We start from the raw sequence: 57,671 nt of genomic DNA, 5'->3' as shown, positions 1-57,671 counted from the left end.
CTGCTGAACTTTCCGCTATCAGAGATACAGAACTTTTCTGGGTATGTGTTCCTTATGTTGGCTTAATCTTAATTGCATTCATCATTTGGGTTATCTTCTTTAGAAGTAAATTAAATGATAAAGATGGTCGTGTAGCAATGACTGTTCCTCAAGCATTTGGTAAATTATTACAAAATCCTCGTTATTATTGGGGCGTTATCACTCAGTTCTTCTATGTAGGTGTACAAATCGCAGTTTGGACATGGACTATTAAATATATCATGGCTACAAAAAATATCATTGAAGCTGACGCTGTTAACTACTATATTTACGCAATGGTATTATTTATCGCTTGCAGATGGCTCTGCACATATTTAATGAAATACTTTGTTCCTGCAAAAATGATGGCAATTTTCGCTTTAGGCGGTATCTTATGTTGCCTTGGTACAATTTATTTACCAACATCTGTATCTGTATATTGCTTAATTGCAATTTCTGGTTGCATGAGCTTAATGTTCCCAACAATTTATGGTATTGCTCTTCGTGGTCTTGGTGCTGAAGTAAAATTCGGTGCAGCAGGTTTAATCATGGCTATCTTAGGTGGTGCAATAATCACTCCTATCATGGGCTGGTTAGTTGACTCTAGTGCATTAAGCTTCATGGTTAGTGGTTTCTCCACAGCAGAAGCAGCTATTAGAACAGCATTCTATTTACCTGTAGTATGTTTTGCAGTTGTTTTAGGATATTCTTTAGCTTTCCGCAAAACAAATGATTAATTAATAAATAATTTTGAAAGAGGGTCTTTTTGTGAAAAATAATGTTATAGCAATCAGTCGTCAATATGGTAGTGGCGGTCGTGAACTCGCAAATATTTTAGCTGAAAAATTAGGTTATAAATTATATGATAGACAAATCGTGCATATGGCTGCTGCTCAATTAGGTATTAGTGGCATGAGTGAAAGTCAATTAAAAGAATTTGAAGATAATGTGCCACCACTTTCTCTTAAATTCATGCCATTTTACATTTTTGGTATGAGCGGTGCTAAACCAATGAACCATAAAATGTTTGAACAAGAATCTGAAATTATTCGCCGTTTAGCTAAAGATGGTAATTGCATTATTCTTGGTAGATGTGCAGATGCTGTTTTACAAGGCAATGAAAATGTATGTTCTGTGTTTGTTTGTGCAAATGATGAATATCGTGAAGAACGCGGTAGAACAGTATATGATGGAAAATCTGTTATTGAATTAAATCAAGAAGATGCTAAAAGAGCTGAGTATTATGCTTATTATACAGGCAAAGAATGGGGAAATCCTAAAAATTATGATTTAAGTGTTAATACTAGCCATAAATCCCTTGAAGATATTGCAGATGTAATTATTGAATATATCAATAAAAAATAAATCCCTCAATAAAGAAAAAAAGATAGACAGAAGATTTTCTGTCTATCTTTTTTTATTTAGATAAAAAATAAAGCTTCTACAAAAGCGGTCAGTAGAAGCAAGTATTTTAGGGATTAATGTAGTTTGTTACTATTATATTTTTATATTTATCTAGTTTAATTATATAGGGATAAATATTATTTTGTCAATATATAATTAAGTTAGATGAGAATATTTTTTATTAATAATGAATTGTCAATCCAAGTGCGACAATTCTACTTGCTAGGGCAAGTAATAATTACATTAACTATGAATACTAATGATAAAGGTCTTAGAATTAGTCTTGATATTATTGGTACTAACAATGGTACAGATGTATATAAACTTATTAAACGTGGTGATGTAAACAAGATGAGTTTTGCTTTTACTGTAAAAAGTGAGCGAACTGAAGTTGATAAAGAAAATAAGATTTATACACGTACAATAACTGCTTTTGATAAAATTTATGATGTGGCGGTTATAGATTTTCCAGCATATGACGGAACATCTATACAGGCACGAAGTAAAGAATATTTTGTGGACCTAGAAAAAGATTTACAAAAAAGCAAAGAAGAAAAAGATTATTGCTTATGACGTATTTATAAAAGGGTTTTGTGTTTTATATTGCAAAAATCACAAGATATGCTATACTAAATATAGAAACAGTGAAGTTCATTATAATGCACAAAACCCTTAGGAAGTGGTAGTTCCTAAGGGTTTTTACATTATTACGCTAATGCTGGAGCGTTAGGATAGTTACTCAAAAAAGTGCTTATCTATCCATTTGTAAATGAAATAAGAGATTACATTTACCATAATAAGCACAACAATATCAGTGAAGTTCATTATATGCACCTCCTCTCTGTTACCAGATTGGAGTTGAGTAACGAAAATAGTATAACATAAATTTATTAGTTAAGCACCTAAGAAGGTGCTTTTTTGTACCCATTTTTAAGATATTTAGAAAGGAAAATACAACGAATAAACGATTAGAAGAAATTTTACAAAGAAAAGAAGAAATTCGTTCTTTATTAGCTGATGAAACAAATAAAAATTTAAATTTTGATGAACTTGAAAAAGCAGTTAGAGACTTAACGAAGAAGAAAAAGAAATCTCTACAACTACTAGTGAATGGGTAAGAGCTAGAAATACAGGATTCCTAGCTCTTATAGATAGTGCTAATAATAAAATTCTTGATGAAATTGAAAAATCTATAAAAAAATAACTTATTACTACAAAGTAATAAGTTATGCGGTGCCATTTTAGTGTCATATAAGTGCCATAAAAAATATATTAATACATTAATAAAAAATAATCAATTTATATAATGTGTGTAATATTAAGCATTTTTATTTAATGAAAATAAAATATATAAATTAAATATCTTCCTTCTCTATTCTAAAGACGTTTATGGTATCTACGTCTGGGCAACAAAATACAGCTGTGCCTTTTGGTTGATTAGGTATAGAACCACCATATCTTAAGATATCAATATAAGGAAATGCTACATGCATCGCCATAGGGCATAATTCGCCACGTTGTGTATCAAAATCAAAACTATCACCTATCTTATGACCGCGATGACAACCGCAAGGTCCTTTTCTATCGATTAATGTTATTTTTATTTTAGGGCGTTTTGCCATAATAATCACCTCATAAATATTTTATCATATTTGTTTATTATATAAAATATTACCTCTATTTTTATATAGGTATATCCTATATAATACATAAATTTATTATATATTTAAAATCAATAATAATTAAATTTTAATAACTGTTATTTAAACATCATTTTTATGTTTTAGATAAATATATTAATTAAATAATTATTATTAATAAGTTAAAAATAAAATATACAGAAAATTAAATATATTATTAACGGATTTTATTTGTTATTATTTACTAATTATATAAATTGATGATATAATTAAATTAACTTCCTATTTCATAAAAAATAGGAAGTTGATTTAAAGGAAAAGCTTATTTTTGAAAAAATAAATTTATCATATATAAAAATTTTATTTAAAATCGATTTTAAGAGGTTTTATTTTATTTTACATGGATTTATATTAAAACGAAAAATAAAACGCTCAAAACTGCTATAATTATAATAAATAATTTTTATAAATATTTAAAATTAATAAATTATAAATATAAAATAGATAACTATATAAAGATAATAATTTATATATAATAAAAATTATTTTAAATCAATATTCATTATTATTTATATTAAATAGGTAAATTAATATATAATAGATAATTTTGTTTTATTTTAAAATAGGAGTGAGATTTTTGGCAAATTTAATAAAAATAGATGACAATGATTTTTTAGTAAAAGATTATTTACGACAAGAAGAGATAAATGAAAATACTTTATTATTGAATTATAAAACTTTATTGAAACGATATCTTTCTCAAGGTGAACCATCAGAAGACACTTTAAGAAGTTATTGTTCTGCTATTGATAGTTATATAAAATGGTGTTTGACAAATAAAGTGCATCCATTAAAGATAACAGAATATCAATTTATGTACTATCGAGATTTTTTAATAAAAATGAATATGAAAAAAGGTAGTATTAAGGTAAAGCTAAATGCGATAAAACAATTCTATAATATTGCTGTAAAATTAAAATTAATAGAAAATAGCCCTGCTAAAGATGTAGGTGTAAAAATACATGAAGCAAGTGAAATCTCTCCTATGAAATTTCTTACATTAGAACAACTACGAGATTTATTAAATATTATACCTGATTACGATGAAAAACATATTGAATATTTAAGAGATAAAATCATCATTATGCTTATGGCATTAGAAGGATTGAGAACAGTGGAAGTTCATCGCATGTCTGTTAATGATATAAATTGGGAGATGAAGACAATATATATTCATGGTAAAGGGCATAATGATTTTATTTATCCTCGTGATGATGTTTTATTTCTATTACAAGCATATTTAAAAATACGACCATTTGATTTTGCCTTTATTGATGAATTTGGAGAGCCAGTATTTACAACTTTGACTAATCAAGTGAAAGGAAAAAGAATGGATAGACGAGGTATTCGCTATAATGTAGATAAATGGCTGACTAAAGCAGGATTAAAAAAAGAAGGTATAAGCTGTCATATGCTCCGCCATACATGTGGTACTTTACTTTATAAAGATACAAAAGATTTACAAATAGTAAAGCAAGTTTTACGTCATAGCAATGTTAATATAACTAGTAAATATGCTCACATCTATAATAAAATGGATAAACGTTATACTACTGGCATTAATTTAAATGAAAACATAACTACTGAAGATAAAAAAAAGGCACACAAATAAATGTGTGCTTTTTTATTTTTATTAATTTGTTATTAATTTATCTACCAAATAATTTATTTAAAAGACCTTGTTCTTTGAATTCTGTGCTAAAGAATTTAGTTGCACTATCCAATCGCATGATCACTTTATCGCCGACCACATCTGCTTCCAATTCAGGTGGAAGTGATTCAGCAATGCGCATAGGAGTCATCTTACCTACAGAAGATAAACTTTTATCTTCAAAGATTAATTGATTATTTTTCTTATTAACTTCAAAGAAATCACGATTTAAGCGATACTGTCTTTGGAAGAATTTAATCATGATTTCATTTACAGCCCTACTATCAAAATAATCTTTCATAGTAAGTGGTCGCATATAACTAGGAACATCTAAACCACATTCTTTAAAGATAGATATTATTACTTCAGAGCTTATATTATATAAATCTATGCTACTAGAGCCTAAATCATTGATTTGGCTTAAATATAAATTAATATGAGGAATGATTTTTGCCAGATATGCACTATAAAAATTGTTTCTCATCTTTTGAATTAATTCAGAGCATGGACTTTTTTGTTGACGTGTAAATTCGTTGTTCCAGCTAGCGTTTACATGGAAAACGACCATACGTTTAGTAAGCTCATTTTTTAAGCTATTTAAATCTTTATTAGCTGTGAGTAAAATAGCTGAATAATAATTTAAATTTTCTGGTTTAGTTTCGCGAATGATGCGTTCTTCTTGTTTAATGATATTTCCACTGTTATTAGTAAATTGAGTTTGAGTGATATCATCAATTAATATAGGTAAACCTTTTATATCACAGAGAAGTGAATCAATGCGTGTCTTCGTGAAGTTATTTTGACCAAAAGCCTTATACAAAGCAGAATCAGTCATCATTTTCATTAATAAAGAAGCATAGATTGTTTTTCCTGCATTTGACTGACCACATAATAAAGCTACTATCGGATATGTAAATACTTCATCAGTTACAGTAGCTTCTCTAATTGTAGTACGCACACGTGCTAAAAATGGAGATAAAAAGCACCATGACATCAATTTAAAATACTCAAATTTTAAAGGTTCAATATTTTTAGCTGGTACTGCAGTATTAAATCCTTCCATATATTGTAAATAAGTTTCAGCATCACGTTTTACATCACCACGATAAGGACGGAAATTAAATTCACGTTCATTATAAAAAGCACGATTGCGTTCTGGTTCAATAACTAATTGTGGCATAAATTTTTCAAATTTAGCACGGCGAACTTGAATATTTTCTAATGTTTTGCGCTTAATAGTATCTATCTTATCGTTTGTGATTTTAGCCTGTCCTTTGCGGTCTGCCTTAGGAATATCTACAAAATCCTTCGCTAAACGCTCGATATCTGAGATATATTCTGCTGTTTTTACGATAGTTGTCTTGCTAACTGCTGGATAGACATGTTCGCTATCTTGTTTAGCTTTATGCAAAATAGGTAAATTTTCGAGCATTTGAGTATCTTCATACGTTATTTCCCATGCATTTTCATTTACTATTTCGCTATTATTCTGTTTAAAATCATTATATATGTTCATATAATAATTAAAAGCATTTTCATCATCAAAATAAACTAAAGCTTGATTGCGATCACTATTAGTTGGTAATTGGTCAAGATTATTACTGCCTAAAATTACTCTAGTCGCTCCTGTCTGTGTATTTTTCAAGCAAAATAATTTTTCAGGATATAATGGCGCATCTGCCAAATATATATTTAAATTGCCTTGAGCATATTTTTCTTTAAAATTAGTATAATGTTCTGTTTTATATAATTCCTGCAAAGTATTTCTTTGCATAGCGAATGTATTTTCTAAAGTAGATGGTACAAGTGCAAGATTGCCAAAAATAATCTCTACTTTGGTGAATAATTCTAAAAGATTAGCTAAGAAATCTATATTAGTAGCTATATTTATAGTATATAATTCATTAAATCCTTCAAATAAATCCAAATATGATATGTTTTCTGGTGCACAAAATTGAGCTTTTACAACATTTACAGTATGTTGTTTAGTCTTACGGTGTGCCATAAAAAAATTCCTCCTAAAAATTTAACATAAAAATAATCCATTATAAATGAGTCCAAATTAGAAATAAATCCTTATATTTCAAGGCTTTATAAAAACTAATTTTTATTGTATCATAAGCAACTACAAATTTCAAAGTGTAGTAAATAAGATACTTTTTAGTTTTATTTTTTGCAATTAATTGAGAAATATTCTCTAAAACACTTGAAAATACATTTCAATACAATTAATATATTATATTAGAGAAATTTTCTACTAGACTTATAGTTAACTCAAGATGCTATACTATAGATACACTACTTAGGGAAGGACAAATTATATGAATAGACGTGATTTTATAATTAAAGGATTAAAATTAGGTGGAGCATTACTTGCAGGAGCAAATATTTCCACTTTTTTAAATTCTATAGCAAATATTAATAATAATGTAGCTAAAGCAGCTGATTATACATTATATGCTTCTGATTTACCAATTGTTGAAAATTATTTCAATTTTACTTCTTTATCTACTAGACCTAGAACGTCACAAATCATAGTTCATCATTCTGCTATTGGTGGAAACGACGATATCACAGCTGCAGATATCCATCGCATTCATCTACAAAATGGTTGGTCTGGTATAGGTTATCATATGTTTATTCGTAAAAGTGGTTTAATTGAAACAGGCAGACCATTAGAAGATATTGGCGCACATACTTATCAACATAATAATAGTAGTATTGGTATTTGTCTATCTGGTAATTTTAATGATGAAATGCCTACAGATATGCAAATTGCTTCTGCAAGTAAATTGATTGGTTTATTATGTCAAATGTATAGTTTAAGTCCAAATGAAAATACAGTATTTGGTCATCGTGATTTTAATGCCACTGCTTGTCCTGGTGAAAATCTATATGCAGATTTATATCATCTCCGCCATATGGCTAGTAATTTCATTTGATAATTAAAAATTAAAGGAGAACACAATATAATGAGAACTTTACCTAAAGCGGGGGAAATATGGGTTCACTTCAAAGGTGAGGATAAAAAATATTTGATTATTACCGTAGCTACACATACAGAAACTCATGAACAATTCGTAGTTTATAAAGCTTTATATGGTGATTTTAAAGATTATATTAGACCTTTAGATATGTTTATGAGTAAAGTTGACCGCCAAAAATACCCTGATGTTTCTCAAAAATATCGTTTTGAAAAATTGGTTTAACAAAAAAAATCCTATCTCTAAGAAATCACTTAAAGATAGGATTTTTTTATTTATTGAAATTAATTCTAGTATCTAATTTAGGAATGATATTACCATCATCAATGATATTATATTCTAAGTCTGAGCTTTCAATTATAGACTTTAAAAAATTATGAACTTCTAATCTTTCATTGATAATTTCTTGTAAATTCATAATCAAAGATAAATCTATACCATCATTTAAAACATAATTAGATAATGCTCTCTGAAAAATATCTATCTCGATATTTATACCTGATTGACGAAGCTCAGCAAATTTTTGTGCTACCTCTGTAGTCGCTAATTCTTGCAATTCTTGTTGATAAAAATAATTAGTAACACTGATAGCTACATTACCTATTAAATGACCGATAATAGGTATATTTTCTTCTGACCATATAGCTACATTAGAAGCTGTATCAAAATAGCCTTTATATTTTTCAATTACAGGTCTAGTAGCTTCAATATAATCAATCAACTCTTGTCTATGCTGTGAATCCTTCAATAATTCTAGTAAATCATCCCTTATAGCAGCATTTTCGGGATTTAAAAAGCCAGTAATCGTACTGATTGCCAAATTACTAGTATCTGTAGGCGCTGCTTTAGCAGGAGTTGGCACTAAACATAAACAACATATTAAAAGTACTAGCAAAGATAGCTTTTTTAATATTAGCATACGAATCAAATCCTCCTAAATTTTCTTAAAGAGAAATATTTACTTTGATTAAAGTGTACTTTAGAAATATAGTTTTGTCTAGTGTCTAATTCATAAAATATTCTATACGTATAAATAATCTGCCATAACTGGCTGTAAGCCGTTATGAATTAAATCATGATATACTTCATCTACAGAACGAGTGTCGGCAATTTCAAATTGAGCATCACCTTTATCTTCGCTTTCTTGACTATGTTCACCGATGGCGGTACTTACACCAGCGGAAATTTTTGTAGTAGCGATATTTACAAGATTATCACGAACTCTAGCACATTCTCTAGTAGATATAGTGATACTAGCAGATGGCATAAATAAACGATAAGCACATACAACTTGTAAAAGCTGTGCTTCATGTACATCTTTAGGATTGATTTTATCATTATTGATAATTGGACGAAGGCGAGGGCAAGAAAATGCTATCTCTGCATGTGGATATTTTTGTTGTAAATAATATGCATGCATACCTGTAGCTAATGCATCTTTTCTAAAATCATCTAAACCTAAAAGTGCAGCAAAGCCAACGCCTCTCATACCGCCACGAATTGCTCTTTCTTGAGCATAGAAACGATAAGGGAAAATACGTTTATGTCCAGCTAAATGAAGTGTTTCATATTTATCGCTATTATATGTTTCTTGGAATACAGTTACATAATCCGCACCGCATTTTTGTAGGTAAGCATATTCATCTGTATTCAATGGATAGATTTCAAGTCCAATAACACGGAAATATTTTTTAGCTATTTTACAAGCTTCACCTATATATTCTATGCTGGATTGCTTGCGACTTTCACCTGTTAAAATCAAGATTTCCTGCAATCCAGATTTAGCAATTTCCTGCATTTCTTTATCAATTTCATCATAATTCAATTTAGCACGTTTAATTTTATTATGACAATTAAAACCACAATAGATACAATAATTTTCACAGTAATTAGCAATATATATTGGTGTGAACATATAGATAGAATTGCCAAAAAATCTCTTAGTAGTTTTCTGTGCTTTTTGTGCTATCTGTTCAAGAAAAGGAAGTGCTGCTGGAGATAATAAAGCTCTAAAATCTTCTGGTGTAATATGGTCATGACTAAGTGCAGTTTGTACATCTTGGGCTGTATATTTATCATAATCATAACTATCCATATCAGCTATAACCTTATCTAAAATATCACTTGGTATAACTTCCATATCTGGTAAATATGCCATATAGTCAATACGTTCTTTTTTTAATTCAGCTCTTACTTCATCATTAATAATACTTTCATTAATATGATTATCTTTATTCATTCATCTTACCTCACAATTATTACTGATTAAATTAATAATTAATCTTGTAAAAATCCTGTCAATGGAGAAGATGCACTTGCTCCTTGTGCTTTTACACGACCTAATTTTGCTTCATAAGCAAGGCGTCCTGCTTCAATAGCATAATTAAAAGCTTTTGCCATGCGAACGACATCACCTGCTATTGCTATAGCAGTATTAGCCATAATAGCAGTAGCACCCATTTCCATAGCTTCACAAGCTTGAGAAGGTCTACCAATACCAGCATCTACAATAATTGGTAAGTCGATTTCATCTATGAGAATTTGAATAAATTCTTTTGTACATAAACCTTTATTAGAGCCGATGGGAGCCCCAAGAGGCATTACACAACTAGCACCAGCATTTACTAAATCTCTAGCTACATTTAAATCTGGATACATATAAGGCATAACAGTGAAACCTTCTTTAGCTAAAACTTCAGTAGCTTTGATAGTTTCATAATTATCAGGTAAAAGATATTTACTATCGCGCATAATTTCAATTTTTACTAAATCACTGCCACAAAGTTCTTTAGATAAACGAGCTATGCGAATGGCTTCATCAGCATTTCTAGCTCCAGAAGTATTAGGAAGCAGTGCTATATCTTTAGGAATGTAATCTAAAATATTAGCCATACCACCATTATTTACACGACGAAGTGCTAAAGTTACAATTTCAGCTTTTGCTTCATTGATTGCTGCTTGAATTAATTCTAAAGAATATTTACCAGAACCTAAAATAAATCTTGAATTGAATTGATGTTTTCCTAATTGCCACATAATATGATACCTTCTTTATAAATTATTTTCTAAAATCAATTGAGTGATTAAATTTGCTTGATGACCAGCACAAATAGCTACTCTAGGAGCCATTAAACTATTTTCATTGGATAATGCAGTTTTTTCATCACCACAGATATAAAATTTGCCCATCACCTTACGAGTATGAATTTCATTGCTATGACCAAAACCCGCCATACCACTTCCAGAAATGATATATTTTTCAGGGAAAAGCTCTAATACCTTATTTACTAACATCGCCTTATTTTCAGGAACGTCAAAAGCTTCACAGATGATATCTTCATCTTTAAACAATGAAAAAATATTATCTTCTGTTACCTTTATACAATCAGTAACGATATTTAAATAAGGATTTATCATTTGTAATTGCTCGGCTAGAGCTTGCGTTTTGTATTCATTTAGATGTGAGATGAAATAATGTTGTCTATTGAGATTGCTGATATCTACTTTGTCAAAATCAATTAAATGTAAATGACCTACACCTATTCTAGCTAGTGCCACAGCGATATTAGAGCCTAAACCACCAAGACCGGCTATAGCAACTTTAGCATTATTTAATTTTTCTTGGTTGACTATGCCATGGCGGTCATTTAAAGTTTGATAAATTAATTCTTTTGCCAAAATATCTGCCATTATCAGCCACCACCAACAAAAGTTACGATTTCTAATTTATCATTAGGATTTAAAATAGTTTGTGCATATTTTGCTTTTGGGACTATTTGACCATTTAACTCTATAGCTATCTTATCTAAAGAATAATTATTTTCTTGCAAATAAGTAACTAAATCCATAGGCAAAGATATTTCTTGATTTTGTCCATTAACTATTATCAAAATAAGACCTCCTTATTTTTTATCTTTTGAGAAATTTTATTAAAAAAGGAGTCCACAAAAAGATACACCCGCGGTGGTGCACCCCTTCATGAACTCCTGTTCAATCACATGGTCAACTCTATGTGATTTTAAAAATTAATATATAGATGTGTGTTAAAATAAAAAAGAGATGACAAAATGCCATCTCTTCTAATTGCAAATACATCATAATTATTATCCTACGTTGGCATTATCCAAATCAGGTTATAGGTCAAAGTTCACAACTTCCTCTCAGCCAGTTTACTAGCTCCCTGTTATTAATTTATATATACAATATAATTTATAAATTATCATTTGTCAATAAGTTTAATTATTTTTCTTGAACAACTCACTGACAAGTAAAGAACCTAATATCAAAATCGCTCCAATCCATTGAGAAATACTCATCGGCTCAGCTAAAAGAACTGTGGATAAAATAATCGCAGTTACTGGGTCTAAATAGCTAAAAATAGCAACTTTTTGTGCTGGTAATTCTTGTAGTGAAGAAAAATATAATAAATACGCTATACCTGTATGTATAATGCCTAATATAGCCAAAGATAATAACGAAAAACCACTCATGCTCCATGAATTTCCCTGATAGATTACATAAGGCAATAAAATTATTGAAGCTAATAATAATTGAGCAATACTGCTATCAATGGCAGAAATATCTTTGAAAAATTTATTTGCTAAGACTACAATCGCATAAAATAATGCAGCAGATATTCCATACAGTACACCGATAAAATCATTCACACCAGATTGATTGTCATTGAATATGCCAGCGACTAATGCCATACCTAATAAAGATAAAATTACACAGATGATTTTAAATAGCGATAAACTTTCTTTCAATATAAATGGAGATAATAATACTACAAAAGTAGGTGCTAAATAATATGTAAGTGTCGCTGTAGCTATCGTTGTATAATTATATGCTTGAAATAAAAAAATCCAGTTAAAACCTATAGCTACACCAGATATTAATAAATAGCGTAAATTTTTTATTAAAACATTTCGATTTATTTTTTTGTGCAAACATACCATAGCGATAAATAAAATAAAAGCACCTACAAAACCACGCACTAGGGCTATTTGCGAACTTGCAAGTTCGATATTGCGCACAAATAAACCGATACTACCAAAAATAAGCATAGCCGTAATATTTTTTAAAGTTGCATTCATGAAAATCATTCACATCTCTTTCTATATTTATCTAGTCAATAATTATTGTTTATAATATAGCATAAAAACAATATACGTACTAGCTTAAAATTTGTTATAATTGATTTATATTTTATAATTCTAATGAAAGTACGGTGATATGATGATAAAAGCTATTTTCTTTGATATTGATGGTACATTAGTTAGCTTTAAAACACATAAAATTCCTGAATCTACAATACAAGCTTTACATACTTTAAAAGCAAAAGGAATAAAATTATTTATCGCAACTGGTCGTCCGCCATATGACTTGAAATTTTTAATTGATGAATTTGGCGATTTATTCACTGGTTATATTACTTTTAATGGTCAATATTGTTATGATAGTACAGGGAAAATCTTACACGAAGAATATTTAAATCGTGAAGATTTAATCCAATTTACAAATTACATCAAAGATAAAGATATCGCTTGTGGTTTTATGGAAATAGATTATTTTTATTTTAATCTCTATAATGACCGCTTAGCAAAATTAAAAGAAACTTTAGGAGATACTGCACCTGATAGAGCATTTGATGATGTAAGTCGTGTATCCAATCATAAAACATATCAATTGAATATTTTCCTAAATGAAGATGAAGAACAAGAAGTCTTACCATATTTGCCAAATTGCAAAGCTGTTCGTTGGTGCCCATATTTTACAGATATTATTCCTAAAGATGGCGGTAAAGGCACAGGCCTCAAAAAAGTTTTAGCTTACTACGGCATAGATATCAATGAAGCCATGGCTTTTGGTGATGGTGGAAACGATGTGGAAATGCTTGAAGCTGTAAAATATGGCATAGCTATGGGAAATGCTAATGATAATTTAAAACAGATAGCAGATTTTATCACTTTAGATGTAGATAATGATGGCGTAGCCTATGCTTTAAAACAATATAACGTATTATAAAAATAAACCTACTATAAATTAACTTATTTAAAAGTAATCTATAGTAGGTTTTCTTTAATTAAAATATTTCTTTAACGACGGTAAATACAAAATGAGAATGATTGACTCTAATAAATACGTTAAATTATATGTCAGCCATATACCATCATTACCTAGATAAGACATCAATATTTTTTGGCAGATATAGAAAAATATCACAGCGACAAACATCATATTTCTGATAGAAGCTGTATTGACAATACCTGTATACATACCATATAAAAGCAATCCTACACAGGCACATATAGGATGTAAAATTAGATAGATGCTATAATCGTTAGCATAATTAGCCACAACTGCCAAATCAGTCATCATATTTATAAAATACGATTTAGTAATATACATAATCACTGAAATAAAAATTATAAATACAGCTAAACATCTTAAGCTTATCTTTAATACTGAATTTAATAAATTTATATCTTTGTATCCCTTTGCTTTTCCTGAAAATACACTCACACCATTTGCCATACCATCAATAAAGTAAACCACAATAAAAATAATTTCTAAGATAATAGCATTACTAGCTAGTGTAACTGTTCCCATGCTTGCCCCAGCTATGGCAAATAAATTATTTATCGTCAATAAACAAACAGTGCGAAACATTAAATCCACATTTACCTTCATCATGGCTAAAAAAGGCTGTAAAGTTTTTAAACTTTGAATGTATTCATTGCGAATAGTTAAGTTCCCTCGTTTATAAATAGCAATAAAACCTACCATACAACCATATATTTGAGCAATCAAAGAAGCATAGGCTACACCTTGAATATTCATATCCATGATAAATACAAATACGATAGATAAGACGATATTCAACACATTCATAGATATTTGCATAAACATAGTATAGCGAATTATCATCTGCCCCATGAGCCAGCCTAGCGTTACATAATTGATTAAAACAAATGGCGCTCCCCATATAATGATATCACAATAATTTTTCATCAATTCAACAACTTGGCTTTCAGGCTTCATGAGCAATGCATAATATTTGAAAATCCATGGATAAATGATTAAAAATATCAAACTTATTACTATAGCTATAAGTAGTGGTCTAGCTAAAGCTAAAAATTTATCTTTGGCGGATTCACTGCCTAAAGCTTGAGCGGAAAAACTTGTAGTAGATACTCTCAAAAATCCGAATAACCAATATATATTGTTAAATAAAATTACTCCCAAAGAAACAGCAGCTATATAAAAAGCTTCTGACATATGTCCCATAACAGCAGTATTTACAGCTCCTAATAGAGGCTGTGTAGCTGTGGATAACATAAAGGGAATAGTTACTTTTAGATATTCTTTATAAGTTAATTGTGATAGCATAAAATCTCCTAATTATATTTTATTTAAAAACGATATTCTAAACGACCAAACCAACGTGTTTTTGTTTTATCATTTTCAATATCATTACCATTAAAATATGAAACTTCACCCATTAAATTTTTAGCAAATATATATCTAGCCCCTAATTCATAACCTTGTTCGCCTGTGAAGCTATTAGTATATGTTGGTAAAAATGTAGCTAGTTCTCCAATATTTTTATATGCAACCCATAATCCATACGTATTTGGTATAGTACGTTTTGCACCTTTATAATTTAATTGAAAAATATAAGCTTGCTCTTGATCACTATTGCCTAAGTCATATTTATTAGCATCTAAATTAGATAAAGCATATACACCACCTAATTTAAAGTTATTATCCAATTTATATTCTTCTGCAACTTCAAAAATTTGCTGTGTATCTTCAAGTTCTCCACTTCTTATATTATGATAAGCAAGTCCTGTCATTAATTTATTTGAAATAGGCATTTCTGCTTGTAATCCTACATAATGCATAGCATCACTTTCTGGATAAGCTTGTTTACCATTATAATGCATTTTTCCATTAACATTGTCGTTATATGGTGAATCAAAATTACCTATCATTGCTGTATAAATATTTTTAGTATCTTTATCTGTATAAGCGTATTTTATACCTTTAATATAATCATCAAAAATCATACCATAGGCAATATCCATATTAGCAAAATCGGCATAATCTACTTTACCTAAAGAAATTGTTCCGCCAAACGCTGGTCCTTGTAGATAAAGCATACGATTATAAAAATGGGATTTATCAGCTCCCTTAGATTTATAATTTTGTTCATAGTCTATACGATTTTTTATTTTCCAGCCATTATCAATATTTATAGTTGGTTCTAAACGTGTACGCCATAAAGATTTACGCGTTTCACCTTTTTTACCTGGTCGATTATCGTGGCGGACATCATAACGACTTAATCCTTTAATAGTAATTATATCTTGTTTCTCTTTATTAATAATACTTTTTTGTTGCTCTTCTACAATTTTATTATTCGTTTCATCTATATTTTTCGTATCTGTTTTTGCATAGGCAATTCCTGTAGATATTGTCATAGATAAAATAGTAGCAACTAATAATTTAGTTATTAACTTTTTTTGCATAATTGTTGAAAACTCCTTAATAATTATAATCAAAATCAATAAATTTTCAAGAAAAAACACCTATAAAAAATATTTTTCTTATAGGTGTTTTAAAAGAAATATATTAGCCTAAAAATCAAACTAGATGGCAAGCAACATAATGATTAGTTGATATCTCTTTTAATTTTGGCTTTTCCTGTTTACAGATATCTTTGCAGTATTTACAGCGATTTTGAAATGGACAACCTTTAGGTAGATCTAAAGGACTTGGGATATCACCAGAAAGAGTTTCTATATTTTTATTTTGCTTATTATCTAGAGAAAAAACTGCCTTTAATAATGCTTTAGTATATGGGTGTTTTGCTTCTGTAAGTTTATTTCCGTCAATTTTTTCAACGATATTACCCAAATACATTACAGCTATACGATGACTAAATAGACTAACCAAAGCCAAATCATGACAAATAAAAATATAGGTGATATTTTTTTCTCGCTGTAATTTTACTAGTAATTCAATAATTTTAGCTTGAACAGATACATCAAGAGCAGAAGTGGCTTCATCACAAACAATAATTTCAGGCTCTAGGGCTAAAGCTCTGGCAATAGCTACACGTTGACGTTGACCGCCACTTATATTATTCGGATATCTATCTACAAAATCATCTGGCAGTTCTACTAATCGCAATAATTCTTGAGCTTTCTCTTTTATTTGTGATTTTTTTATTAAATTAAAATTTAATAGCGGTTCACAAATGATATTACCAATTTTCATTTTAGGATTAAACGCTGCTGTAGGGTCTTGAAAAACCATTTGAATATGACGACAATTTTGACGACGTTTTTCTCCTGTTAATTTAGTAATATCTTGATTATGAAAAATAACTTCACCAGAAGTTGGTGCGTGCATATTCATAATAGTTTTTACCAGTGTAGATTTACCACAACCAGATTCGCCAACAATGCCTACTGTTTCTCCAGCATTAATATTAAGACTAACATCATCACAAGCTGTTAAAAATCTATTATTACTAGCTGGAAATTTTTTAGTTATATTTTTTACCTGCATAATAACTTTAGACATAGCGCTGTCCTCCTATTTGTGGAACTGAAGCAAGTAAAGTTTTAGTATATTCTGCCTGTGGTGAATTAATTATATCTTCGGCTTTACCATATTCTACAACTTTACCTTGTTTCATTACCATAATTTTATCTGACATATACGCAGCTACACCAATATTATGAGTTACTACAATCATTGCTGTACCACAACTGCGCGGAATCTCCATTAATTCTTTGACTATTTGTGCTTGAGTGGTAACATCTAAAGCTGAAGTAGGTTCATCAGCAAGCAATAACTCTGGTCTAAAAATAATAGCCATAGCAATACCAACACGCTGACGCATACCACCAGATAATTCAAATGGATATGATTTCATGATATTTTCAGGATTAGGCAAATTCATACGAGTAAGCATTTCTACAGCAAAAGAATATGCTTCTTCATCTGTAACATTATCATGAACTTGTAGATATTCTATAAATTGTTTACCAATAGTTTGAATAGGATTTAACATATTGCCACTATCTTGGAAAATCATAGAAATATTTTTTCCTCGAATGGCTAACCAGTCTCGTACACTGTATTTTAATAAATCATGATTTTCAAAGAAAATTTTTCCATTAGTAATCTTTCCACTATTAGGTAAACTACCTAATATAGCTCTAATTACTGTGGTTTTTCCACTACCAGACTCTCCAACTATGGTCAAAATTTCTCCTCTATCCAAAGAAAAATTAATATCTTTAACTGTAGCTTCTATATTTTTGCTATATTGAATAGTTAAATTAGATACATCAAGTAACATTAATTTACCCCTTTTATGCTTTAGCTGGTTTTATTTTATTAGTAAGCCAATAATAATCCGATGGATACATAACTACACCCTCTAAGCCTTTGGTGCTGATAATATTAGTCTGTGGATAACCTAAGAATAATGCAACACCGTCATCTAACAAAATTTGTTGCGCTTCAATAATTAATTGACGACGTTTTTCTTTATCAAATTCGACAGATAATTGATTTAAAATCTCATCATATTCACGATTACTATATCCAGAACCATTTTGTGGATTATCTCCATTTACATTAGTTTTCCAATACCAACTTAAATAAATTTCAGGGTCTCCAGTATTAGCAGTTGTAATATTAGAAATGAGTAAATCATAATCGCCATCAATACCCATTTTATCAATAAGATTATAATCTACACTTTTTATATTTATATTAATTCCTACTTTTTTAGCATCAGCTTGTACAGCTTCAGCGTATAAAGGAAGCTCTGCACGGCTATTATACACGACAAAATCAAGACTTAAGTCCTTGCCATCTTTATCTAAAATACCATCTCCATTACTATCAGTCCAACCAGCTTCGGCTAATAATTGCTTAGCTCTTTCTGGATTATATGCATTTGGGTCTGTCAATTCATCAAAGCCATAGTCCATAGATGGCGGTATTGGCGCTTTACCTGGAATAAATGTACCTTTCAATAATACATTATTATAATTTTCTCGATCACAAGCAGAAATCAAGGCAGCACGAACTTTTGGGTCACCTAAAATACCTTTTTGATTGATACGGGCAAGTACTGTACGTAATGAAGAAATTTCATCGATATAGAATTTATCATTATTTCTAAATAAATCTATATCTCCAGCTGCGATATTTACAGCAAAATTAACTTCACCAGATTGAAGTGCCATAGCACGAGTATTAGGATCATCAATAGATGGTATTTCTACACGTTCAAAAGGAACTTCGCCGTCCCAATAATATTCATTTCTCACCATTACAGCCTTTTCTTTTACAAAAGACTCTACTTTATATGGACCAGTACAAATTGGACCTTCTTTGGCAAAATCTCTACCTTGTTTCTCTGCACTAACATCTACAATAATAAATAATGGGTCAGCCAAAAATCCAGGCATATTAGGTTGAGGTTTGCTTGTTGTGATTATTAAATTTTGACCATCAGCCTTCATTTCTGTGTATTCAAAGAAAGTTTTGGCTCGAGTATTTTTAGCAAAAGCACGTTCAATAGATTTTTTTACAGCTTCAGCTGTTACTAGATTGCCATTAGAAAATTTCACATTATCACGGATTTTAAAAGTCCATGTTAAATGATCATCGCTAATAGACCAACTTTCCGCAAGCCATGGCTGAACATTCATTTTTTCATCAAATTTTGCCAAACATTCACCAATAGCATAACGCATTACAACCCAGCCAAAATAATTCTGTGTTGGCTCTAAAGTATCTGCAAAATTTGTAACTCCAAATTTCAAAGTAGTTTTATCTACTGTATTTTCAGAGCTACAACCAGCTATTATACCTGCGGTCAATATACCACATAGACTTAAACTAATAGCCTTCCATAATTTTTTCATTCTAAAACTTTTCATATTCAACCTCTTTTCTTATCAATAAAATCTATCAATCTTGTCTAGGGTCTAAGATATCACGTAAACTATCTCCCCAAAGATTAAATATAGCTACTACTATAAAAATAGCTAACCCTGGATAAATCATCAGCCATGGGGCAGTTTGTATATATTGTCGACCTTCATTGAGCATTAATCCCCATTCTGGTGTAGGTGGTTGAGCACCAAAACCTAAAAAAGATAGACCCGCTATTTCCATCATCATAGTCCCAATATCCATTGCACCTGTTATTACAATCATTGGCAATATATTTGGTAATATGTGGCGCCATAAAATATTAATAGTTGTTGTACCATTTACTTTAGCAGCTATGATAAAATCATTATTACGTAATCTTATGACTAAACTACGAACTAGACGAGCATATTTTGCCCAACTTACTATTACTAAAGCAAAAATTGTATTTATAATACTTCCACCTAAAATACCAGCAATAGCAATTGCTAAAATTACACCTGGGAAAGACAACATAATATCAGCTAAACGCATCAATACAATTTCTACTTTACCACCAAAATAACCTGATAAAATACCAACTAAAGAACCAATAGTAGCCGTTAATATAACTAAACAAATAGTCATAAATAATGAAGTTTGTGTACCATAAATTATTCTGGAAAAGGTATCTCTACCTAATTTATCAGTACCTAAAATATGTTCACCGCTTGGCATCTGCAATACATTGGTCATATTCGATTCATAAGGGTCATGCGTAGCAATAATAGGTGCTAATATAGCAATTAGAATTACTAAAAAAACCAAAAATGTATATACAGAAAATAATTTATTATTCTTTATAAATTTAATCATCTTGAATCTCCTTTTTTCAGCCTAGGATCAAGATATGTATACGATAAATCTACTAAAAAATTAATTACTGTATACACAATAGAAATCCATAAAACAAATCCTTCGATTAATGGATAATCACGCATAGTAATAGCATACACTGCCATTCTCCCCATACCTGGCCAAGCAAAAACTGTTTCAATAACAGCAACACCACCTAATAACCAACCAATGGACATACCTAACAAAGTTATTAAAGGTAAAATTGCATTAGGCAAAATATGTTTCCATAAAATAGCTTTTTCAGACAATCCTCTAGCTCTAGCACCTATTACATAATCTTGATGTAATTCATCTAAAATAACAGTACGCACTTGCCTAGTATATTTTGCCGATTGATAGATAGCTAAAGTAAGTGCTGGTAACACTAATCCACTTGGTGTTACACTAGCAGTAGCTATAGGAAATAATCCCAATTTTAAGCCAAAAATATATAATAAAATCAATCCTACCCAAAAACTTGGCATAGATACACCAATAAAAGAAAAGATTCTCACTAAAAAGTCAGGAATTCTATTGCGATGTGTAGCGGAAAAAATTCCCAAAGGAATGGAAATAATTATAATTAAAATAATTGTAGTCAAAGCTAATAAAACAGTCCCTGCAAAACCTTCCATTAACTTATCTATTACAGGTTTTTTTCCTGAATAAGAAATTCCCATATCGCCTTGTGCTACACCTAAAAGCCAATTGCCATATTGTACAAGAAATGGATCATTAAGTCCCATTTCTTCACGAGTTTGCTCTATTATTTCTTGAGAAACAATAGTATCTGAAGCCTCTAAAACCATGGCTGCTGGATCACCAGGTGATAAATAAGTTAAACAAAATGTTAAAAAACTAACACCAATTAATGTAATTACTAATTGAATTAAACGATTTATTAATCGTTTCAAATTAAAACAACCTCCTTATTTTTTTCATTATTATAGATTAAAAAGCTCCTCTCCTTTCTTCCGTTAAGGCAAACAAAAAAAGTCTGCCTTTGCTAGCAGACTTTTAAGAGAAACATACAATTATAAATATAAGAAAAAAAGCCTAATTCTTATAGAATTAGGCAGTATTATACAATATTTATATCTGTATAAATCGCCTTCCCATCGCTCGCAGGTAATAACAGTGATTATTAAATAGGCAGTTCTCCTGGCTTAGAGTCATAGCTATTCACGCCTTCCCAAGAAAATGATTTATTCTCAGTGACATAATTGTGAAATCGCTCGTCTTTACAGTGGCGGGACCGCTCCGGCTTATACCGAATTCCCTATTAAGTCTGTATAGACACCTATTCTATCTATATTTTATTACTTATGTTTTATGTTATCATTAGTGTTAATCTTTGTCAATTATCTTATAATAAATTTCATTAATTTTATTATTACTAAAAACTTTATATAAGATATATAGTTTTTGTAAAGCTGTTAACTTATTGGCGGATTGATAAAAAAATTTAAAAATTATAGCCACAAAAAATCTATTTAAAATAGACTTTTGTATATTATTTTTCTCATAGCTTATTGTTTTTATAGATGATATAATTATGAATATAAAATTTATAATTGTTATCAATATTATAATATAAAGAGAGGGATTTTCATGTATGAAGATTTAATTGAAGAAAAAGTTTCTTCCGAAGATATTTTTGATGGGGTATTACTTCATGTAAAGCGTGATTATGTAAAATTACCAAATGGTAATAAAGCTGTTCGTGAATGGATAAAACATCAAGGTGCTTCTGCTGTTATTCCTGTATTGCCAAATGGTAATATTATTTTAGTGCGTCAATATCGTTATCCTATCGGCAAAGTAACTTTAGAAATTCCTGCTGGCAAATTAGATAGTGTAGATGAAGACCCATTAATTTGTGCTAAACGTGAATTATCTGAAGAAACAGGTTATACTGCTAATAAATACACACAAATTCATAAATTAGCTACTACTGTTGGTTTTTCTAATGAATGGATTTATATTTATTTAGCACAAGATTTAGTAAAAGGTAAACAACATACTGATGATGATGAATTTATAAATCTAGTAGAAATGCCACTAAGCGAAGCTGTCGATTTAGTTAATAAAGGTGAAATTTTTGATGCTAAATCTGTTGTTGCTATTTTAATGGCAGAAAAATTGTGCAAACAATAATCTATTTATATTTGTTATTTAAAAATTTAGGAGGTATTTAATGTTTGGTTTTGGTCCAGATATGATTTATGCAATCCCAGGTTTATTGATTGCATTGACTGTTCATGAATATGCTCATGCTAAGGTTGCTGATAATTTAGGAGATTTCACTCCTCGTATGAATGGCAGATTAACTTTAAATCCTGTAGCTCATATTGACCCTATTGGATTGATTATGTTATTTTTTGCTCAAATAGGTTGGGCAAAGCCTGTACCAATTAATTTAAATAATTTTGATGATTGGCGTAAAGGTGAAATGCAAGTTTCCTTAGCAGGTCCATTAGCTAATTTAATCACAGCTTTTGTAGCTTCAATATTTTTTGCTCTTTGTTTTAAATATAGTTTTGCTCCTCATTGGCTTGTTATGGTATTACAATTAATTATTATTTATAATGTAAATTTCGCTATTTTTAATTTAGTACCTATTCCACCACTTGATGGTTCTAAAATCTTATCTTCTCTATTACCAGGTAGATTAGCTTATAAATATCAATCATCTGTAATTAATCGTTATAGCTTTTTTATTCTAATCGCTCTTGTTTTTACTGGAATATTGGGTTTTATTATTCACCCTATCAGTAACTTTATTATAAGCATTTTAAATCTTATTATCTCTATTATTATTTAATGAGTTTTTTATGCAACAAGAACAATATAAGGTACATTTAGAATCCTTTGAAGGGCCATTAGATTTATTATTGCATTTAATTGAAAAAAATCGTATTGATATTTATGATATTCCTATTGCTCTATTGACGGAACAATATATGGATTATCTTGCTAAATTTAAAAAGTTTAATATTGAAGTAGCTAGTGAGTTTTTAGTCATGGCAGCTACATTATTACAAATCAAATCCAAAATTTTATTACCTGATACCAAGGTAGAAGAAATAAATGAAGATGATACTGATGAAGTTGACCCACGAAAAGAATTAGTCGAACGATTATTAGAATATCGTCGTTATAAAGAAGTCAGCAGTATTTTAGGTAAAATGGCAGATGAAGCTGGCAAAAGATTTTTTCGTGAAGCTTCTAATCTACCGACAAAACATTTGCCACCTAAAGGGCTTGATGTAAAACTTTTGTGGCAAGCTTTTCAAAATGTGCTAGAAAGCCAAATTGAAAACGAACCTCTTGTAGCCAATGTTGCTCGAGAAAAATATACTATTGAAGATAAAATCATCTCTTTATTGGCTTTGCTTAAACAACATGGCGGAAATATTTGTTTTAACACTGTATTTCAATATAGTGAGCATAAGATTTCTAAATCTGAGTTAATCACCACTTTTTTAGCTATGTTAGAATTAATTAAAATAAAGAGAATAACTGTATATCAGACAAGTATATTTTCACCTATTTATTTAAAAATCAATGATGAAATCGAATCTTCTGATAACGATATCATTGTTGATAATACTGAAAGTAATTAAAGATTGTTAATAGATGATTTTTTTGATAAAAATTCATGAAAATAGACGCTTATAAGCGTCTATTTTTTTTATTTCTCCCCTCGAAAATAATATTTTATTTATTAATTATAATAAAATATTATTTCTTAATTTATTTTTAATCTAAATATCATTTGTTATTATTGAGTCTAAGTTGTATAATATAAATAATATATATATTTATATTAATATTATTCAAATTAATAATCCTATATATTAATTAAAATAATATAATATAAAACTTAGCGATAACTAAGTAAAGGAGAATATTTTATGATTATCAAGCCAAGAGTAAAAGATTTTATCTGTTTAACTTCTCACCCTGAAGGCTGTAAAGAAAATGTACGCCGTCAAATCGAATATGTAAAAAGTCAGCCAAAGGTTGAACTTGGTAAACGTGTATTAGTATTAGGTGCTTCTACAGGTTATGGCTTAGCATCTCGTATTTGTGCAACATACGCGAGCGGTGCTTCTACAATTGGAGTTATTTTTGATAAACCAGCACATGGTAAAAGAACTGCAACTGCTGGTTGGTATAATACAGCTGCTTTTGAAGAATTTGCAAAAAATGATGGCTATTATGCTAAAACAATAAATGGTGATGCTTTCTCTCAAACTATTAAAGAAAAAACTATTGAACTTATAAAAAAAGATTTAGGCAAAATTGATATGGTCGTTTATTCCTTAGCTGCTCCTCGTCGTACAACAGATGATGGAACTATGTATTCTTCCGTATTAAAAACTGTTGATGAACCTTTCACTGCTAAGACTTTAAATTTAAAAACAAATGAATTAACTGAAGCTACTTTACCTCCTGCTACTCCTGAAGAAGTAGAAGCTACTATTAAAGTTATGGGTGGCGAAGATTGGGCTGATTGGATGCATGCTTTAAAAGATGCTGATGTTTTAACTGAAAATGCTTGCACTGTAGCATATTCTTATATTGGTTCTAAGATTACATACCCAATATATTATGAAGGTACTATCGGTGCTGCTAAACAACATCTTTATAAAACAGCTGATGCTTTACGTCAAGAAGGTTTTAATGCTATTATCTCTGTAAATAAAGCTTTAGTTACACAGTCTAGTTCTGCTATTCCTATTGTTCCTTTATATGTGGCGGTTATGTATCGTGTAATGAAAGATAAAAATGTTCATGAAGGTACTATCGAACAAATGTATCGTTTATGGCATGAATACCTCTCTCAACCACAACCAAAAGTAGATGATGAACACCGTATTCGCATTGATGATTTAGAAATGAGAGACGATGTACAAAATACTATTTTTGAATACTGGGATAAAGTAACTACTGAAAACTTAACTCAATATGCTGATGTAGATGGTTATTGGAATGACTTCTACAATCTCTTTGGCTTTGGTTTTGATAATGTAGATTATGATGCTGATGTAAATCCAGAAGTAAATCTTGATTTAGTTGAATAATACAAACTCAAACAAATTTATATATTTTTTAGAGTAGAGAGTCTTCTCTACTCTATTTTTTTTGATAAAAAGTTTCCACTAATGATAAAAGCAGTAATGTATTTAAACATTACTGCTTTTTGTTAATTCTAAAGGATTTTCACCATATTTATTTGGACCATTTGTTCCTTTAGCCAGAATCAAATACAAAATAAAAATGAAATAACCAAAAGGGAAAACGATAGGAAATATTATCCACCAACCACTAAAATTCAAATCGTGCAAACGTCGTATCATCAAAAAATTAAGTGGTAAAAATAATATTATTAAGATTAAAGAAGCTACTAAAATAAGTAAAATAGGAATTACTTCTATTTGTGATAAAACATTTAAATCATTTACATTTTCGCCTAAAATAGCAATAGATAATGCACTAGCTAAACCTAATAAAGTAATAATCCCTATAAAAGCCAATGATATGACAATCAAAAAGATTATATAATAAATAAATGGCTTTCGATTTAATCTACCTTCTGTAGAGAAATATTTTTCTTCTAAATTCATAAAAAACTCCTTATAAATCCAAACTTAAAGGGTCTTTTCCATATTTATTATCACCATCAGTCCCTTTTATTAAACATAAATAAGCAAAAAATAGCATATTTATCAATGGAATTACACATAAAATTATCCATACAGCCGATTTATCTAAATCATGCAAACGTTTAATTCCTAAAAATAAACTAGGTAATAATGCTAATTCAATCAATGTAGATACTATACTTACACTAATATCAACTACTGTCCCATCTGTCGTACTGATAATCACTAAAAACGTTGGTATTATCAAAAATAGACAAAATAAGATAAAACATACTGCATATAAGATAAATATTTTACGATTTATGCGACCTTTTGTAGATAAAAATCGTTCTTCTAGAGATGCATTTTTCATTTTATTTTTATCTCCTTGAATTTTATTTTACTTATATTATAAAATAAAAATTCATTATTTAATAGTTTTTGCAATAAAAAAAGCATAGTATGACGCTATGCTTGTATATTTTATCTATTTTTTCATGCGCTATAAGCTTTTTTAGTAACTAAATTAGCCAATTTATTAATATAATAATTAGTAAAACGAACTTCAATATCACGAGTAAATTGAGCTAAAATATTATTATCTTTTAAAATGCCTTCATGATAATCTATAACCAATTGTAAATCTTGATTTAAATCTATTTTCTGACCATACATATCATAAGCAAAAATCTGTGTATTAATAATTTCAATAATGAAATCAACTCCAACACCTAAATCATTATTGCAAATTGTTTGCCATTCATTTGCATCAAATTCTCTAGCTAAAAGATTTCTTTCATATACTAAATAATCTTTATGGTTATATCTATATTTTTTCATTACTAATGACATTATGCCCAACTCCTTAAACAGTAATTATCTATAATCAATATCTTTGTTTCATATTTTCAAATTGATTATATTATATATTATAGATATAACAAATACTATATGATAAATGCAAAAAACATTGCAAAAAATGCTCTAAAATTTTATCGTTGATAAAAATTTTTTTGCCAAAAAGCGTAAGATAAAGTATAGTATAATTTATGAAAAGAGGGATAGCTATGGAATATCAAAAAAAAGGCTATTTAACATCTTATTTTAAATTATTTCATCTCAAAGATGTCCAAAAAATAGAAATCAAAGCACATTATCACGAATTTGATAAAATAATTTTATTCTTAAGTGGTAAAGTTAAATATAATATTGAAGGGCAAACTTATCAATTATTTCCCTATGATATTGTTTTTGTACCTCATAATTGTATTCATTATCCTACTATTAGCGATACAGCAACATATGAACGTATTGTCCTTTATATTGACCCTAATTATCTAAAAAATAAAATAGATACTACAGATAAATTAGATTTTTGTTTTAATTATACTCAAGAACATAATTCATATGTTATGAATTTAGACAATATCAATGAAAATGATATCTTGAAACAAATCCAAATTTTAGAAAGCTCCTTTAATGATAAAGGTTTTGCACATGAGTTATACAGTAATCTAAAATTCTTAGAATTTATGATTTTAATAAATAGAGCCATTATCAATGATAATAAAAATTTGACTATTCATCATAAAGTTTCCTATGATAAAACTATTAATTCTGTTATTGATTATATAAATGAACATTTATTTACAGAATTAAATATTGATTATCTAGCTAATCATTTTTTTGTAAGTAAATATTACTTAATGCGAAAATTTAAATTAAAAACAGGCTACAGTATTCATCAATATATATTAAATAAACGATTAATAGTGGCTAAAGAAAAGATTAAATCTGGAATAGCTTTAACTCAAATATGCTTTGACTGTGGTTTTAAAGACTATTCCACTTTTTCAAGAACCTTTAAACAAATTTTTAAACAAACACCGAGAGAATTCAAAAAAGCTCTTAATGAAAAAACTGATATATATAAAGAGGCTAAACAATATGAATAATATCTTAGAACTTCCTCAACTAATAGCAAAATTTAGTTATGAATTACCTAAAAATCAAACAGTACTAATAAGTGGAGGTAATCCACCTGATGTACAGTGGTTAAAATCCATCTGTGAAAATAAAAATATTTTTTGTGCTGACCATGGCATAGATATATGTAAAGAAGCTGATATCAAACCACTTCAATTAATTGGTGATGGTGATAGTGCTACTTCTGAAGCATGGCAATGGGCTGTAGATAATGATGTTACTATAACAAAAGTTCCTACAAAAAAAGATGTTACTGATACGCAATTAGCACTTCAAATAATTGATGATAAATATCCAGCTTCAACTGTCATTTTAACAGGTGCATGGGGCGGACGTTTTGACCATGCTTTTAGCACTATATTTAGTTTTAATGGCATGTTAAATAAAAATTTTTGTGGTTGTATTGCTGATGAAAAAGAAATTTTATTCTTTTTACATAATGAAGAACATCTAACCCTAAATCTCAAACAAACACCAAAAGCCATCTCACTACTTCCTTTAGGTGGCACTTGTAGCGGTGTTAGCATCAATGGTGTATATTGGCCACTTGACCAAGTCATGCTCAATAATAATTTACCTTATGCTGTAAGTAATGAAGTAAATAATAAAGAAAATACCATCTGGATATCCCAAAAACAAGGTATATTAGGTGTATATCTATACTTTGAATAAAAATTATATTAATAGAAAAGCAAGATATATTACTTAGTATCTTGCTTTTTTTACTCAAAAAACATATGGTTCTTTACCAGAAAAATCAGCTATTGTGCCATGAGGATTTTCTAGATAAAATACTTTAAAAATAGGATTATCAGCTGTTTTATATTGACTTTTAATAATAGGATTATTCATATAAGCTTCTTTTATTTCCTTATTTTCTTCAAAAACAACTTTTCCATTTAAACGAAGCCATGCATATTGAGGAGAAGCAATAGATATTTCAATATATGGATTTTTTTGCATATCTTTATAAACATCTTTAGTATTATTTGTACTAAATCAAAGTTTATTATCTTTTGCTAAAACAAACATAAATGGTCTACATTTTGCTTTGCCGTCTCTACCAACTGTGGCAAGATATTGTACAGGATTTTGTTGTAAAAATTCAATTACTTTTTTCATTATAAAGACCTCCTAGAAAATTTTCATTTCTTATTTTTATAAAACCTATTTTATACTTGCGATATATAGCTGTAAAGTAAGCACTTTTTTGTTATTTAGTTACCTCTAAGTAACAATTATATAAACTATAGGATTTTTTATAGATAAAAATTTTTAAATTTAATTCATAAATTGACTTTCTTAATTTTCATTTATATAATAAATAATAATTTATCTAGAAATGGTGAACATATTATGCTAAAAACAAAAAATTTACCCCAATGTCCTGTAGAAACAACACTTATGTTAATAGGTGATAAATGGAAAGTATTAATTTTACGTGATTTGGCTTCGGGAACAAAAAGATTTGGTGAATTAAAAAAATCTCTAGGAAATATTTCTCAAAAAGTGTTAACAACTCAATTAAGAGATATGGAAAAAAACGGTCTTATTTATCGAACAGTATATGCTGAAGTTCCTCCGCGTGTTGAATACACTTTAACCGAAACAGGTATTAGTTTAAAACCTATTCTAGAAGCAATGAAAACTTGGGGCGAAGCTTATCAAATGAAACTATCTCAATAAAAAAAGCGTTATAATCTGATGTGCACCCAAAATATTGGACATATTAATTAGGCTACTAATTGAAACTTAATTCTGTATTCTACAGGACTAAGTCCTTTTAGTTTTATCTTTATCCGTTTTGTATTATAATATTTTATATAAGATTTTAACTCTTTTATAAAATCTTCAACGGATTTGAATTTTTTTAAATAGAATAATTCGCTTTTTAGTAAACCAAAGAAATTTTCTATTACGGCATTATCTAAGCAATTGCCTTTTCGGCTCATGCTTTGGATAATGCCTTTTTCTTTTAATAATTGAACTGCACCCCAAAAGTTGGACAAAAAACAACTTTTGGGGTGCAGTTCAGATTATAACGCTTTTTTTATTTAATTTTCTTCAGCAACTACATCACGTCTTAAAATTGTATATGGCACAACAGGTTTATCCATTTTCATAGTAATAATCTGTTGTGGATGTGGTGCTACTTCTATGGAAATACCTTCATCATTAAACATTTCTGTAATAGTTTGTTTAAATAAAGGTGCATCAGGCTGGAAGAATTCTATTTCTTGTCCAACTGTTAAATGATTACGTTGCTGTATAGTAGCAATTTTAGTTTCTTCATCATAATCAAGTACTAAGCCTACAAAATCAGATGTATGTTCATAAGATGTTGTGTTGTAAATTTGATCATCACAAGAAGTTTTATGATAAGAGAAACCACTTGTATATTCACGATGAGAAACTTTATTTAATTCATCTATCCATTCTTGTTTAATCGTGAATTCTTCTGGATTTTCAAAATAACTATCGATAGCATGACGGTATGCACTTACTACACTAGCTACATAATGAATAGATTTCATGCGACCTTCAATTTTTAAGCTATCTACACCACATTCGATGATATCTTTTAGATAAGGAAGTAAACACATATCTTTAGAATTAAAGAAATATGTTCCATTTTCATCTTCAGTTACAGGGAAAAATTGACCAGGACGTTTTTCTTCAGTTAAATTATATTTCCAACGGCAAGGTTGAGTACATGCTCCACGATTAGAATCTCTACCTGTTAAATAATTACTGATTAAGCAACGACCAGAATAAGAAATACACATTGCACCATGTACAAACATTTCTAATTCCACATCAGTTTTTTCACGAATTTCTTTTATCTCAGCAAAAGAAAGTTCACGAGCTAATACAACACGTTCTGCTCCTAAATCTTGCCATGCTTTAACAGCTCTCCAGTTTGTATTATTAGCCTGTGTACTGATATGAACTTCAAGATTTGGCACTTCATTTTTAATGAGCATGAATAAACCGATATCAGATACTAAAACAGCATCAACACCAACTTCTACCAATTCTTGTAGATATGGTAAAATCTCATTTATATCATTATTATGCGGAAAAATATTTGCTGTTACATAAACTTTTCTACCACGTTCATGAGCAAATTTGACGCCTTCAATCATTTCTTCTTTAGAAAAATTACCGCCATAAGCACGAAGCCCAAAGCGTTTTCCGCCAAGATATACAGCATCTGCTCCATATAAAATAGCCATTTTCAATTTTTCTAAATTTCCTGCTGGTGCTAATAATTCAGGTTTTTTTATTGTATTTTGCATTGTTCCTCCAAATAATTAATTAGTTTTCAATCTTTTAGTTAAAGCCAAACCATCGCCATTTTCAAAAATCTCTGTTGTAAATTTATCTGTATCACTTACCATAGCAATATATTCACGCAATCTTTTTACAATCGTCTTATATCGGCGAGGTGGCTTTTCTTCACTCATTACATAACCGCGAAATAATACATTATCAGCTAAAATAATGCCATCATCAGCTAATAATGGTAATACTTTCTGCAAATAATCAGGATATTGTCCTTTCGCTGCATCGATAAAAACCATATCAAATTTATAATTTTTATCTAGTTTTTCTATATTTTTAGCGGCATCACCTAAAATAATTTTAATCTGTTCTCTATATGCAGATTGATTTATAAAATCTTGAGCCTGTTTTGCGCGTTCTTCATCTAATTCCAAAGAAATAATCTTTGCATTTTCTGCACCATAATAAGTAGTTAATAATGCAGAATAACCTATCGCAGTACCAATTTCCAAAACTCTTTGTGGCTTATATTTTTTTATTATCTCAATAAAAACCTTTCTACCATTTTCATTGATAATTGGTACTTTATTTTCTTTCGCAAAATCTTCCATTTGCTTAAATAAAGCTTCCACGTTTTAATTCCTCTTACTTATTATTTATTCACCATATATTTCTTCAATAACTTTTAAATGTTCATCATACGTTACACTATAATGATTATGACCTTCACTATCTGCCACAAAATACAAATAATCTGTAGTTGCTGGATATAATACAGCTTCAATAGAAGCAAGACCAGGATTTCCAATTGGCCCTGGAGTCAATCCTTCATGTTGATACGTATTATATGGAGAATCTAGTTTTGTATCTTCAATGCTAAATTCTTCCTTATGTTCATCTAAAGCATATTGAATAGTCGCATCAGATTGTAACATCATATGATTTTCTAGTCGTTTGAAAAATACATCAGCGATAATTGGTCTATCTTCTGCAAATTTAGCTTCTTTTTCCACCAAAGATGCCATAGTTACCAATTCAAAAATAGATAAATTTTCCTCTTTAGCACGTTCACGCATTTCACTATTTAACCTATGGTCAAAATTATCTACCATGATTTGCATGATTTGTTTTGCACCATAAGACCTATCAATATCGTAAGTATCAGGAAATAAAAAACCCTCTACAGCATATTTGATATCCTTATTTTCTGTAGCCTCCTTCATATAATCATATGGAGTATAATCTTTTGCTACTTTGCAAAATTCCTCTTTTGTAGTCAAATTTTCTTTTTCTAATAAATTAGCAATATCTTCTACAGTGAAGCCTTCTGGAATAGTTATTCTAACTACTTGATTTTCTGGCCCTTGAACCAATCTATCAAGAACAGAATTTATATTCATACCCACACGAAAATAATAAATACCTTCTTTAAATTGAGTATCCTTACCTTCCAAACGAGCTAAAATGCGAAAACCAAGACCATTGTTTATTATAGCATGTTCTTGCAAATTTTGAGCAATTTCTTCTGTAGACATGCCACTTTCTATTTTTATAGAAATATTATCGCCATGTCCTTCATCATCGCCGATGAAAAATAAATTATATCCGCCTAAAAATATTAATACTACAGCCAAGCCAATTCTAACTTGATACTTAGTAGTAGTTAATATAGATTTTATCTTTTCCCACATAAATAATTAATCACCATCTCACTTAGCTATATTTAATATTTTTGACGTTCTTTCAATGCACGTTCAACATCACGTTTTGCAGCTTTTTCTGCCAAAGCTTGACGTTTATCATAATTTTTCTTACCAGTAGCAAGACCTAAAGCCACTTTTGCTCTACCTTTGCTAAAATAAACTTTTAATGGTACTAATGTAAAACCTTTTTCTTTGATCTTACTGGATAATTTTACTATTTCTATTTTATGCATCAGTAATTTTCTAGCACGAAGTGGATCATGATTGAAAATATTGCCCTGTTCATAAGGACTGATATGCATATTATCCAAAAAGATTTCATTGTTTTTGATTTTAGCAAAGCTATCTTTTAAATTAGCTTTGCCAGCACGAAGAGATTTAACTTCTGTACCTACTAAAACAATCCCAGCTTCATATGTTTCATGAATAAAATAATCATGACGAGCCTTTCTATTTTCACAAACAATTTTTACACTTGCATTTTTCTTTCCCATAAAATCAACCTTACTTATTGTCTAAAATATTTATTTTTTACGGCGTTTGCCTTTTGAAACTCTATCACGCACACGTTCTTTGGTGCCACTTTTTTTACGAGTTTTCTTCGTATAAATTTTATCATAAAAAGCACTTTTCTTGTTATCTTTTTTCTTACCTTCTATTTTTGCAATAGATTTCTTTCTTTTTTCCTCTATTTTTTTATGCTCTTTATCTTTACGTTTTTTGCGTTTATATTTATCCGCTTGCTTTTTGCTTGCTTTATTTTCTTTAGAAAAATTTTCCTTAATCTTTAAATCTTTTTTCACATTATTATTGATTTCTGTAAAAAATGGTTTAGCGATTATATCATCTTCAAAAACAAGTGGCATCTTACCATTATCTTTTAAAATAAAATCAATAGAACGTTCTTTGATACTTGCTCTTGTCAAAATAACAGTTACTTCATCACCTAAACGATATCTGAAATTAGTCATTTCGCCAACGAGTGCATATTCTTTCTCCATATATTCATAATAATCATTTACCATAGTAGATACATGAACTAAACCTTCTACGCCATTATCTAATTCTACAAAAATACCAAAAGCAGTAACACCACTGATAATACCATGGAATTCATTACCCAAGAAACGAGCCATATATTCAATTTCTTTAATTAAAGTCGTCTCACGTTCTGCTTCTGTAGCCACACGCTCTTGTTTAGATGTATGTGTAGCCACTTCAGGTAATCTTGATTTCAATTTTTCTTGACGTTCTGCTGTCATTTTTCCATTTAATTGTTCTTTTAATAAACGATGAACGATTAAATCTGGATAACGTCTAATTGGTGAAGTAAAATGCGTATAGTATTTAGCAGCTAAGCCAAAATGCCCTAAATTTTCTGCTTTATATTTAGCTTGTTGCATACTGCGCAAAGCTACAGCAGAAATAATTTTTTCTTCTGGCTTTCCTTTTATAGAATTTAATACTTCTTGAACAGCTCTAGGTTCAATTTCACCTTCAGTATTGCGATTTAAATGCAAATTAAAATTAGCCAATAATTCATTTAAGGCAAACATTTTATCTTCTACAGGCTCTTCATGCACACGATAAATAAAAGGTAATTCTTTTTTAGCCATATATTCAGCTACAGTTTCATTCGCCACTAACATACATTCTTCAATGATAGATTCACCCAAACCATGCTCACGTTTTACAAGACCTACAGCTTGACCTTTAGCATTTAATTTTACTTTAACTTCAGGAATATCAAAATCTATAGAACCACGCATTTGACGTCGTTTATTTAAAACTTTATATACTGCTTCTAAATTATGCAACAATGGCAAAATATCTTGATTGTCCTCAATCATTTGCACATCTTTTTCCACTAAGATGCGATTTACTAATTTATACGTTAATCGACGATATACATGAATAACTGTAGGGAAAATATCGTATTTAATAACAGAGCCATTTGCGTCAATTTCCATCTCTGCACACATGGAAAGTCTATCTTCGCCAGCATTTAAACTACAGATACCATTGGATAATTCTACAGGCAACATAGGAATAACTCTATCTGCTAAATATACACTTGTACCGCGATTATATGCCTCTTTATCTAAAGGTGAAAAAGCTTTTACATAATAACTAACATCAGCAATATACACACCTAAGAAAAAATTTCCATTTGGCAATTTTTCTGCATAAACACCATCATCTAAATCTTTGGCATCTTCACCATCAATAGTTACTATTTGTAAATGGCGTCTGTCTTTGCGTTTATTGCATTCTGCCTTACTAGGTACTTGCTCAATCTGTTTAGCTTCTTCTTGTACATCTACAGGAAATTGCTCTGATAAATCATATTGACGCATTACTGATAAAATATCTACACCAGGTGCACCTATTTTCCCAAGAACTTCTATAATTTTCCCTTCTGGACTATGATTTTTTGTCGGCCATTTAGTGATTTCAGCAACTACTTTCATGCCTACTTTTGCCCCATTAAAATTGCGACCTTCAATAAAAATATCTTGATTTAAACGGCTATCATCGGGCACTACGAAACCAAAAGTTCTACTGCTTTCAAATGTACCTACAACTTTATTATTAGCACGTTCTAATATACGAATAACTTCGCCTTCACGCTTAGTAAAACTACTTCTTTCAGTAGTAATGCGTACTAAAACCTTATCATTATTCATCGCTGAATTTAACATACCAGCAGGAATGAAAATATCATCAACTTTAGCTTTACCTTCTTCTAGCCCATTATCTGGAATAACAAAACCAAATCCTTTAGCTGTAATACTCATTTTCCCTATAACCAAATTCATATGTTTTGGTAAACCAAATAGACCGCTTCGATTTTGAATTAATAGATTTTTTCGCTCTAATTCTTCCATCACAGAGGGTAATTGCTTTATCTCATCTGCTTCTAAAGCCAAAGCATATAATAAATCTTCCGGACTCATCGGTCTTTTAGCTTTAGTTTGCATATATTCCATTATTTTTTCTTGTAAACTCATAAATTTATCCTCTATCTAATCTCTAAATAATTTATTTCAAAAATTTCTCTATTTTATTAAATAATTTATCATGTTCAATATCTAAAGTAACTAAATGACCTGAAAAATTCAATTTAAATAATTGTTTATCCTTGCTACCAATATGGTCATAAATATATTGACCACTTTCTTCTTTTACTGTATGGTCATTTTTACTTTGAACAATCAAAATTGGTTTTGAAATTTCTGGTAGAATTTCTTTTGTTTTGGCTATTATCTCTAATAATTGATGCACACAGACAAGTGGCATTTTATTATAAGATACATTGTATCTCTTAGCTAGTTCAGGTAATTCTCGTCTATTTTTACGCTGATATCGTCCCACTGATTTTTCAAGTGGTGGTAAAAATCTTAAATTGCGTTCATTAGCTATATATACAGGAGCAGACATTGAAATTATTTTTTTCACAGGAAAATCCCTGCCAATTCGCATAGCTAATAAACCGCCCATAGATAGACCAATTACAGATATTTCACTGCAAATGCCACGCAATAAATGATATCCATCACATGCACTATGATACCATTCATGCCAATTAGTATTAGCCATTTCTTCTACAGTTGTACCATGACCAGCCAAGCGCACACCTAATACAGTATAACCTTGTCTGTATAAATAATTTCCTAATAATATCATTTCAGAAGGCGAGCCTGTAAATCCATGTATCAATAATACACCCTTTGAACCTCCAGGTAACAAAAATGGCTCTGCACCACTAGTAATCATAAAAATACCTCCTAAATTTTAAAATATTATTATAAATGACTTATTAAATAAAATATTACACTATTTGATAAAAAAAAATCTCTATCTACTTTAAATTAATTCAAATAGATAGAGAATAGTTTTTTATGCTACCATTTTAGCTATGATTAAAGTAATTATCATAAACAGTACAGCAAAAAACACAGTGAAACGGGCCATTAATGCGTCCATACCGCGAGCACTGCTACTAAAAGCCGTTTCATTTTGTCCTGATAAACTTCCCATGCCAGCAGTCTTACCTTCTTGCATAAGCACAGAAGCAATCAAGCCAATTGCTACTAACGCATCTATAATCATCAAAATAGTCAATAACATATTTATCCTCCCCACAAACTTAAACCTGCTAGTACTATAATAGCATATCTATATCTTTGATTACAAGTTATAAATTCGCTAGAATAAAGCCCTATAAAATCAGACCATATCTTTATATAAATAGATTTTCTAATGTCTTCTATAAAATATTACATAATATTTTGTGGTTTTCCCTCAATCCATTTTGCAATGTTTTCTAAAGCTATAATAGCTCTTTTCTGCATAGCTTCTTGCGTATCAAATCCAATATGTGGAGATAACACAACATTTTTAGCAGTCAACAATGGGTTTTCTGCTCCAATAGGTGGTTCTGTATCAAAAACATCAACGCTAGCACCAGCAATTTTCCCCTTATTTAAAGCATCAGCTAAAGCTTGAGTATCGATAACTTTTCCTCTAGCTGTATTGATTAAAATAGCATTTTTCTTCATCAAAGCAATTTTTTCTGCATTTATCATAGATGTAGTTTCTTTTGTAAGTGGCATATGCAGTGAAATAATATCGCATTCTTTCAAAATAGTATCCATATCCACAAATTCAAATTCACTATTTTCAGGAATATGTCTGCGATAACAATATACTTCACAACCAAAAGCTTTAGCTAATTTTGCTACTTTTAAGCCAATAGCACCTGCTCCAATAATACCAAATTTTTTACGACAAAGTTCTAATCCGCGAAGACCATTACTTGTTTCATGATTTTTTGTAGCCATACCACACTCAGCTAATTTTCTATATAGGCTTATACACATACCGATTACAAGCTCGCTAACAGCTTCATTTGCATATCCTGAACAATTAGAAACTAATATATTATGTTCATGACAATAATCCATATCTACATGGTCTACACCAGTAAAAGCAACAGAGAGCATTTTTAAATTACTACATGCTTTTAAAACATTTTCTCTATATGGTTTATTAGCTATTATCACTGCATCAGCATCTTTACAGCGTTTGATTTTTTCTTCATCGCTATCTGCTAAAGAATTATAATATTTGATTTCTACATCTTGAGGTAAAATATCTTTTGCTAATTCATTCAATGTTTTTTCATCTATACCTATCGTTTCCGCTATAACTAATTTTAAACTCATAAATCCACTTCCTAACCATAAATTTATCCACTATAAAAATTTATTCGCTATTAAATAATAAATACCTGCAAATTAAATTCTAGCCAAATATATTTATATATCCTATAATTACATCAAATAAAAATTTTAGAAGGTGCTTTTATGGAATTTCGTTTATTAAAATATTTTTTAATGGTAGCTCGCGAAGAAAATATAACAAAAGCAGCTAATTTGTTGCATATTACACAGCCCACTTTATCTAGACAACTTATCCAATTAGAAGAAGAACTTGGAGTAACTTTATTTCAACGAAGTAAGCATCGTATTATTTTAACTGAAGATGGTATGTTATTGCGTCGTCGAGCCAATGAAATAATTTCTTTGATGGAAAAAACACAACAAGAGCTGACAAAAGAATGCGATGATTTAGTTGGAGAAATTTCTATAGGTTGTGGTGAAACTCAAAATATGTCATATTTATCTCAAAAAATAAAAGAATTCCATAAAGTTCATCCATTAGTAAAATTCCATATTCATAGTACTACTGCAGATGAAATTAAAGAACGCATAGAAAATGGTCTTTTAGATATGGGATTAGTAACTGAACCAGTTGATATTAGTAAATATAATTTCTTTCGTTTACCGCAAAAAGAGCAATGGGGCATTTTAGTCCATGAAAAACATAGATTGGCTCAAAAAACATTTATCACACCTGACGATTTAATCAATGAACCACTAATCATTGCTAAACGTACAGCAGTACAAAATGAATTAATTAATTGGTTTAATAATTCTTCAGAAAAATTAAACATTGTAGCAACGTATAATCTAATTTTAAATGCTGCCAATATGGTAAAACATCAAATTGGTGTAGCCCTTTGTTTTAATCTTAATTTTGATAACTTGTATCAAGATTTACGCTTCATACCATTATTTCCTGAAATAAAAACAGGAGCAGTTCTCATTTGGAAGAAAAATCATATATATTCACAAACTATGTCTCATTTTATCAAAAGTATTAAAAATGCTTAAAAAGCATTATTTATTATGAAATATAAGTATTAGTCATAATTAAACAAATATATTACAATGTAGGTGTTCAAAGAAATAGAATACCTACTTTTTTATTTTGCAAAATAAAATGCTCATTATTAAATTTAATTAAAACAAAATAAGGAAGTATTAAGATGACAATTGATGAAGCAAGCAAACTTTATAACATTCCCCTAGAAATTTTGCATGAATATGAAAAATGGGGTTTATGTAATGCAGTAAAAAAAGTCATGGGTTCATGGCAATATGATGATAGTGATTTAGAAAATCTAAATTTAATCATGACCTTACATGATATAGGTTTTAGCATTGAAGAAATTGAAAATTACATGCGTCTATTGCTCGATAAAAATAATCATAGTGATAAATTACAATTATATAGTTTAAATAAAAAACGCAATGAACTTCTTGATGAAATCCATTTCCGTGAAAAACAATTAGAACGCTTAAATTATCTTCGTTACAAAATCGAACATAAATATACTAAATAATAAAAAAATTATTGACTTAGAGTTAGCTACAAGGATTAAGATTAAATTATAAACCGAGGTACTTACAAATGGATAAACTTACATTAAACAACCAAGTAACAATACCACTTACAGGATTAGGTGTTTATCAAATAAACAATCTTGACGAATGTGAACATACTGTATTAAATGCTTTAAAAATAGGTTATCGTTTAATAGATACAGATGCTTGTTATGGCAACGAAAAAGCCGTTGGCAAGGCAATCAAAAAAAGTCAAATTCCTCGTGAAGATATTTTTATATCGTCTAAAGTTTGGATACAAGATGCTGGTTACCAAAAAACAAAACAATCATTTGCTAGAACATTAGAAAATTTACAAACAGATTATTTAGATTTATATCTTATTCATATGCCTTTTGGTGATTACCATGGCAGTTGGCAAGCTATGGAAGAATTATATGCTTCTGGAAAAATAAAAGCTATTGGCGTTTGCAATTTTCTACCAGATAGATTAGTTGATTTAATTTTAACTCATAATATTATACCAGCAATTAATCAAATAGAACTCCATTTACTTTGTCAACAACAAGAATTATTAAAACTCATGAAAAAATATGATATAAAACCTATGGCATGGGCTCCATTTATTGAAGGTAAAGAAAAAATTTTTGAAAATCCTCTATTGATTTCTTTAGCTAAAAAATATAACAAAACTACAGCACAGATTATTTTGAAATGGCTAAGACAAAATAATATCATCAGTATTCCAAAATCTACAAATTATACACATCTTCAAGAAAATATACAACTAAATAATTTTACTTTAACAGCAGAAGAATTAGATACTCTTACTCAATTAGATAAAAAACATAGCATTATTCTTGACTTACACGATATAAATGAAGTTTATCGCTTGCACAATATTAAATTTATCCAATAATCAAAGGAGGCATAGCCATGCAATATAGATATTTAGGTAAAGATAAATTAAAAGTATCTGCTTTGGGCTTAGGTTGTATGGGATTTACTCAAAGTTATCCGCCATATCTTCCTGAAAATGAAGCTATCTTCGTGTTACAGCAAGCCGTTGATTTAGGTATTAACTTTTTTGATACAGCTGAAGTATATGGCCCATATACAAATGAAGAATTATTAGGCAAAGCATTAAAACCATATCGTTCCCAAATTATTCTCGCTACAAAATTCGGTTTTGATTTAGCTCATAAAATGGATAATGCTAATAGACCAGTGGCGCTTTCTAGTAAACCTAAAGATATTCGCAATGCACTTGAAGACTCTTTGAAACGATTGCAAACAGATTACATTGATTTATATTATCAACATCGTGTTGACCCACAAACTCCGATTGAAGAAGTAGCAGAAACTATGAAAGATTTAATCAAAGAAGGAAAGATTTTACATTGGGGATTATCAGAAGCTAGTGTAAAGACTATCCGTAAAGCTCATGCTATCTGCCCTGTAACTGCTGTACAAAGTGAATATTCCATGTGGTATCGTGAAGTTGAACAAGAATTATTACCTACTCTTGAAGAACTTAATATCGGCTTTGTTCCTTTCAGTCCTTTAGGTAAAGCTATTTTAACAGGACGATTTAATAAAGATACTCATTTTGCTAAAGATGATTTTCGCAGTCAAATACCTCGTTTCAATAGCGAAAATTTAAATCACAATTATATTTTAATCGAATATGTACAAAAATTAGCACAAGAAAAACAAGTTTTACCTGCACAAATTGCTCTTGGTTGGCTTTTAGCTCAAAAACCTTGGATAGTACCTATTCCTGGAACTAAAAAAGTTTCTCGACTAAAGGAAAATATCAATAGTATAAATGTAACATTCTCTGCTGAAGAATTATCCATGATTAACAAACATTTAAATTCAATCAATCTTCAAGGTGCAAGATATCCTCAATCACAAGAAAATTTAATAGATAAATAAATTTATATTAAAAAATTTTATAAAAGAAGGTATTTATATATCTAATACATTAATAGTTTATTATTCTCATTCTGGTAATACACGCAAAATGGCAAAAATTATTGCCGAACAACTTCATGCTGACTGTTTAGAAATTATTCCACAAAAACCTTATCCCCAAGCCTATAATGCAGTTGTCAATCAAGCTAAACATGAAATTTCTCAAAACTATCAACCTGACATCAAAGATATTCAAATAGATTTAAATAAATATTCCACTATTTTTATTGGCTCACCTAATTGGTGGAGTACTATTGCACCACCTATACTCACTTTCATTATGCAAAATCAAAATCATTTAATAAATAAAGAAGTCATTCCATTCTGTACTCATGGTGGAGGTGGCTTCGGTCATATCCCTCAAGATATAAAAAAATTATGTTCTCAATCAAAAATTCTCACAGGATTAGCTTCTTATGATAGCACTGCTTCAAATACAGATATTCATAAATGGTTAACTAAAATAAATATTTTATAATCATTTTAATTGAATTATCACTTGAATTCTAAGAAAGGAGTAGCTTATGACTTTAAAATTTAAATCAAAAATCGTCTTAGATATCATCATGTTCATACTATTATTATTATGTATGTCATATTCATTAATAGGCACAAAGTGGCATGAATATTTAGGCATTATCCTTTGCATAGGATTTATAATTCATTGTATATTACAAAAAAATTACTTTGCCAAGATAATATCTTTAAAATACACACTTTATAATTCGTTTATTTTAATAATTAATCTACTCACTTTCTTAACTATGTTTGGATTAATTATCAGTAGTCTTATATTTTTAGATTATATCCCACTATTTCTAAAAACCTCTTTTCCCAATTTAATCAATTTTGCTCGTACATTGCATCTACTGTCAGCTTATTGGGGTTTTATTTTAATATCTATGCATCTAGGATTACATTGGCAAATTTTTTATAATCTAATAACTAAATATACAAAAAATAAATTATCTTATTTGCTAAATTCTAAATTAATATTATGGATAATTTTTCTCTATGGATTAAATAACTTTATACATTATGATTTAATTTCATATATGTTGTTACAAAATAATTTTGTATATTTTAATCCATCTCAATCTTTACTATCATTTTTTGTGGATTACTTATCTATCGTAGCTACTTTCATAATTTTATCTAACTATTTACGAAAAAGCTTTCTAAATTTTCAAACAAAAGATTGTATTTTATCACATATTTTATATAAATTAGATAAAAAATAAACATACAGAAGGTTATTATCATGAAAAAAATCTTTCTACTGCTAAGTTTATTATTAATGACCTTTTCTCTAACAGCTTGCAATGCTCAAGTAGAACCAACTCAAGATAATACTACAACTAATACTAATGTAAAAACAACAACTGAAACTACATCGTCATCAACTTTAACACAAACTAAAATTATAAAATTAACAACTACTAATAATCAAACTATTGAAATCGAATTAAATAATAGTCCAGCTGCTAATGATTTATATAATCAATTACCACTATCCATAGATTTAGAGGATTATAGTACAAATGAAAAAATATTCTATCCACCTAATAAATTAAATACAGAAAGCACACCTAAAGCCACACCTAAAATCGGAACTTTAGCTTATTATGAGCCATGGGGAGATGTTGTTATTTTCTATGATGATTTCCATGCTAACAACGATTTATATGAATTAGGCCATGTTATTTCTGGTGAAGATATAGTATCCGAGCTATCAGGTATAGTAACTATTGAAACTATGCCTAATCAATGAGGTTATTTATCATGAACCGTAGAGATTTTATCAAATTAAGTGGCTCAGGTTTATTGACTCTATTTTTGAGTGGTTGTGGATTATCTGCATTGACAAATAAACCTGAAACAACAGCTAATGCTAATGATCATATAGGAGAAAATAAAATGAAAATTGTAGTTATTACAGGTAGTCCTCATAAAGCAGGAACTTCAGCTTTATTAGCTGATAAATTTATCGAAGGAGCAACAAGTGCTGGACATGAAGTCTTTCGTTTTAATTCTGCATTTGAAGATATTCATCCTTGCCAAGGTTGCGACCATTGTGGCATGAATGGGCCTTGTATTCAAAACGATGCTATTGAACAAACACTTATGCCAAAATTAATTGGTGCGGATTTAATTGTTTTAATTACACCTCTTTATTATTATGGTATGTCTGCCCAAATAAAAACTGTTGTTGATAGATTTTATTCACGTACAGGCTCCTTGCATCGTAAAAAATCAATTTTAATGGCAACTGCTTATAATAGTGCTGATTGGACTATGGAAGCTTTAGTTCACCATTATGAAACGCTAGTGCGTTATATGGAATGGCAAGATATCGGCAAAGTCTTAGCCATTGGTTGTGGCTCTCGTCCTATCATTGAACGTACAGAATTTCCTAATCAAGCATATCAAATAGGCTACAACCTTTAATAAAATTCATTTAAAAGTGAGGGATATTTATGAAATACTTATTATCTATATTGACCTTTTGTAGTGTTTTATTCTTAGGCATAAGTTCTAGTTTTGCTAATTATCAAGCTGGTTCTTTGACAGCAAAACAGCAAGCTATCATTCCTATTGCTTCTTATACAGCTACTGGAGATTTAAATAATTTAAAAACAGCTGTAAATGAAGGCTTAGATAATGGATTAACTATCAACGAAACAAAAGAAATAATGGTTCATCTCTATGCTTATTGTGGTTTTCCTCGTGCCTTAAATGGTCTTGCTACTGTAGATGAAGTTTTATCCGAACGACAAAGCAAAAATATTCATGATACTATGGGCAATGATGCAACACCATTACCAGCAAATACAGATATTTTAGCTCTAGGTACTAGAGTTCAAACTCAATTAGCAGGAGCACCAGTAAATATTGCTAGTTCTTCTGGCATTGATTATATGTTAAAAGCACATCTTTTCGGTGATTTATTTGCTCGCGATATCTTGACTTATCTAGAACGTGAAATTGCTACAATCTCCGCTTTAGCAAGTATGAACGGAACAGAGAGTCAACTTTTATCCCATTTAAATATCGGTATCAATGCAGGACTTAGCAAAACTCAATTACAAGATATAATCAATACTTTAGATGCAAAAGTTAATACACAATTAGCTCAACATGCTCAAGAAAACCTAAATAACTATCTTGCCTCTTCTAAATAAAATATCATATAAAAAAGATACACCTTAAAAGTTATTTTCATTAACCTTTGAGGTGTATTTTTTATGTTATAATAATTAATTATATACAAATAGAAAATATGTTAGAAAAATATTATATAACTAAAGAAGAAATTTAAGGAAAATAATAATTATGAATATAAATAATGATAAACTAATAAATATTGTTACAGATTATTTATTAGAAGACAGATATACACAAGCTATTTTAATAGATGGCAAATGGGGTACAGGAAAAACTTTCTTTGTAAAAGAAAAGCTTATACCTACCTTAAAAAATGATAGTTCTCTAAAATATACTAATATATATTATCTATCGCTGTATGATATAAAAGACCTTAACGAACTAACTAACAAAATATATTTAACTCTATTTGAAAATTTCTTTAAAAATAAATTTGGAGAAAAACGAGGAAAAAATATAACTAATAAATTAAATTTATTTTCAAAAGCAATAAATATAGGATTAAACGCACTTAATAATTCAAATATTTTAGGATTTAACATAACTAAAGATGATTTACCTAAATTTGAAGATCTTATAGATTTAAAAAATATCTCATTATTCTTAGATGATGTCGAACGATGTAAAATAGATATTAATGAATTACTTAGCTTCATAAATACATTAACTGAACAAAATAATATAAAAGTTGTTCTTATTGCTAATGAAGAAGAGATAAATTATACCCAATTTTATAATAATCTTCCTGAAAAATATATGTTAACACTAAACGAAAAAATAGACTTTAACAAATTATCTACTGATAATAATCAAAAAAAGAACAATTAGATAAAGAGCAATTAATAGATCGTGTACATTATTTATTTTCTATTAAAGACCTTTATACCAAAACAAAAGAAAAAACTATTATGATAACTATAAAGTATAATCCTAATTTTGAAGATTTATACGACACTATAGTTGAAAAATATTGTCGAAATAAACAACTACAAAAAAGATTATTAAAATATAAATCTACTATATTAAATATATTTAAACAAAAAAAACATACAAATATTCGTACACTTATTTTTGGTATCATATCTATTGAGAAACTATATCCTATATTATCTTCAATATCTTATACACCTAAAAAATATCTTAATAAAGAAATTTATAATTGTTTAAAATCTACTTTTATCTTAGCTATTAAAATAAAATCAAAACATATTAATAATCTCAATTATGACGATATTACTGACAATCAATATATTGATAATAGTTTTATTTCTAAATTTATGCTATATCATCATCTTGATAAAGATAAAATAAAAAAAGAAAAGATTTTATTTATATAATAAAACATTGAAAAATGATTTATATCCCATCCAAGAATACCCTTCTATAATAGAAAAATTAGTAAAATTAAAAAATATAGGTTTTTCTATAGACTTAGAAAAATATCAAACTTGTATGATTAATAAAATAAATAATGAAATGGATATATCTTTCAATATATTAGAAAAATTTAATGAAAATACTCGTATATATAATATTATATCTAATACTTATACAGAAAACTTAAAACAAAGTATATTAAATAAATTAACTTATGTACCACAATCATTTTTTACAGATAAATGGGACAATAAAATAATTACGTATTTTAAAGAACATAAAGATGATTTTTACTTATCTAGAGGTTTTTTATCACATCTAGATATAGATATGATTATACAAAAATTAATAAAAGCTGATAAAAACGAAGTATCTAATTTTAGTACAATACTATATATTTTTTACCATATAGACAATGCCAATGAATATTTTACCAATGACTTAGATAGTATAAATTACTTATTAAATAAATTACGTAAAAATACAAGTGGTTTTTATATGTTTAATAATTCTCTTAGTTTACTAAAAAAACAAGAAATTGATTATCTTATTAATAATCTTGAATCTTATAAAAATAAATTATCTTCTTCAAAGAATTAAATCTATTTTTTATATCCTAATATAGTATAAAATTAAACTAAATAATTATACAAAAACCTACTAACAATTTAATAATTTAAAAATATACATCGTTTTAAAATGGTAACAAATGCCCTTTTTGAGCTATTTCATACTAAGTTCATACACTTTAACACATAGAGCCAAAAAGTCAATGAAAACGCACTTCCAAGAGTTGTTAGCATTACTGTTCCAGCAGTCAAATTACCGTCGTGTCCCATATTCCTCGCCATGATATAGCAGCTTACAGTTGTAGCTGAACCCAACATAATCAATGCTGCGACCAATTTACTTTCTGTAAAGCCTAAATAAATAGCAAATGGCATAAATAACACTACAAATACAACTAATTTCATAACACTACAAACAATAATAGGCTTTATATTTTGACTAAATCCTTGAAACTTAAATGCTGCTCCCATAGCCATAAGCCCCATAGGTGTAGCCAAAACAGCAAGCAAAGATACAGTCTTATGTACAATCACTGGAGTTGGAATTTTCAAAAGTGACCAAATAACGCCCACTACTATACCTAATATAATAGGATTAGTAATAATACCTTTAATAGTTTTTTTCATCAAGGCAAAAGTTAAACTACTTTGACCAGGTTTCAATAAGGCCAATACAACAACCGCCATCACATTATACAAAGGCACCGTACCTATTATCATCAAAGACGCCATACCATAATCACCATAAATATTTTGTACAAAAGCCATACCGATTATAGCAGCACTACTGCGATATGCAGCCTGCACAAATTCACCTTGAGAAACATTTTTTCTAAAAGGTATAGAAATAAAAAAAGAAATCAATATACTAAGCAAAGTTGCCCCAAAACAGTATAAAACATATGTAGTATCCCAAGCTTCATAAAAATTAGCTGAGCCAATATCTTCAAATAATAATGCAGGCAAAGCCACCACAAATACAAATTTATTCATTTTTGTAATAAAAGCTTCATCAAATAATCCTATTTTACGAAAAATCATACCCAATACCATCATCAAAAAGACTGGTATAGTCGCATTCAAGCTAAAAATCAAATTATCCATAAAAATCCTTCCTCATCAAAATTAATAAGTATTTTTTATTATAGCACAAAATTTTATTCACTAATAATATTTATAAAACTTATTTTCCTATTCAATAATTATAGTTGATACATATATAAAAAAAGAGTAAAATCTAATAAGTGAATTTTTTAACTTAAGAGGTGTTCTCGTGATTAATACATTAGATAAAATAGAACAAAAGATTTTAAATAATGAGCGTCTAACAAAAGAAGATGGGTTGGCTCTTTTTGCTTCCAATGACCTTGCTCGCATAGGTTATCTTGCAGATTTAGTACGTAAACGTATCAGCGGAGATTACGTTTATTACAATGTAAATTGTCATTTAAATTTAACTAATATTTGCACAGCTCTTTGTGATTTTTGTGCTTTCGGTTGTGAAGCTACAGATAAAAAAGCGTATGCTATGACTATGGAGCAAATTTATAATAAAGTAGCCAATGCTTGCAAAGATCCAAATATGAAAAATCTTCATATTGTAAGTGGATTACATCCTGATTGGCCTTTTTCTTATTATGTAGATATCATTAAAATGCTCAAAAAAGAATTTCCTCAACTTCATTTAAAAGGTTTTACTGGCGTGGAAATCACTCATTTTGCTAAGATTTCTGGAAAATCCATTCGTGAAGTATTACAAGAATTAAAAGATGCAGGCATTGAAGCTATGCCAGGTGGTGGAGCTGAAATTTTAAATGACCGAATTCGTCAGAAACTCTGCCCTAATAAAGCTACAGCTCAAGAATGGTTAGAAGTTTCTCGCACTGCTCATCAGCTTGGTATCAAGACAAACGCTTCCATGCTCTATGGTCATATTGAAACTATTGAAGAACGTGTCAACCATTTAATCACACTTCGCAATCTTCAAGATGAAACAGGTGGCATTCAGACATTTATTTGCTTCCCATTCCACCCTGCCAATACAAAATTAGGTAAAACTGTTCATCGCACTAATGTTTGGGACGATTTAAAAACTATGGCTATCTGTAGATTAATGCTTGATAATATTCATAATATCAAAGCATATTGGGTAATGCTCACTTTACCTATCGCTCAATTAGCTTTAGGCTTTGGTGCAAATGATGTAGACGGCACTATCAGCGAAGAAAAAATTATGCACGATGCTGGAGCAAATTCACCAAAAGCACTCACTCGTGATAATTTAATCAATTTAATTAAACAAACAGGCAGAATACCTGCTGAATGTGATTGCAATTTCAATATAATCAGAACATATTAAGCTAATTATTTTGTAAAGGATTTTTATTTATGAATATCAATCAACAAGCTATAACAAAAGCTCAAAATAGAGAGCGTTTATCTTTTGATGAAGCACTATATCTATACAAACACGCTGATATTTTAGACTTAGCTACATGGGCAAGAAAAGCCAAAGAACGTCATAGCCAAAAAGAAGTCTATTATAATATCAACCGCCATATAAATTTATCCAATATCTGCACTGCTAATTGTCCTCTATGTGCTTTCTCTTGCGAAGATGGTGATAAACGAGGTTTTGTCTTAACTAAAGAAGATGTTGAAACTAAAATCAAAGATACTATCGCTCATGTCAAAGGATTAACAGAAATACACATTGTAAGCTCTCTACATCCTACTAATGATTTTAATTACTATATAGAAATCATCAAATCCATAAAAAAACTTTTACCTAACGTGCATATTCAAGCTTTTACACCTGTGGAAATAGTTCATTTTGCCAAGATTTCCCAAAAAAGCATTTACGAAGTCTTAACTATTTTACAACAAGCAGGTCTTGATTCTCTCCCAGGTGGTGGAGCTGAAATTTTAAATGATGAAATCCGTGCTAAAATCTGCCCAAATAAAGCCAATACACAAGAATGGATTGAAACTATAAAAACAGCTCATAAACTCGGTATGAAAACTAATGCTTCTGAACTCTATGGTCATATTGAAACTATAGAACAAAGATTACAGCATTTATTCACACTTAGAGAAATTCAAGATGAAACACATGGCTTCCAAGCTTTTATTTCATTCCCATTTCATCCGCAAAATACTCAATTAGACAATATAAAACCTATTACATCTTATGAAAGCTTGCGTTTTATCGCTATTTCTCGACTCGTATTGGATAACATTCCTCATATCAAAGCCTTTTGGATGATGCTCACCTTGCCTATCGCTCAATTAGCCCTTGCCTTTGGTGCTGATGATTTAGATGGTACAGTTGAAGAAGAACAAATCATTCATGCTGCTGGCGCTAAAACAGGTCAAAAAATGACTACTGCACAATTGCAAAAAATCATCACCGAAACAGGCTATACACCTGTTCAACGTGATTCTTTATATCGAAAAATAAAATAAATTAGAGGTATGATTAATGAACAGACTTTCTGATAAAGAAGCTATTGACCTTTTAAAACATGGTGATATTTTAGAATTAGGTCAACAAGCGAATAAAATTCGCCAAGAAAAACACCCTGGCAATACTGTTACTTTCATTGTAGACCGCAATATCAACTACACTAATGTTTGCCTTAATGAATGTCGTTTCTGTGCTTTTTTCCGTCGCGAAAATCGCAAAGACGCTTATTTATTGCCAATAGAAACTATTTTACAAAAAGTAAAGGAAACTCAAGAAGCTGGTGGTACGCAAGTCATGTTACAAGGAGGACTACACCCTTCTTTACCTTTTGAATATTACCTAAATATGATTAATACCATTAAAACAGCCTTTCCTGATATTGTAATCCATTCTTTTTCTCCTGCGGAAATACTTCATTTTTCCAAGATAGCTAATAAATCTATCAAAGAAACTCTACAAGATTTACGTTCTGCTGGTCTTGCTTCACTTCCAGGTGGTGGAGCTGAAATCTTAGTTGACCGCGTGCGTAAAATTGTAAGCCCTAAAAAAATCATGACAGATGATTGGCTAAAAGTAATGGAAACTGCTCACTCTATCGGCATGGAAAGTACAGCTACTATGGTTTTAGGACTCGGCGAAACTATTGAAGAACGCATTGAACATATGCGACGTGTCCGCGACCTTCAAGATAAAACAGGTGGCTTCAGAGCTTTCATCATGTGGACTTTCCAACCTGGAAATACTCAATTAGGTGGCAATAAATTATCCTCATGGGAATATCTAAAAACTCTAGCCGTATCTAGACTCTATTTTGATAATATCTCTCATATTCAAGGCTCTTGGGTTACACAAGGTCAACAAATTGGACAAATAACATTAGCCTTTGGTGCTGATGATTTAGGTAGTATCATGCTTGAAGAAAATGTCGTTCGTGCAGCCGGTACTGCTTATCAAATGTCCATTGACAAAATGGTAAATACAATCGAAAAAGCTGATTTTAAAGCAGCTCAACGTGATACAGAATATAATATCATTCGTCGATTTTAATAAAATTTAATTAAGGAGATTTTTTATGAATACACAAAACATTCCTCAAGCCGATTTTGCCATTATCGGTGGTTCTGGCACATTATCCAGCAATTTTCCATTAGGTGCTAAATGTGATGATGTAAAAATAATTCAAGACCGCATGGTTTTTGATACACCTTATGGCAAAACTACTGAACTTCGCTTATTTGAAATAGCAGGTACACGCGTTTTAACTTGTAAAATGCATGGTTGGAGAAGTGGTGTCAATCGTGCTGATGCTTCCCGCCAATTATTCTGGACTTTCCGCGAAGCCGGTGTAAAACGCATTTTCTCTGAAGGTGGCGTAGGTACTATCAATAAATTATTAGATACTAGAGATTTTCTCATTCCTGATGATTATCTTGATATGTCCATTCGCAAAGATGTTGGACTTGAAGGCAAATATTTACTTGTTATGCGTGATGCACTTTGCCCTCAAATGCGTGAAGAATTAATCAAAAATACACATAAGCATTTCAGCGGTAGAATTTTTACACGTGGCACTTATGCTAATACAGACGGTCGCCATTTTGAAAGCCCTGCGGAAATCGCTATGTTAAATGGTCATGCAGATATCGTAGGTCAATCCATCTGCCCTGAAGTATATCTCGCTCGTGAAATTGGAGCTTGTTATGCTGGTCTTTATTATGTAGTAAATTATGGCGAAGGTATCAAACCATGGTCTCATCAAGTATTAGAAGATATCTTCTATGATGATGCACCTATGATCAGCAAAATTCTTTTAGATACAATTCGTTCTTTAGCCCAACAAGATAGAAATTGCGAATGTTTATCTTTACGTAAAGAAACTTTATTAAAAGGCATTTATGACGATTAAGATATAAAAATAAGACGTATACATTTATTTGTATACGTCTTTTATATTGCTTTTACTATTTACTTTTATCAATACATTCTAAAAGTCTGTTTATTATTATCCCAATCTACTTTTACATAGCAATCATCAACTTTTTTACCTTCCGCCATAGATTTTCCTTCAGGAACTTCTAAATGAAAACAATTGATGATGAGTTTTCCATTTACAATTTTATTATCCATATTATAATACTTATCTGGATTTATACCAAAACTCTTTAGATTATCCATAGAAATAAATACAGTCCACTTGTCATCTTTTTTGCCTACTAGCCAATAACCTTCTAATTTTGCATGAGCCCCTGCTGTACATTTTACTTCATAGAAAAGTTTATCGGAATTTGCCAATTTTATCTCTTTTATACTTAAATCTGGTACTAATACATCTGTATAAAAATTCATTAAAACTTGATTTTTATCATCTAGCATAACTGAGCAATTATTACCTACATTTTTAAAAGATATCTTAGCTACTTCCTTATCGCCTAATATAAATTTATCATTTTGAGTATATTCTAAATTAACAATATCCTCTACTGGTTGTTTAACATCTTCTTTAACTGCATTATTTTTATCTTCACTTGCAGTATTTTCTTTATTTTGCTCTACCGTTACATTTTGCTCAACTTGTTTTGTATCTTTATGAGCAAAATAACTATACGCACCAAAAGAAACCAACCCTAGTAATAAAATTACAGCGATAAAAATACCTATATACTTATATTTTGTATAATTCTTTTCAGTATCTACATTTTGACTGATATTGTTACTTATTGTTTTTTCACTTTGCTTCATTTGCTCATTATTATCTTGGCTATCTTGCTTAATTTGATTTCCACATTTAGAACAAAATTTTTCATTATCATTTATCTGGTTACCACAATTAGGACAAAAAATAATAATCATCTCCCTTTGTTACACTTACTATGATAAAGTATAACAAAATAGATGAAAATTAACAGAAACATATAGGAAAGTTAATCTTTTCTCATAAATTAAATTAGATATCATCTTATTTTTACTTTATTTCTCACATAACTTGCATAGCTTCTACCTATATTATATAATAAATTTGTAACCAAGATTATATATTAATATAAATACGTATTCTCAAGGGGCGCTTTTCTTAGCGTCTTTTTTAGTTTACTAAATGCAAAGGAGATTTTATGAACGCTCGTGAAGTTGCTTTAAATATTTTAAATGAAGTATATACTCAACAAGCTTATGCTAATATATCCCTATCACGCCATTTGCAAAAAAATCAATTATCCGACCAAGACCGCCGTTTCATCACTGAATTGGTTTATGGTACAGTAAAAGCAGGCGATACTCTACTTTGGATTTTAAAAAAATTTGTAAATAGACCTTTAAATAAAATTGAACCAACAATTATTAATATATTGCGATTAGGTATTTATCAAATTGTATTCATGGACAAAATTCCTGAATCAGCAGCTTGCAATGAAGCTGTAAATCTTGCTAAAAAATATTCTAATCAAGGTTCTGCAAAATTTGTAAATGGCGTTTTGCGTAACTTAATCCGCCAACCAGAAAAATACGCTATGCCTACAGGCAATAAAGCTAGTGAATTAGCTATCAGAGAACAACACCCTCTTTGGCTAGTAAAAAAATTCATTCATACTTTTGGTAGTGAAGCTGCTATCAAGCTTTGTCAATTCAATAATACTAATGCTCCACTTGTATTGCGTACCAATACTTTAAAAACAACACGACAAGAATTAATCACAGAGCTTATAAATGCAGGTTGTGAAGTTATTCCTTCCAAATTAGCACCAGAAGGAATTATTTGTAAAACACACACTTCTTTAAATCAACTAGCACCATTACAAAATGGTTTTGCCCAAGTGCAAGATGAAAGTTCTATGCTTGTAGCTCATGTAGTTGATCCTAAACCTAATGAATTTATCATTGATACATGTAGTGCCCCTGGTGGTAAAACTACACATATGGCTACTTTGATGCAAAATAAAGGAAAAATCATAGCTTGTGATATCTACGAACATAAATTAAAACTAATTCAAGATAATGCTAATAGATTAGGTATCAACATCATTGAGCCTAAATTATTAGATGCTCGTGAAATCGGCAATCAATATAAAAATCAAGCAGATAAAGTATTAGTTGATGCACCATGTTCTGGAATGGGCGTACTTCGCCGTAAACCTGACTCCCGCTGGAACAAAACAGCAGAAATCTTTGAAAAATTACCACCTCTTCAATTAGCTATCTTAGAGTCAGCTGCTCGGGCTGTAAAACCTCAAGGTGTATTAGTCTATAGTACTTGTACAATCATGCCACAAGAAAATATAGAAATCATTAATCAATTTTTAGCTAAACATCCAGATTTTGTTTTAGAAGATATCCGCAAATATTTACCATTTAAAACAAAAAGCAAAGAGAAAACATTACAATTAATGCCATATAAAGATAATACAGATGGCTTCTTTATAGCTCGTATGTACAAAAAAGTATAAAAATCTTAAATTATTATTTATATTTATTTTAGAAGGGAATTTATAATGACCAATATTTTTGGCTTAAATTTAACTGAACTTACTTCACTAATCACAGATTTAAACCTACCAAAATTTAGAGCAAAACAAATTATTGAGTGGCTCTATCAAAAACATGCTACATCTTTTAATGAAATGACCAATCTTTCTAAAGATTTACGTGAAAAATTGGCACAAGAATTTACTATTGAACGTGCAAAATCTTGTGATAGACTAGACTCCAGTGATGGCAAAACAACTAAATTTTTATTAGAATTTGGCGATGGTATCGGTGTAGAAACAGTTTTAATGCGTCAACCTTATGGCAATAGTATCTGTGTTTCTTCTCAAGCAGGTTGTAATATGGGCTGTAGTTTCTGTGCTTCTACGCTTCACGGCATGGCTAGAAACTTATCCACAGGTGAAATTTTAGCTCAAGCAATGTTCATTCAAGAATTATTAAATCAAACAGGCGAACAAATCAATAATATAGTAATCATGGGTTCTGGTGAGCCTATGCTCAATTATGATAATGTATTAAACTTCATTCGTTTAGTACATGAGCCTTATTGCTTAAATTTAGGTTATCGCAATATCACAATTTCCACATCTGGTATCGTGCCGGGAATAAATAAATTAGCTCAAGAAAATCTACCTATTACCTTATCAATTTCCTTACATGCACCGAATAATGAATTGCGTACAGAGCTAATGCCTATAAACAAACGCTATCCTATTGAAGAAGTAATTAAAGCTGCTGTAAATTATGCTAATACTACTAAAAGACGCATAACTTATGAATATATCTTAATTGATAAATACAATGATAACATGACTGAAGCAGTAGAATTATGTAAACTCTTAAAAAATCAATTAGCATTAGCTAATGTGAACTTAATCCCTATCAATCCAGTCAAAGAGCGTAATTACAATCGTCCTTCTTTAGCTAGAATAAAAGCTTTCGCTAAGTATTTAAATGACCATCATCTCACAGCTACCATTCGTCAAGAAATGGGCACAGATATTCAAGCAGCATGTGGTCAATTGCGTAATAAACATTTAGCAAAATAAAAACTCTAGGAGTTGAATTTTTATGTTTTTTTCACGTATGGAAAATTTTCTTGAAAAAAATATTGAAGGTTTTTTTAATCGTAAATTCTCAAGTAATCTACAGATGGCAGAAATAGAAAAAATTATTGACCGTATTTTAATCCGTCAGAAAAAACGTGTAAATCGTGCTATTTTTGTTCCTGATAAATTTACAATTACTATGAGTGATGAAGATTTTAACCAATTAAATAATATAGAAACACAAAATCATTTAAAATTATTTCTCTATAAATCTGTCATTCAAAAAGATTATTTTATGGAAACATTACCAACTATCCATATTATAAAATCTCCTAAATTTAAATTAGGCGTTTGTGAAATAACAGCTAAATTTAATAGCGATAAAACTTCTGATACAGACAATGATAATGTAAATGATTTAGAACAAGGTACAATTATTGTCCCAAACCTTGATATAAAAGAAATAACTAATCCTTCACATAAACAACAAGCTCTAAATTTTGCTTCTTTAACTATTATTGAAGGACCAGATAAAGACTCTTATTTAGCTTTTGGTTGTAATCAAATTCATCTTGGCAGACGTGATAAAAATGAATTTCTTTTAACAGATGTAAATGTATCTAGACTTCATGCCTATATTACCTTTGAACATGGTAGACACATTCTTCGTGATGCTAATAGTTTAAATGGTACATTTGTTAATGATAGACCTATAACTAATTTCTGTTTATGCCCTGGAGATATTATTCAAATAGGAAATACTCGTATTGTTTATGACCTTATTTGATAGATTATTTAAATACAAAAAGAAGTGGTATTTATATGTACCACTTCTTTTTTATTTTATCAATATTAATGTTTTTGATTAAATGCATCAAATCCAGGATATACAGCAGATTGTTTTAAATCCTCTTCAATTCTCAATAATTGATTATATTTTGCTACGCGTTCACTTCTGCTAGGTGCTCCAGTTTTAATCTGACAAGTATTTAAAGCCACTGCTAAATCAGCTATAGTAGTATCTTCTGTTTCTCCAGAACGATGAGAAGTAACAGCAGTATAACCAGCTTTATGAGCCATTTTAATAGCTTCTAAAGTTTCAGAAATAGAGCCAATTTGATTTAACTTAATCAAAATAGAATTTCCTGCTCCTTCTTTTATACCACGAGATAATCTTTCTGTATTAGTTACAAATAAATCATCACCTACAAGCTGAACTTTATCGCCAATAGCATCTGTTAATTTTTTCCAACCTTCCCAATCTTCTTCATCAAGACCATCTTCTAAAGAAACAATTGGATATTTTTCCACTAACATTTTCCAATGAGCAATTAATTCATCAGTAGTAAATTTTTTACCAGATTTAGGCAAGACATATTCTCCTATTTTACTGCCTTTCCATTCACTAGCAGCTGCATCAATAGCAATCATAAAATCTTTACCAGGTTCATATCCTGCTATTTTTACTGCTTCTAAAATTACTTCAATAGTCTCCTCATCACTAGAAAGATTTGGAGCAAATCCACCTTCATCACCAACAGATGTTGCTAAGTTTCTGTCCTTCAATAATTTTTGTAAAGCATGGAAAACTTCACTACACCAACGAAGT

The 57,671-nt window shown here is 29.6% G+C and carries 63 protein-coding genes, 1 pseudogene and 2 riboswitches (2 of these 66 running past the window's edge); of the genes and pseudogenes, 32 read left to right on the top strand and 32 right to left on the bottom strand.

Going from position 1 to position 57,671, the window contains the following annotated elements; translation table 11 throughout:
- From fucP to GXM21_RS06410, 3 genes are all read left to right on the top strand, one after another.
- Positions 1–755 carry the 3' portion of an L-fucose:H+ symporter permease gene (gene fucP / locus GXM21_RS06420; RefSeq protein WP_008537873.1) on the top strand. 589 nt of this gene lie to the left of the window's left edge, so 755 of the gene's 1,344 nt are visible here — the last part of the coding sequence; its start codon lies beyond the left edge, outside the window; its stop codon occupies positions 753–755.
- Positions 756–786: 31 nt separating this feature from the next.
- The gene (locus GXM21_RS06415) at positions 787–1,383 is read left to right on the top strand and encodes a cytidylate kinase-like family protein (RefSeq protein ID WP_008537874.1); all 597 of its coding nucleotides are present in this window, start codon (positions 787–789) and stop codon (positions 1,381–1,383) included.
- Between the two features lie 288 nt (positions 1,384–1,671).
- Positions 1,672–1,995, top strand: coding sequence for an HK97 family phage prohead protease (locus GXM21_RS06410; RefSeq protein WP_163604690.1), 324 nt, complete (start codon positions 1,672–1,674; stop codon positions 1,993–1,995).
- A 782-nt stretch (positions 1,996–2,777) separates the two neighbouring features.
- On the opposite strand, the gene GXM21_RS06405 is transcribed toward GXM21_RS06410, so the two are convergent.
- Complete coding sequence (locus GXM21_RS06405) at positions 2,778–3,044, bottom strand: TIGR04076 family protein (protein ID WP_008537876.1); 267 nt, start codon at positions 3,042–3,044, stop codon at positions 2,778–2,780.
- Positions 3,045–3,699: 655 nt separating this feature from the next.
- Here GXM21_RS06405 and GXM21_RS06400 point away from each other — a divergent pair.
- Positions 3,700–4,734, top strand: coding sequence for a tyrosine-type recombinase/integrase (locus GXM21_RS06400; RefSeq protein WP_008537878.1), 1,035 nt, complete (start codon positions 3,700–3,702; stop codon positions 4,732–4,734).
- Positions 4,735–4,771: 37 nt separating this feature from the next.
- On the opposite strand, the gene GXM21_RS06395 is transcribed toward GXM21_RS06400, so the two are convergent.
- Complete coding sequence (locus tag GXM21_RS06395; protein WP_008537880.1) at positions 4,772–6,778, bottom strand: Aq_aa27 family P-loop NTPase; 2,007 nt, start codon at positions 6,776–6,778, stop codon at positions 4,772–4,774.
- Between the two features lie 316 nt (positions 6,779–7,094).
- Between GXM21_RS06395 and GXM21_RS06390 the strand changes: the two genes are divergently transcribed.
- Positions 7,095–7,715, top strand: a complete 621-nt coding sequence (locus tag GXM21_RS06390) for an N-acetylmuramoyl-L-alanine amidase (RefSeq protein WP_008537881.1) — start codon at positions 7,095–7,097, stop codon at positions 7,713–7,715.
- 30 nt (positions 7,716–7,745) lie between these two features.
- Positions 7,746–7,982 carry a DUF1653 domain-containing protein gene (locus tag GXM21_RS06385; protein WP_008537882.1) on the top strand — a complete coding sequence of 79 codons (237 nt, stop codon included), beginning with the start codon at positions 7,746–7,748 and terminating at the stop codon, positions 7,980–7,982.
- Between the two features lie 46 nt (positions 7,983–8,028).
- Here GXM21_RS06385 and GXM21_RS06380 read toward each other — a convergent pair whose 3' ends face one another.
- From GXM21_RS06380 to GXM21_RS06355, 6 genes are all read right to left on the bottom strand, one after another.
- Positions 8,029–8,676, bottom strand: coding sequence for a hypothetical protein (locus GXM21_RS06380; RefSeq protein WP_008537883.1), 648 nt, complete (start codon positions 8,674–8,676; stop codon positions 8,029–8,031).
- A gap of 102 nt (positions 8,677–8,778) precedes the next feature.
- A complete protein-coding gene (gene thiH, locus GXM21_RS06375) occupies positions 8,779–9,996 on the bottom strand; it encodes a 2-iminoacetate synthase ThiH (protein ID WP_008537884.1) in 1,218 nt (405 codons plus the stop codon).
- Positions 9,997–10,034: 38 nt separating this feature from the next.
- The gene (locus GXM21_RS06370; protein WP_008537885.1) at positions 10,035–10,793 is read right to left on the bottom strand and encodes a thiazole synthase; all 759 of its coding nucleotides are present in this window, start codon (positions 10,791–10,793) and stop codon (positions 10,035–10,037) included.
- 15 nt (positions 10,794–10,808) lie between these two features.
- Entirely contained in the window at positions 10,809–11,447 is a 639-nt protein-coding gene (gene thiF, locus GXM21_RS06365; protein ID WP_008537886.1) for a sulfur carrier protein ThiS adenylyltransferase ThiF, read from the bottom strand.
- A gap of 2 nt (positions 11,448–11,449) precedes the next feature.
- Positions 11,450–11,647: a sulfur carrier protein ThiS gene (gene thiS / locus GXM21_RS06360; RefSeq protein ID WP_008537887.1), complete on the bottom strand. Its 198-nt coding sequence runs from the start codon at positions 11,645–11,647 to the stop codon at positions 11,450–11,452.
- 199 nt (positions 11,648–11,846) lie between these two features.
- Positions 11,847–11,950: riboswitch (TPP riboswitch) on the bottom strand.
- A gap of 42 nt (positions 11,951–11,992) precedes the next feature.
- Positions 11,993–12,862, bottom strand: a complete 870-nt coding sequence (locus GXM21_RS06355) for a DMT family transporter (RefSeq protein ID WP_008537888.1) — start codon at positions 12,860–12,862, stop codon at positions 11,993–11,995.
- Between the two features lie 130 nt (positions 12,863–12,992).
- Here GXM21_RS06355 and GXM21_RS06350 point away from each other — a divergent pair, with 130 nt between their 5' ends.
- The gene (locus tag GXM21_RS06350) at positions 12,993–13,784 is read left to right on the top strand and encodes a Cof-type HAD-IIB family hydrolase (RefSeq protein WP_083826926.1); all 792 of its coding nucleotides are present in this window, start codon (positions 12,993–12,995) and stop codon (positions 13,782–13,784) included.
- A 54-nt stretch (positions 13,785–13,838) separates the two neighbouring features.
- Here the strand turns inward: GXM21_RS06350 and GXM21_RS06345 are convergent, their stop codons facing one another.
- The 7 genes from GXM21_RS06345 to nikB all read right to left on the bottom strand — a co-directional run bounded on the left by GXM21_RS06345 (position 13,839) and on the right by nikB (position 21,517).
- Complete coding sequence (locus GXM21_RS06345; RefSeq protein WP_008537891.1) at positions 13,839–15,149, bottom strand: MATE family efflux transporter; 1,311 nt, start codon at positions 15,147–15,149, stop codon at positions 13,839–13,841.
- Between the two features lie 23 nt (positions 15,150–15,172).
- Positions 15,173–16,291 carry a hypothetical protein gene (locus GXM21_RS06340; RefSeq protein ID WP_008537892.1) on the bottom strand — a complete coding sequence of 373 codons (1,119 nt, stop codon included), beginning with the start codon at positions 16,289–16,291 and terminating at the stop codon, positions 15,173–15,175.
- 115 nt (positions 16,292–16,406) lie between these two features.
- Entirely contained in the window at positions 16,407–17,351 is a 945-nt protein-coding gene (locus GXM21_RS06335; protein WP_008537893.1) for an ABC transporter ATP-binding protein, read from the bottom strand.
- The gene (locus tag GXM21_RS06330; RefSeq protein WP_008537894.1) at positions 17,344–18,135 is read right to left on the bottom strand and encodes an ABC transporter ATP-binding protein; all 792 of its coding nucleotides are present in this window, start codon (positions 18,133–18,135) and stop codon (positions 17,344–17,346) included. The genes GXM21_RS06335 and GXM21_RS06330 overlap by 8 nt, the downstream gene beginning before the upstream one ends.
- Positions 18,136–18,148: 13 nt before the next feature.
- Positions 18,149–19,717: an ABC transporter substrate-binding protein gene (locus GXM21_RS06325; protein ID WP_039881396.1), complete on the bottom strand. Its 1,569-nt coding sequence runs from the start codon at positions 19,715–19,717 to the stop codon at positions 18,149–18,151.
- Between the two features lie 46 nt (positions 19,718–19,763).
- Positions 19,764–20,582 carry a nickel transporter permease gene (gene nikC / locus GXM21_RS06320; RefSeq protein ID WP_008537899.1) on the bottom strand — a complete coding sequence of 273 codons (819 nt, stop codon included), beginning with the start codon at positions 20,580–20,582 and terminating at the stop codon, positions 19,764–19,766.
- Entirely contained in the window at positions 20,579–21,517 is a 939-nt protein-coding gene (gene nikB / locus GXM21_RS06315) for a nickel ABC transporter permease (protein ID WP_008537900.1), read from the bottom strand. The genes nikC and nikB overlap by 4 nt, the downstream gene beginning before the upstream one ends.
- Before the next feature lie 220 nt (positions 21,518–21,737).
- A riboswitch (cobalamin riboswitch) is annotated at positions 21,738–21,922 on the bottom strand.
- Between the two features lie 292 nt (positions 21,923–22,214).
- Between nikB and GXM21_RS06310 the strand changes: the two genes are divergently transcribed.
- The 4 genes from GXM21_RS06310 (at position 22,215) to fabV (ending at position 25,693) form a co-directional block, all read left to right on the top strand.
- Positions 22,215–22,760 (top strand): NUDIX domain-containing protein, encoded by a 546-nt coding sequence (locus GXM21_RS06310; RefSeq protein WP_008537901.1) that lies wholly within the window; start codon positions 22,215–22,217, stop codon positions 22,758–22,760.
- A 40-nt stretch (positions 22,761–22,800) separates the two neighbouring features.
- Positions 22,801–23,427: a site-2 protease family protein gene (locus tag GXM21_RS06305; protein WP_008537902.1), complete on the top strand. Its 627-nt coding sequence runs from the start codon at positions 22,801–22,803 to the stop codon at positions 23,425–23,427.
- Positions 23,428–23,437: 10 nt separating this feature from the next.
- The gene (locus tag GXM21_RS06300; protein WP_008537903.1) at positions 23,438–24,229 is read left to right on the top strand and encodes a segregation and condensation protein A; all 792 of its coding nucleotides are present in this window, start codon (positions 23,438–23,440) and stop codon (positions 24,227–24,229) included.
- A 291-nt stretch (positions 24,230–24,520) separates the two neighbouring features.
- Positions 24,521–25,693 carry an enoyl-ACP reductase FabV gene (fabV, locus tag GXM21_RS06295; RefSeq protein WP_008537904.1) on the top strand — a complete coding sequence of 391 codons (1,173 nt, stop codon included), beginning with the start codon at positions 24,521–24,523 and terminating at the stop codon, positions 25,691–25,693.
- Positions 25,694–25,795: 102 nt separating this feature from the next.
- Here the strand turns inward: fabV and GXM21_RS06290 are convergent, their stop codons facing one another.
- The 3 genes from GXM21_RS06290 to GXM21_RS06280 form a co-directional block, all read right to left on the bottom strand.
- Positions 25,796–26,236: a DUF805 domain-containing protein gene (locus GXM21_RS06290; RefSeq protein WP_008537905.1), complete on the bottom strand. Its 441-nt coding sequence runs from the start codon at positions 26,234–26,236 to the stop codon at positions 25,796–25,798.
- Between the two features lie 10 nt (positions 26,237–26,246).
- A complete protein-coding gene (locus GXM21_RS06285) occupies positions 26,247–26,627 on the bottom strand; it encodes a DUF805 domain-containing protein (RefSeq protein WP_008537907.1) in 381 nt (126 codons plus the stop codon).
- 122 nt (positions 26,628–26,749) lie between these two features.
- Positions 26,750–27,106: a hypothetical protein gene (locus GXM21_RS06280; RefSeq protein ID WP_115151406.1), complete on the bottom strand. Its 357-nt coding sequence runs from the start codon at positions 27,104–27,106 to the stop codon at positions 26,750–26,752.
- A 215-nt stretch (positions 27,107–27,321) separates the two neighbouring features.
- Between GXM21_RS06280 and GXM21_RS06275 the strand changes: the two genes are divergently transcribed.
- Together GXM21_RS06275 and GXM21_RS06270 are read left to right on the top strand one after the other, a co-directional pair.
- Positions 27,322–28,209, top strand: a complete 888-nt coding sequence (locus tag GXM21_RS06275) for an AraC family transcriptional regulator (protein WP_008540272.1) — start codon at positions 27,322–27,324, stop codon at positions 28,207–28,209.
- Positions 28,202–28,912, top strand: a complete 711-nt coding sequence (locus GXM21_RS06270) for a thiamine diphosphokinase (RefSeq protein ID WP_008540273.1) — start codon at positions 28,202–28,204, stop codon at positions 28,910–28,912. Before GXM21_RS06275 ends, GXM21_RS06270 begins: the two co-directional genes overlap by 8 nt.
- Before the next feature lie 54 nt (positions 28,913–28,966).
- On the opposite strand, the gene GXM21_RS13020 is transcribed toward GXM21_RS06270, so the two are convergent.
- Positions 28,967–29,203, bottom strand: a complete 237-nt coding sequence (locus GXM21_RS13020) for a hypothetical protein (RefSeq protein ID WP_008540274.1) — start codon at positions 29,201–29,203, stop codon at positions 28,967–28,969.
- Positions 29,204–29,239: 36 nt separating this feature from the next.
- Positions 29,240–29,362 (bottom strand): pyridoxamine 5'-phosphate oxidase family protein, encoded by a 123-nt coding sequence (locus GXM21_RS13015; RefSeq protein ID WP_008540275.1) that lies wholly within the window; start codon positions 29,360–29,362, stop codon positions 29,240–29,242.
- 234 nt (positions 29,363–29,596) lie between these two features.
- Here GXM21_RS13015 and GXM21_RS06260 point away from each other — a divergent pair, with 234 nt between their 5' ends.
- Entirely contained in the window at positions 29,597–29,926 is a 330-nt protein-coding gene (locus GXM21_RS06260; protein WP_018999372.1) for a winged helix-turn-helix transcriptional regulator, read from the top strand.
- 47 nt (positions 29,927–29,973) lie between these two features.
- Here the strand turns inward: GXM21_RS06260 and GXM21_RS06255 are convergent.
- The 9 genes and pseudogenes from GXM21_RS06255 to GXM21_RS06215 form a co-directional block, all read right to left on the bottom strand.
- Positions 29,974–30,219: pseudogene (locus GXM21_RS06255) on the bottom strand (transposase); the annotation flags it as partial.
- 75 nt (positions 30,220–30,294) lie between these two features.
- Positions 30,295–31,539: a peptidase U32 family protein gene (locus tag GXM21_RS06250; protein WP_008537909.1), complete on the bottom strand. Its 1,245-nt coding sequence runs from the start codon at positions 31,537–31,539 to the stop codon at positions 30,295–30,297.
- Between the two features lie 15 nt (positions 31,540–31,554).
- Positions 31,555–32,157, bottom strand: a complete 603-nt coding sequence (locus GXM21_RS06245; RefSeq protein ID WP_008537910.1) for an O-methyltransferase — start codon at positions 32,155–32,157, stop codon at positions 31,555–31,557.
- 24 nt (positions 32,158–32,181) lie between these two features.
- Positions 32,182–33,216, bottom strand: a complete 1,035-nt coding sequence (mltG, locus tag GXM21_RS06240) for an endolytic transglycosylase MltG (RefSeq protein WP_008537911.1) — start codon at positions 33,214–33,216, stop codon at positions 32,182–32,184.
- Between the two features lie 32 nt (positions 33,217–33,248).
- The gene (gene smpB, locus GXM21_RS06235) at positions 33,249–33,722 is read right to left on the bottom strand and encodes an SsrA-binding protein SmpB (RefSeq protein WP_008537912.1); all 474 of its coding nucleotides are present in this window, start codon (positions 33,720–33,722) and stop codon (positions 33,249–33,251) included.
- Positions 33,723–33,752: 30 nt separating this feature from the next.
- Positions 33,753–36,239, bottom strand: coding sequence for a ribonuclease R (gene rnr / locus GXM21_RS06230; RefSeq protein ID WP_008537913.1), 2,487 nt, complete (start codon positions 36,237–36,239; stop codon positions 33,753–33,755).
- A 31-nt stretch (positions 36,240–36,270) separates the two neighbouring features.
- Positions 36,271–37,005, bottom strand: coding sequence for an alpha/beta hydrolase (locus GXM21_RS06225; RefSeq protein WP_008537915.1), 735 nt, complete (start codon positions 37,003–37,005; stop codon positions 36,271–36,273).
- 123 nt (positions 37,006–37,128) lie between these two features.
- Positions 37,129–37,359, bottom strand: coding sequence for a preprotein translocase subunit SecG (gene secG, locus GXM21_RS06220; RefSeq protein WP_008537917.1), 231 nt, complete (start codon positions 37,357–37,359; stop codon positions 37,129–37,131).
- A 149-nt stretch (positions 37,360–37,508) separates the two neighbouring features.
- Positions 37,509–38,456 carry an NAD(P)-dependent oxidoreductase gene (locus GXM21_RS06215; RefSeq protein ID WP_008537918.1) on the bottom strand — a complete coding sequence of 316 codons (948 nt, stop codon included), beginning with the start codon at positions 38,454–38,456 and terminating at the stop codon, positions 37,509–37,511.
- Positions 38,457–38,597: 141 nt separating this feature from the next.
- On the opposite strand from GXM21_RS06215, the gene GXM21_RS06210 reads away from it, so the two are divergent.
- From GXM21_RS06210 to GXM21_RS06155, 11 genes are all read left to right on the top strand, one after another.
- Positions 38,598–39,467 (top strand): LysR family transcriptional regulator, encoded by an 870-nt coding sequence (locus tag GXM21_RS06210; RefSeq protein ID WP_008537919.1) that lies wholly within the window; start codon positions 38,598–38,600, stop codon positions 39,465–39,467.
- Between the two features lie 155 nt (positions 39,468–39,622).
- Complete coding sequence (locus GXM21_RS06205) at positions 39,623–39,979, top strand: helix-turn-helix domain-containing protein (RefSeq protein WP_008537920.1); 357 nt, start codon at positions 39,623–39,625, stop codon at positions 39,977–39,979.
- A gap of 68 nt (positions 39,980–40,047) precedes the next feature.
- Positions 40,048–40,899, top strand: a complete 852-nt coding sequence (locus GXM21_RS06200; protein WP_008537921.1) for an aldo/keto reductase — start codon at positions 40,048–40,050, stop codon at positions 40,897–40,899.
- A gap of 17 nt (positions 40,900–40,916) precedes the next feature.
- A complete protein-coding gene (locus GXM21_RS06195) occupies positions 40,917–41,918 on the top strand; it encodes an aldo/keto reductase (RefSeq protein WP_008537922.1) in 1,002 nt (333 codons plus the stop codon).
- An 88-nt stretch (positions 41,919–42,006) separates the two neighbouring features.
- Positions 42,007–42,435 carry a flavodoxin gene (locus GXM21_RS06190; protein WP_008537926.1) on the top strand — a complete coding sequence of 143 codons (429 nt, stop codon included), beginning with the start codon at positions 42,007–42,009 and terminating at the stop codon, positions 42,433–42,435.
- A 783-nt stretch (positions 42,436–43,218) separates the two neighbouring features.
- The gene (locus GXM21_RS06180; RefSeq protein WP_008537928.1) at positions 43,219–43,728 is read left to right on the top strand and encodes a cyclophilin-like fold protein; all 510 of its coding nucleotides are present in this window, start codon (positions 43,219–43,221) and stop codon (positions 43,726–43,728) included.
- An 11-nt stretch (positions 43,729–43,739) separates the two neighbouring features.
- Positions 43,740–44,405 (top strand): flavodoxin family protein, encoded by a 666-nt coding sequence (locus tag GXM21_RS06175; protein ID WP_008537929.1) that lies wholly within the window; start codon positions 43,740–43,742, stop codon positions 44,403–44,405.
- 29 nt (positions 44,406–44,434) lie between these two features.
- The gene (locus GXM21_RS06170) at positions 44,435–45,139 is read left to right on the top strand and encodes a carboxymuconolactone decarboxylase family protein (RefSeq protein ID WP_008537930.1); all 705 of its coding nucleotides are present in this window, start codon (positions 44,435–44,437) and stop codon (positions 45,137–45,139) included.
- A gap of 151 nt (positions 45,140–45,290) precedes the next feature.
- Entirely contained in the window at positions 45,291–45,950 is a 660-nt protein-coding gene (locus GXM21_RS06165; protein ID WP_008537931.1) for a P-loop NTPase fold protein, read from the top strand.
- Between the two features lie 80 nt (positions 45,951–46,030).
- Positions 46,031–46,459 carry a hypothetical protein gene (locus GXM21_RS06160; RefSeq protein ID WP_163604689.1) on the top strand — a complete coding sequence of 143 codons (429 nt, stop codon included), beginning with the start codon at positions 46,031–46,033 and terminating at the stop codon, positions 46,457–46,459.
- 115 nt (positions 46,460–46,574) lie between these two features.
- Positions 46,575–47,099, top strand: coding sequence for a hypothetical protein (locus GXM21_RS06155; RefSeq protein ID WP_163604688.1), 525 nt, complete (start codon positions 46,575–46,577; stop codon positions 47,097–47,099).
- A 128-nt stretch (positions 47,100–47,227) separates the two neighbouring features.
- Here the strand turns inward: GXM21_RS06155 and GXM21_RS06150 are convergent, their stop codons facing one another.
- Entirely contained in the window at positions 47,228–48,172 is a 945-nt protein-coding gene (locus GXM21_RS06150; protein ID WP_008537932.1) for an AEC family transporter, read from the bottom strand.
- Positions 48,173–48,341: 169 nt separating this feature from the next.
- On the opposite strand from GXM21_RS06150, the gene mqnE (GXM21_RS06145) reads away from it, so the two are divergent.
- From mqnE (GXM21_RS06145) to GXM21_RS06130, 4 genes are read left to right on the top strand one after another with little or no spacing between them, the layout of a single operon-like run.
- Positions 48,342–49,427: an aminofutalosine synthase MqnE gene (mqnE, locus tag GXM21_RS06145; RefSeq protein ID WP_008537933.1), complete on the top strand. Its 1,086-nt coding sequence runs from the start codon at positions 48,342–48,344 to the stop codon at positions 49,425–49,427.
- A gap of 29 nt (positions 49,428–49,456) precedes the next feature.
- Positions 49,457–50,533, top strand: a complete 1,077-nt coding sequence (gene mqnE, locus GXM21_RS06140) for an aminofutalosine synthase MqnE (RefSeq protein WP_008537934.1) — start codon at positions 49,457–49,459, stop codon at positions 50,531–50,533.
- Positions 50,534–50,549: 16 nt separating this feature from the next.
- Entirely contained in the window at positions 50,550–51,581 is a 1,032-nt protein-coding gene (mqnC, locus tag GXM21_RS06135) for a cyclic dehypoxanthinyl futalosine synthase (RefSeq protein WP_008537936.1), read from the top strand.
- Between the two features lie 25 nt (positions 51,582–51,606).
- On the top strand, positions 51,607–52,440 hold the full coding sequence (locus GXM21_RS06130) for an MTAP family purine nucleoside phosphorylase (RefSeq protein ID WP_008537937.1): 834 nt from the start codon (positions 51,607–51,609) through the stop codon (positions 52,438–52,440).
- 68 nt (positions 52,441–52,508) lie between these two features.
- Here the strand turns inward: GXM21_RS06130 and GXM21_RS06125 are convergent, their stop codons facing one another.
- Complete coding sequence (locus tag GXM21_RS06125; RefSeq protein ID WP_008537939.1) at positions 52,509–53,384, bottom strand: zinc-ribbon domain-containing protein; 876 nt, start codon at positions 53,382–53,384, stop codon at positions 52,509–52,511.
- Positions 53,385–53,644: 260 nt separating this feature from the next.
- Here GXM21_RS06125 and rsmB point away from each other — a divergent pair, with 260 nt between their 5' ends.
- The 3 genes from rsmB to GXM21_RS06110 are packed head-to-tail and all read left to right on the top strand — an operon-like array spanning position 53,645 to position 56,849.
- Complete coding sequence (rsmB, locus tag GXM21_RS06120) at positions 53,645–54,973, top strand: 16S rRNA (cytosine(967)-C(5))-methyltransferase RsmB (RefSeq protein ID WP_008537940.1); 1,329 nt, start codon at positions 53,645–53,647, stop codon at positions 54,971–54,973.
- Between the two features lie 45 nt (positions 54,974–55,018).
- On the top strand, positions 55,019–56,062 hold the full coding sequence (gene rlmN, locus GXM21_RS06115; RefSeq protein WP_008537941.1) for a dual-specificity RNA methyltransferase RlmN: 1,044 nt from the start codon (positions 55,019–55,021) through the stop codon (positions 56,060–56,062).
- 22 nt (positions 56,063–56,084) lie between these two features.
- Entirely contained in the window at positions 56,085–56,849 is a 765-nt protein-coding gene (locus GXM21_RS06110; RefSeq protein WP_008537942.1) for an FhaA domain-containing protein, read from the top strand.
- Positions 56,850–56,914: 65 nt separating this feature from the next.
- Here GXM21_RS06110 and eno read toward each other — a convergent pair whose 3' ends face one another.
- Positions 56,915–57,671, bottom strand: partial view of a phosphopyruvate hydratase gene (gene eno / locus GXM21_RS06105; protein WP_008537943.1) — the 3' portion only. Its footprint extends 545 nt past the window's final position; 757 of the gene's 1,302 nt are visible here — the last part of the coding sequence; its start codon lies beyond the right edge, outside the window — the gene reads right to left on this strand; its stop codon occupies positions 56,915–56,917.

The organism is Megamonas funiformis (genome assembly GCF_010669225.1).
Lineage (GTDB): Bacteria > Bacillota > Negativicutes > Selenomonadales > Selenomonadaceae > Megamonas > Megamonas funiformis.
Note: the sequence above shows the minus strand (reverse complement) of the source record. Positions and strands in the feature narration are given on the sequence as shown.

What these genes read in the sequence shown, in the direction of transcription:
- GXM21_RS06250 (WP_008537909.1), bottom strand. Translation starts at nt 31,539, where the DNA reads ATGCAAAATACAATAAAAAAACCTGAATTATTAGCACCAGCAGGAAAT.
- GXM21_RS06270 (WP_008540273.1), top strand. Translation starts at nt 28,202, where the DNA reads ATGAATAATATCTTAGAACTTCCTCAACTAATAGCAAAATTTAGTTAT.
- GXM21_RS06225 (WP_008537915.1), bottom strand. Translation starts at nt 37,005, where the DNA reads ATGATTACTAGTGGTGCAGAGCCATTTTTGTTACCTGGAGGTTCAAAG.
- GXM21_RS06180 (WP_008537928.1), top strand. Translation starts at nt 43,219, where the DNA reads ATGAAAAAAATCTTTCTACTGCTAAGTTTATTATTAATGACCTTTTCT.
- GXM21_RS06175 (WP_008537929.1), top strand. Translation starts at nt 43,740, where the DNA reads ATGAACCGTAGAGATTTTATCAAATTAAGTGGCTCAGGTTTATTGACT.
- GXM21_RS06355 (WP_008537888.1), bottom strand. Translation starts at nt 12,862, where the DNA reads ATGATTTTCATGAATGCAACTTTAAAAAATATTACGGCTATGCTTATT.
- GXM21_RS06130 (WP_008537937.1), top strand. Translation starts at nt 51,607, where the DNA reads ATGAATACACAAAACATTCCTCAAGCCGATTTTGCCATTATCGGTGGT.
- fabV (WP_008537904.1), top strand. Translation starts at nt 24,521, where the DNA reads ATGATTATCAAGCCAAGAGTAAAAGATTTTATCTGTTTAACTTCTCAC.
- thiF (WP_008537886.1), bottom strand. Translation starts at nt 11,447, where the DNA reads ATGGCAGATATTTTGGCAAAAGAATTAATTTATCAAACTTTAAATGAC.
- GXM21_RS06345 (WP_008537891.1), bottom strand. Translation starts at nt 15,149, where the DNA reads ATGCTATCACAATTAACTTATAAAGAATATCTAAAAGTAACTATTCCC.
- GXM21_RS06325 (WP_039881396.1), bottom strand. Translation starts at nt 19,717, where the DNA reads ATGAAAAAATTATGGAAGGCTATTAGTTTAAGTCTATGTGGTATATTG.
- GXM21_RS06370 (WP_008537885.1), bottom strand. Translation starts at nt 10,793, where the DNA reads ATGTGGCAATTAGGAAAACATCAATTCAATTCAAGATTTATTTTAGGT.
- GXM21_RS06335 (WP_008537893.1), bottom strand. Translation starts at nt 17,351, where the DNA reads ATGTCTAAAGTTATTATGCAGGTAAAAAATATAACTAAAAAATTTCCA.
- GXM21_RS06395 (WP_008537880.1), bottom strand. Translation starts at nt 6,778, where the DNA reads ATGGCACACCGTAAGACTAAACAACATACTGTAAATGTTGTAAAAGCT.
- GXM21_RS06205 (WP_008537920.1), top strand. Translation starts at nt 39,623, where the DNA reads ATGACAATTGATGAAGCAAGCAAACTTTATAACATTCCCCTAGAAATT.
- GXM21_RS06165 (WP_008537931.1), top strand. Translation starts at nt 45,291, where the DNA reads ATGAATATAAATAATGATAAACTAATAAATATTGTTACAGATTATTTA.
- GXM21_RS06305 (WP_008537902.1), top strand. Translation starts at nt 22,801, where the DNA reads ATGTTTGGTTTTGGTCCAGATATGATTTATGCAATCCCAGGTTTATTG.
- GXM21_RS06410 (WP_163604690.1), top strand. Translation starts at nt 1,672, where the DNA reads ATGAATACTAATGATAAAGGTCTTAGAATTAGTCTTGATATTATTGGT.
- GXM21_RS06215 (WP_008537918.1), bottom strand. Translation starts at nt 38,456, where the DNA reads ATGAGTTTAAAATTAGTTATAGCGGAAACGATAGGTATAGATGAAAAA.
- GXM21_RS06275 (WP_008540272.1), top strand. Translation starts at nt 27,322, where the DNA reads ATGGAATATCAAAAAAAAGGCTATTTAACATCTTATTTTAAATTATTT.
- rsmB (WP_008537940.1), top strand. Translation starts at nt 53,645, where the DNA reads ATGAACGCTCGTGAAGTTGCTTTAAATATTTTAAATGAAGTATATACT.
- GXM21_RS06405 (WP_008537876.1), bottom strand. Translation starts at nt 3,044, where the DNA reads ATGGCAAAACGCCCTAAAATAAAAATAACATTAATCGATAGAAAAGGA.
- mqnC (WP_008537936.1), top strand. Translation starts at nt 50,550, where the DNA reads ATGAACAGACTTTCTGATAAAGAAGCTATTGACCTTTTAAAACATGGT.
- GXM21_RS06260 (WP_018999372.1), top strand. Translation starts at nt 29,597, where the DNA reads ATGCTAAAAACAAAAAATTTACCCCAATGTCCTGTAGAAACAACACTT.
- GXM21_RS06330 (WP_008537894.1), bottom strand. Translation starts at nt 18,135, where the DNA reads ATGTTACTTGATGTATCTAATTTAACTATTCAATATAGCAAAAATATA.
- nikC (WP_008537899.1), bottom strand. Translation starts at nt 20,582, where the DNA reads ATGATTAAATTTATAAAGAATAATAAATTATTTTCTGTATATACATTT.
- GXM21_RS06195 (WP_008537922.1), top strand. Translation starts at nt 40,917, where the DNA reads ATGCAATATAGATATTTAGGTAAAGATAAATTAAAAGTATCTGCTTTG.
- GXM21_RS06190 (WP_008537926.1), top strand. Translation starts at nt 42,007, where the DNA reads ATGGCAAAAATTATTGCCGAACAACTTCATGCTGACTGTTTAGAAATT.
- GXM21_RS06150 (WP_008537932.1), bottom strand. Translation starts at nt 48,172, where the DNA reads ATGGATAATTTGATTTTTAGCTTGAATGCGACTATACCAGTCTTTTTG.
- GXM21_RS06210 (WP_008537919.1), top strand. Translation starts at nt 38,598, where the DNA reads ATGGAATTTCGTTTATTAAAATATTTTTTAATGGTAGCTCGCGAAGAA.
- rnr (WP_008537913.1), bottom strand. Translation starts at nt 36,239, where the DNA reads ATGAGTTTACAAGAAAAAATAATGGAATATATGCAAACTAAAGCTAAA.
- GXM21_RS06340 (WP_008537892.1), bottom strand. Translation starts at nt 16,291, where the DNA reads ATGCAAAAAAAGTTAATAACTAAATTATTAGTTGCTACTATTTTATCT.
- GXM21_RS06390 (WP_008537881.1), top strand. Translation starts at nt 7,095, where the DNA reads ATGAATAGACGTGATTTTATAATTAAAGGATTAAAATTAGGTGGAGCA.
- GXM21_RS06385 (WP_008537882.1), top strand. Translation starts at nt 7,746, where the DNA reads ATGAGAACTTTACCTAAAGCGGGGGAAATATGGGTTCACTTCAAAGGT.
- GXM21_RS06110 (WP_008537942.1), top strand. Translation starts at nt 56,085, where the DNA reads ATGTTTTTTTCACGTATGGAAAATTTTCTTGAAAAAAATATTGAAGGT.
- secG (WP_008537917.1), bottom strand. Translation starts at nt 37,359, where the DNA reads ATGTTATTGACTATTTTGATGATTATAGATGCGTTAGTAGCAATTGGC.
- thiH (WP_008537884.1), bottom strand. Translation starts at nt 9,996, where the DNA reads ATGAATAAAGATAATCATATTAATGAAAGTATTATTAATGATGAAGTA.
- rlmN (WP_008537941.1), top strand. Translation starts at nt 55,019, where the DNA reads ATGACCAATATTTTTGGCTTAAATTTAACTGAACTTACTTCACTAATC.
- GXM21_RS06300 (WP_008537903.1), top strand. Translation starts at nt 23,438, where the DNA reads ATGCAACAAGAACAATATAAGGTACATTTAGAATCCTTTGAAGGGCCA.
- GXM21_RS13015 (WP_008540275.1), bottom strand. Translation starts at nt 29,362, where the DNA reads ATGAAAAAAGTAATTGAATTTTTACAACAAAATCCTGTACAATATCTT.
- mltG (WP_008537911.1), bottom strand. Translation starts at nt 33,216, where the DNA reads ATGTGGGAAAAGATAAAATCTATATTAACTACTACTAAGTATCAAGTT.
- GXM21_RS06285 (WP_008537907.1), bottom strand. Translation starts at nt 26,627, where the DNA reads ATGAAAAATGCATCTCTAGAAGAACGATTTTTATCTACAAAAGGTCGC.
- GXM21_RS06160 (WP_163604689.1), top strand. Translation starts at nt 46,031, where the DNA reads ATGATAACTATAAAGTATAATCCTAATTTTGAAGATTTATACGACACT.
- GXM21_RS06170 (WP_008537930.1), top strand. Translation starts at nt 44,435, where the DNA reads ATGAAATACTTATTATCTATATTGACCTTTTGTAGTGTTTTATTCTTA.
- GXM21_RS06155 (WP_163604688.1), top strand. Translation starts at nt 46,575, where the DNA reads ATGATTAATAAAATAAATAATGAAATGGATATATCTTTCAATATATTA.
- mqnE (WP_008537934.1), top strand. Translation starts at nt 49,457, where the DNA reads ATGAATATCAATCAACAAGCTATAACAAAAGCTCAAAATAGAGAGCGT.
- GXM21_RS06310 (WP_008537901.1), top strand. Translation starts at nt 22,215, where the DNA reads ATGTATGAAGATTTAATTGAAGAAAAAGTTTCTTCCGAAGATATTTTT.
- GXM21_RS13020 (WP_008540274.1), bottom strand. Translation starts at nt 29,203, where the DNA reads ATGCAAAAAAATCCATATATTGAAATATCTATTGCTTCTCCTCAATAT.
- GXM21_RS06200 (WP_008537921.1), top strand. Translation starts at nt 40,048, where the DNA reads ATGGATAAACTTACATTAAACAACCAAGTAACAATACCACTTACAGGA.
- GXM21_RS06290 (WP_008537905.1), bottom strand. Translation starts at nt 26,236, where the DNA reads ATGAATTTAGAAGAAAAATATTTCTCTACAGAAGGTAGATTAAATCGA.
- smpB (WP_008537912.1), bottom strand. Translation starts at nt 33,722, where the DNA reads ATGGGAAAGAAAAATGCAAGTGTAAAAATTGTTTGTGAAAATAGAAAG.
- GXM21_RS06350 (WP_083826926.1), top strand. Translation starts at nt 12,993, where the DNA reads ATGATGATAAAAGCTATTTTCTTTGATATTGATGGTACATTAGTTAGC.
- GXM21_RS06280 (WP_115151406.1), bottom strand. Translation starts at nt 27,106, where the DNA reads ATGTCATTAGTAATGAAAAAATATAGATATAACCATAAAGATTATTTA.
- GXM21_RS06125 (WP_008537939.1), bottom strand. Translation starts at nt 53,384, where the DNA reads ATGATTATTATTTTTTGTCCTAATTGTGGTAACCAGATAAATGATAAT.
- GXM21_RS06380 (WP_008537883.1), bottom strand. Translation starts at nt 8,676, where the DNA reads ATGCTAATATTAAAAAAGCTATCTTTGCTAGTACTTTTAATATGTTGT.